Origin of the sequence: Rhodopila sp. (genome assembly GCF_035548235.1) — a bacterium.
Classification (GTDB): domain Bacteria; phylum Pseudomonadota; class Alphaproteobacteria; order Acetobacterales; family Acetobacteraceae; genus Rhodopila.
The window spans coordinates 1-52,608 of sequence record NZ_DASZTJ010000199.1 but is presented as its reverse complement, the minus strand read 5'-3'; the positions used below and the strand labels follow the sequence as shown (position 1 = coordinate 52,608).

Below are 52,608 nucleotides of genomic sequence, written 5' to 3'. Positions count from 1 at the left end.
CGTCATCGTGGCCGCGGCCGGTGGGGCGGTCACGATGGCGCTGGTCGCCTGGCTGTTCGTGCGTCCGACCTATGCGCCGGCCCTGGCGCCGGTGAACAGCCAGATCGGCGCCAAGGCATCGGACCTCGCGGTGGTGGACGGCGAGACGCTGCTGCTGGGCCGGCAGGTGGTGCGGCTGGGCGGCATCGTGGCGCCCGCTCGCGGCACCGAATGCGGCTCGACCGACTGCGGCGTCGCGGCGGCCAACGCGCTGGCGGGACTGGTCCACGGACAGGACGTGAATTGCCAGATCGAGGGTCATGACGACCAGGGCCGGCCGCTAGGCGCCTGCCGGACCAAGGACGTGGCGCTGAACGAGGCGCTGGTCCGGGAGGGCTGGGCGCGCGCGGTCGATGCCAAGCTGCGCCAGAGCGAGGACGACGCCCGGAAGGGCGGCCGGGGGATCTGGGGCGGCGGCAGCTGATCCGCCGCGCCATCGGTTGAAACGAAAACGGGGAAGCGCATGAACCTCTTTCGCCTGTTGCAGGCGCGTGCCGCCGCCGGCCGTCCGGTCCGTGTCGGCCTGGTCGGGGCCGGGAAGTTCGGCTCGATGTTCCTCTCGCAAGTGCCGACCACGCCGGGCCTGGCAGTGGCAGCCATCGCCGACCTTTCCCCCGATCGGGCCCGCCAGGCGTGCCGCGGCGTCGGTTGGACCGAGGAGCGGATCGCCGCGACGCGCTTCACCGATGACGCCGCCGCCATGATCGCCGCCCCGGACGTGGAGGTCGTGGTCGAGGCGACCGGCCACGCGCCGGCCGGCATCCGCCATGCCCGCGCGGCGATCCGGGAAGGCAAGCACATCGTCATGGTCAACGTGGAGGCGGACGTCCTCGCCGGCCCGCTGCTGGCGCGGGATGCCGAGGCGGCGGGCATCGTCTACAGCCTGGCCTATGGCGACCAGCCGGCCCTGATCTGTGAGATGGTGGACTGGGCGCGTGCCTGCGGCTTTCCGGTGATCGCCGCCGGGAAGGGCACGAAGTACCGGCCGGAGTATCACGCTTCCACGCCCGAGACCGTCTGGGGCCATTACGGCCTGACGCCGGAGGAGGCGCGGGTCGGCGGGATGAACCCGCAGATGTTCAACTCCTTCCTCGACGGCACGAAGTCGGGGATCGAGATGGCGGCGGTGGCCAACGCGTCCGGCCTGACGCCCGCGCCGGACGGATTGGTGTTCCCGCCGGTCGGCACGCATGAGCTGGCGGACGCGCTGCGGCCCGGCAATGCCGGGACGCTGCACCACGCGGGGCAGGTGGAAGTCGTTTCCTCGGTGCATCGCGACGGCAGTCCGGTGGCGAACGACCTGCGCTGGGGCGTGTTCGTGGTGTTCGAGGCGCCGAACGACTACGCCGCCCGCTGCTTCCGCGAGTATGGCGTGGCGACCGACCAGACCGGCCGCGTATCGGCCCTGTACCGGCCGTTCCACCTGATCGGGCTGGAACTGAACGTCTCGATCCTGTCGGCGGCGTTGCGGGGGGAGGCGACGGGCGCACCGACCGGCTTCCGCGGCGACGTCGTTTCGACGGCGAAGCGCGACCTGCGCGCGGGGGAGGTGCTGGACGGGGAAGGGGGCGCCTGCGTGTGGGGCAAGCTGATGACGGCGACCGACAGCCTGCGGGTCGGCGGCCTGCCGATCGGGTTGGCGAACCGGGTGCCCCTGATGCGCGACGTGAAAGCGGGCCAGCCCGTCACCTGGGCGGACGTCCGGGTCGATCAGGCGGACGAGGCATATCGTTACCGCCGCGCGATGGAGGCCGCATTCCCGGCCTGATCCGTCGCATCAACGGCACCGGATGGGTTGTTGCCAATGAAATGATGGCGTAGGGTCCGAACATGCCGAAGGGACGCCGCCGCGCCATTGTCATTCTGGGGATGCATCGCAGCGGGACCTCCGCCGTCGCCGGCACCACCGTCTGCCTCGGCGCCGCCGCCCCGCGCACCCCGCTCGATGTCTCGGACGACAATCCCGCCGGGTATTATGAAAGCGATCCCATCGTCCATCATAACCATACCATGATGAAGGCCGCCGGGGCGGCGTGGAACCTGTGCCTGCATCTCGACGCATACGCGATCAGTGAAAACGCACCGGCGTTCCAGGCGGCGTCCGCCCGCCTGCTGGCGGAGGAGTTCGGCGACGCGCCGCTGTTCGTGCTGAAGGACCCGCGCCTGTGCATGACCTTTCCCGCCTGGCTTCCGGTCATTCGCGGCGCCGGCATCGATATCTCGGTGCTGCTCGTTGTCCGCCATCCGGTCGAGGTCGTGCGCTCGCTCTCCGTTCGGAACAATCTCCCGGAGACCGAGAGCATGGCGCAATGGCTGCACCACGTGCTGGAAGCCGAACGCGTGAGCCGGGGTCTCCCGAGAGCGGTGGTGTTCTATCACGATGTCCTGGCGAATTGGCGCCTGGCGATGCAGTGGGCGGGCCAGTTGAGCGGCATCACCTGGCCCAGGACCGTGCAGGAGGCAGGGGCCGCGGTCGACAGGTTTCTCGCGGGGGAGCTTCGGCACCACCGGACCAGGCAAGGGGACACGGCGACCATGCCGACCGCCATCGTGCCCTGGGCGCAGACCACCTGGAACATGATGAGCGCGATGCGCGACGACGCCGACGACCCGGCCTGCCTGCGCGCGCTGGATTCCGTGCACGCGGCATTCGCCGATTGGCGGCGGGAGGTGTATCCGCCCGACTTGAAGCTCGAAATCGTATGACGAACGTCGACTGAAGACGCCGAACACTATGCGACGCGGCTTCTGCGACCGGCGAAGGCGAAGCTGAACAACCGCTCCTTGCCCAGCAGGAACACCCGCCCGCCGCGCGGATACAACCGAGCGATCGCCGGATCGGTGATGTCGAGGCCGCCGGTATAGGCGCCGAATGCCGGCATCATCAGGCGGCGTCCGTCGAATACGAAACAAGGGCGACTGACGGCGCCGCTGCGCGCCTGGACGACGGCCTTCGGGTGGTGGTGCCCCACGATCTCCCCCGTTGCCGGTTCCGCACCGGCCTGGTGGCGGAACACCATCGGGCCGAGTTGGAATTCGGCGAGCCACTCGCCGTCGAGGCCGCAAGGCGGCCGCGGGTCGTGGTTGCCCTGGATCCAGATGAAGCGGTGCGCGGCCGCCATCGTCGCCAGGCGCGCCACCTCGCTGCGGGGCAGGCGTTCGGAGCCCTCGGCGTCGTGGAAGGAATCCCCCAGTGCCACGACCACCGCCGGCTGCCAGCGGCGCAGCAGCGCGGCCAGGCGTTCCAGCGTCGCATGCGTGTCCCAGGGCGGCAGCAGCATGCCCTTGCGCGCGAAGGAGGAGCCCTTCTCCAGATGCAGGTCGGAGACCGCAAGCAGCCGCTGCGCCGGCCAGAACAGCGCGCCCATCGGGTCGAGCATCAGCCGCTCGCCGGCCATGTGGATCGGGGCGGCGGTCATGAGAACAGGTCAGGCTGGCGGCGGGTGATCAAGGCACCCGAACGCTGCCGGGTGGCGGAACGGCGCTGCTGGTTCGCGCGATGGACGGGCGGTGGGCCGTGCGGACGCAGCGGCGGCGGTTCGGCCTGGCCGGTGGCCTCGGCGATGATGGCTTCGGCCTCGGCCAGCAACGCATCCTCATTGGCATCCGAACGCACGCTCTCCCGCCCGATCTCCAACAGCACCGGCACCGCGAGCGGGGAGACCCGCGACAGCACCATATGCACGATCCGCCCATGCACCCGTTCCAGCATCCCCGCGATGCGGCCGACATCGGTCAGTCCGGTGGCGGCATCGGCCCGCGTGGCGCGCAGCAGGATATGGTCGGGCTGGTGGCGGCGCAGCACGTCATAGATCAGGTCGCTGTTCACCGTCACCTGCTTGCGCGTCTTCTCGGCGCCGGGATGGTTGCGCTGGATCAGCCCGGCGATCACCGCGACGGTGCGGAAGGTGCGCTTCAGCATGGAGCTTTCGGCCAGCCAGGATTCCAGGTCGTCGCCCAGCATGTCCCGGTCGAACAGGCGGGCGACGTTCAGCGGCTGGTTGGCGGACCAGATGCCCAGCACATAATCGGTGGCGACGAAGCCCAGGGGCACGAAGCCTGCCCGTTCCATGCGGCGGGTGACCAGCATGCCCAGCGTCTGGTGGGCGTTCCGGCCCTCGAAGCAATAGGCGACCAGGTACCAGCGATCGCCGCGCGGGAAGGTCTCCACCAGCAGGTCGCCCTGGCCGGGCAGGCGCGAGACGCCGCGCTGCAGCCGCAGCCACTCCTGCACCTGTTCGGGGAACAGGTCCCATTTGTCCGGGCTTTGCAGCAAGGCGCGCACCCGGTCGGCGAGGTTGGTGGTCAGCGGCAGGCGGCCGCCTTCATATGCCGGGACCATGGGCTCGCCGTCGCCGCCTTCCATGCACTCGACCGCGGTTTCGTGGATGCGGATGAAGCGCAGCAGGCGGCCGGCGAACATGAAGGTGTCGCCGGGGCGCAGCATGTTGACGAAGTATTCCTCGATCTCCCCCAGATACGGGCCGAGACCGCGCTTGCCGGCGAGGCGGACCTTCATCACCGGCGCTTCGACGATGGTGCCGATGTTCATGCGGTGCATCGCGGCGACGCGGGCGCCGCGGACATGCATGCGGCCTTCGCTGTCGCGGAACAGCTTCTTCCATTGGTCATAGGCGCGCAGCGCGTAGCCGCCATGCTCGACGAAGTCCAGCACGTCGTCGAAATCCTTGCGGGACAGATGTCTGTACGGTTCGGACGACGTGACTTCCGTATAGACGTCGTCGGGCAGGAACGGCGCGCTGCACGCCAGGCCGAGCAGATGCTGCGCCAGCACGTCATAGCCGCCGGGTCGGGGCGGGTCGCCGTCCAGCTCGCGCGCCGCGACGCCGAGGATGCCCGCCTCGCATTCCAGCACCTCGAACCGGTTGGCGGGGACCAGGATCGCTCGGGACGGTTCGTCCATCCGATGGTTGGCGCGTCCGACCCGCTGCAGCAGGCGGGAGACGCCTTTCGGCGCGCCGACCTGGATCACCTGGTCGACGCCGCCCCAGTCGATGCCGAGATCGAGCGATGAGGTCGCCACCACGGCTTTCAGCGTCCCGGCGGCCATTGCGGCTTCGACCTTGCGGCGCTGCTCGACTTCCAGGCTGCCGTGATGCAGGGCGATGGGCAGGGTCGCGTCGTTCAGCTTCCACAGCGCCTGGAACATCAACTCCGCCTGGGCGCGCGTGTTGACGAAGACGATGGTCATGCCGGCCTGCTTGATCAGCGCCATGACCTGCGGTGCGGCTTCCAGGCCCATATGTCCGGCCCATGACAGCTTCCCGGCGGGCAGGGTCATGCTCAGTTCGGGCGGGGCGCCGTCCGCGACCTCGATCCGGCGCGCGGCACCGGCATAGGCCTGGATCGCGTCGGGATGGGCGACGGTGGCGGACAGCCCGACGCGGCGGAGGGCCGGGGCGATGCGGGAAAGGCGGGCGGCGCACAACGCCAACTGGTCGCCGCGCTTGGTGCCGGCCAGCGCGTGGACCTCATCCATCACCAGGCAGCGCAGGCCGCCGAAAAAGTCGAAGGCGTCGGGCAGGGAGACCAGGACGGCGAGGCTTTCCGGCGTCGTCAGCAGGATGTTGGGCGGCGTCGCTTTCTGCCGTGCTCGGCGGTTGGCCGGGGTGTCGCCGGTGCGGGATTCGATGGTGATCGGCAGCCCCATGTCCTGCACCGGGCGCGTCAGGTTGCGGGCGATATCGGTGGCGAGCGCCTTCAGCGGGCTGACATAGAGCGTGTGCAGGCCAGGACGGGGACTGGCCGCAAGGTCGATCAAGGAGGGCAGGAAGCCGGCCAGCGTCTTGCCGCCGCCGGTGGGGGCGATCAGCAGCACGCTGTCACCCACGTCGGCGGCGTCGATCATCGCGAGCTGGTGGGGGCGGGGCGACCAGCCTTGCGCGGCGAACCAGGCGGCGAACGGTTCCGGTAATGTTCCGGGCATGCCCGGAGATAAGCACGGCGCCGGACGCCAGGGAATAGGGTTTTCGGGAATAGGGTTTGAGAGGATGCCTCAGACGGTCCGGTAGACTGCGGTTTCGAAGTCCTGGAACGCCTGGACCGCCTTCTGGTCGAAGAACGGCAGGATCTGCGTCGCATAGACGCCGGCCACCTGGCGGGCCGGGTCGATCCAGAAATACGAATTGGCCAGTCCCGCCCAGGCGAGGCTGCCGGCGGAGCGGCCGGTCGGCATGGCGTCCGGGTTGATCAGGAAGCTAAGGCCCCATTTCATGCCGGCAACGAAATCGACGTCATTGCTGGCGCCCGGCGCGGCCGTCTTCATCGGTTCGCAGACCAGCTCACCCATGGCGTTGCGCGCCATCACCGCGACCGTCTCGGGCTTCAGGACGCGGACGCCGTCCAGCGCGCCGCCCTGCATGACCATGCGGGCGAATTTCAGGTAGTCGCCGACGGTCGAATAGAGGCCGCCCCCTCCCATGTGGAATTCCGGTTCCTGCGGGACTTCCATATCGGTTGATACGAAACCTTGCGGCGCGTGCGCATGGATTTTCGCCAGGCGTTGGCGTTGGTCGGGACCGATGCGGAACCCCGTGTCCGACATACCGAGCGGGGCGAGGATATGGTCACGCATGTAACGATCAAGGGTGAGGCCGGAGGCGGCCTCGACGGCCTTGCCGACCCAGTCGATCGAGATGCCGTATGTCCATTTCGTGCCGGGATCGAATACCAGCGGCACGGAAAGCGCGGCGTTCCGGCAGGAGGAGATACCGGGGATGCCGGTTTCCCGCTGATACCGGACGATATCGGCGTTCCAGATTTCGTAGGCATAGCCGGCGGTGTGGGTGAGCAACTGGCGCAAGGTGATCGCGCCCCTGGCGGGACGCAGGCGCGGCTTGCCGGACGGGTCGAAGCCTTCCAGCACCTGGACGTGGCCGAGTTCGGGCAGGACGTCGGCGATGTCGCCGTCAAGGGACAGCTTGCCCTGTTCGACAAGCTGCATGGCGCAGGCGCCGGTGACGGCCTTGGTCATGGAGGCGATCCAGACGACGGTGTCGGCGGCCATCGGCGCGCCGGTGGCCGTATCGCGAGTACCGAACCCGTCCTGGAAGATGACGCCGTCGCGGTTCGCGGCGGCGGCGGCGACGCCGGGAACGTCGCCTCGATCGACCGCCTGGCGCAGGACCGAGGCGATCTGTTCGGTGTCGGCCATGGTGTTCTCCTGTTCGATGTCCGGCGATGCGAGGGCGGCTCGGCCCATCCTGCCTCAGCCGAAAGACGCGCGATAGTCAAACCCGGCAGATAGTCAAACCAAGTACAGGGCCGTCGCCTTCGGCATCAGCCGGTGCGCGAGACCTCCAGCACATGCTCCGCGATCGCCATCGAGGCGGTCAGGCCGGGGCTTTCGATCCCGAACAGGTTGATCAGGCCCGCCACGCCGTGGGTCTGCGGTCCCTGCACCACGAAATCCTGGCCGGGCGCGCCTTTCGGCACGATCTTCGGCCGGATGCCGGCATAGCCCGGCTGCAGCGCGCCGTCCTTCAGCTCCGGCCAATATTTCCTGACCGCCGCATAGAAACTGTCGGACCGCCGGGGATCGACCGTGTATTCGATCGCCTCGATCCATTCCACGTCGGGACCGAACCGCGCCTGTCCGCCCAGGTCGATCGTCAGGTGCACGCCCAGGCCGCCAGGGACCGGCACGGGATAGATCAGCCGCGAGAACGGGGACCGCTGCCCCGACAGGGTGAAGTAGTTTCCTTTGGCATAATATGCCGTCGGGATGCGGTCCTTCGGCATCCCCGTGATCTTCTGCGCCAGGCCCGGCGCGTGCAGCCCGGCCGCGTTCACCATCAACCGGCAGCGCAGCGTCATCGGGTCCTCGCCGCCGACATCGATCTCCATGCCGCGGCCGGCCCCACGGTTGGAAACGCGCGCGGCCAGCACGGGGCTGAAAAACACAGGCACCGCCCCGGCATTCTCCGCGTCACCCTGCAGCGCCACCATGAAGGAATGGCTGTCGACGATCCCCGTCGAGCCGGACAACAGCGCGCTGGTGCAGCGCAGATGGGGCTCCATCGCCATCGCCTCGGCGGCGGTCAGGACGCGCATGCCCTCGACGCCGTTGATCTCGGCGCGCTGCTTGATGCCGGCCAGCATCGCGTCCTCGCGTTCGTCGGTCGCGACGATCAGCTTGCCGCAGTTGCGGTGCGGGACGCCTTTCTCGGCGCAGAGCTGGTACAGCATCCGCCGCCCGGCGACGCAGAACTTCGCCATCAGGCTGCCGGCGGGGTAGTAGATGCCGGCGTGGATCACCTCGCTGTTGCGCGAGGAGGTTTCGGTGCCGATCCCCTCCGCCGCTTCCAGGATGATCACCTCGCGTCCGGCCATCGCCAATGCCCGAGCGACCGCGAGGCCGACGACTCCGGCCCCGACAACGACGCAATCGACTTCCTCCACGCCTTACTCCCTCTCGCGGCGCCGTGTCTTGGCGGGCGTGGACGGATCGCCCGCGACCGCTAAGTTATGGCAAGGGCCCGTTCGATCCCGGTTGGGCGATCCGCTCCGCCGGCCGAGGAGACGCGGGCCAAGGAGATGCGGGCCAAGGGGACATGGGCCAAGGGGACATGGGTTAGTCGCGGGGCGAGCGGGAGTCCAGACGGAGAGACGGATGCTGACGCTGAACCAGGGGATGTCGTCGATGGTGGTGGCGCCCGAATACGGGGGCGGCGTGCTGGGATGGCTGCGGGGGGAGGTGGCGATCTTCCGCCGCGCGCTGCCCCAGGCGGTGATGAGGGACCGGCACGCGTTGGCCTGTTTTCCGCTGGTGCCTTACGCCAACCGGATCGCCAACGGCCGCTTCACCTGGAACGGGCAGGCCTACACGCTGGCGCGCAACGCCGGCGACAGCCCGCACACCATCCACGGCATCGGCCGCCAGAGTTCGTGGGACGTCGTCGACGCCCGGCCCAACGCCGTCACCCTGGGCCTGCGCCACGCGGGCGACGCCGCCTGGCCGTTCGGGTTCGAGGCGTCGGTGTCCTATGCCCTGACCGAAACCGGACTGAGCGTCGCGCTGTCGATGACCAATCGCCACGATGCGCCGGCCCCGGCCGGGCTGGGATTGCATCCGTATTTCCTCAAGCAGGACGACCCGGCGCTGCGCTTCCATGCCGAGGGGGTGTGGCGGACCGGTCCCGACTCGTTGCCGACCGAACAGGGGTCGGTCCCGGCGGAATGGTCCTGTGAACGGATGAAGCCGGTGGCCGACCTGCCCCTGGACAATTGCTTCACCGGCTGGGACCGGGTGGTGGAGACCAAGGCCGGCGCCGCCAGCCTGCGCCTGGAGGCGTCGGAGGCGTTCGGCAACCTGCAGGTCTTCACGCCATCCTGGACGGATTTCTTCTGCGCCGAACCGGTCACGCACACGCCGGATGCGATCAACCGGCCCGATCTGCCGCCGGAACAGCGCATGACGGCGCTGGCACCCGGCGCCACGCTGGCGGGGACGATCGCGCTGACGCTCCTGCGTCCATAGATAGGCCGGTCGCCGTCCGCTATCGCGCCGCCGCCGAGACGGGACTGGACGCCCGCGTCCGCGCGACCCAGTGCCAGCCGATGACCGCGAAGGCGATCAGCACCGGCGGGACCACGGTCAGGTTCAGCGCGTCCCACCCGAACGTCGCCTCCACCGCGCCCGAGGTCACGGCCGTGGCGGCCACGCTGCCGAAGACGATGAAATCATGCGTCGCCTGGACGCGGACCCGTTCCTCGGCGCTGTGCGCCCCGGTCAGCAGCGTGGTGCCGCCGACGAACATGAAGTTCCAGCCGACCCCCAGCAGCGCCAGCGCCAGCGTGAACGTGCCGATCAATGGCGGTGCGTAGAGGTTGACGAACACGCAGCCCAGCGTCAGCGCACCGCCCACCAGGATGATCCGATGGACGCCGAATTTCTGGATCAGCCGTCCGGTCACGAACCCCGGCGAATACATCGCCACCGAATGCGCCCGGATCACGTCCGCGCTCGCCGCCACGCCGAAGCCGCACAACAGCATCTGCAGCGGCGTCGAGGCCATCACCAGGTTCATCGTCCCATAGCCCACCAGGGAGCTGACCACCGCGGCGACGAAGGTCGGCCGGACGATGATCGACCGGAAGGGGATCGGCACCACGACCTTCCGCGGCGCCTGCGGCACCTGGACGAAGCACAGCAGCACGCCGGTGACGATCGGCAGCAGCGGCAGGTAGAGATAGGTGGCGAGGAACGGATACGCCGCGATCAGGCCATAGGACCGTTTGACCGTCTCCGGCCCGACGATCGCGGCCAGCACCCCGCCCGCCAGCACCAGGGAGATCGCCCGCGCCCTGGCCGCCGGTTCGGCTACCTCGGCGGCGGCGAAGCGCAGGTGCTGGGAGATGCCGAAGCCGATCCCCGCCGGCACCGCGCCCAGGCAGTAAAGCGGGAAGTTGCGCAGATAGACGCCCGCCGCGAAGGTCAGGCTGCCCGTCATCATGATCGCGCAGCCCAGCCAGAACCCGCCACGCCGCCCCAGCCGGGGAAACGCATAGCCGGCGACGACCGAGGCGCTCATGACCGCGACCATCTGGATCGCCATCGGCAACGTGTTCAACGCGCTGCCCGACAGCCTGTAGCCGATCAGCGACGCCATGATCGTCTGACCGGACATGACGGCATTGGTCAGCGCCTGGCAGATGAACAGCAACCAGACATTCTTGTTCATGCTCTCGGACGTCCGCTTCCCGCTAAAAGTGGCTCCAGCCTCCCTTGTCCAGAGCAAGGGATTCTCCGCTGGTCCGGCGCACCATGACCTCCGCGGGACCGGAGGTGAAGTGTCCCACACGCGTAACGGGTATGTCCGCCGCCTCGGCGGCCGATCGCAGGGCGGGTTCGCGGTCCGGCGGGACGGCCATCAGCACCTCGTAGTCGTCGCCGCCGGTCAGGCAGGTGATGAACCAGTCCGGTCCGGCGGCGCGGGCCGGTTCCGACAGCGGGACGCTGTCGGCCAGCAGCACGGCGCCGACGTCGCTGGCGCGGCAGATATGGCCCAGGTCCTGGACCAGCCCGTCCGAGACGTCCATCGACGCCGAAGCGATCCCGGCGATCGGCAGGCCGATCCGCGGCCGCGGCAGGCGGTAGCGCCCCAGAAGATGGCCGGTCGGGTCGGCCACGCGGCCCCGTGCGGCCTGCAAGCCCAGTGCTCCGTCGCCGATCGTTCCCGTGACCCAGATCGAATTGCCCGGCTGGGCGCCCGTCCGGTGCACCGCGGTTCCCGGCGCGACATGGCCGATGATGGTCAGCGAGAGCGACAGCGGACCGGGGGTCGACGTAGTGTCGCCCCCCAGCAGCGACACGCCGAACGTCGCCTGGTCCTGCGCGAGGCCGGCTGCGAAGCCGGCGAACCAGGCGTCCGGCGTGCCACGGGGCGCCGACACGGTCATCAGATAGGCGAGGGGCGCCGCGCCTTTCGCCGCGAGGTCGGACAGGTTGACCCGCAGCAGCTTGCGCCCGACCAGGTCCGGCGGGTCATCCGGCAGGAAATGCACCCCCGCCACCATCGCGTCCACGGTCAGCACCAGCTCCCGCCCCGGCGGCGGCATCAGCAGCGCCGCGTCGTCGCGCAGCCCGAGCGCGCCGGGTCCGGCCAACGGGCGGAAATGCCGGGCGATGAGGTCGAATTCCGCCGGAAGCGGAGACGGGGATGTCACGTCATTCCCTCGGGTTCGTGCGGGTTGGCGATCCTCGGACGGCGTGGACGTCGATACAAGGTTTTAACTGGAAGTTCGTCCTGGACCTGTCACAATTGGGGCTGACCCGGCGAAGACAGGATGGCCACAGCGCTCTATCGAAGGCGACGCAGCGGCAACGTCTGGATCGTGGCGATATGCCTGGTCCTGGTGGCGCCGCTGTTCGTGTGCGCTCTGCCGCCCCTGGCGGACTATCCCAACCACCTCGCGCGGGCCTTCGTGCTGTCGGCGCTGCCCGGCGATCCGGTGCTCAACCGCATGTACGCCGCCGACTGGTCGGTGATCCCCAATCTGGGCCTCGACCTGGTGATGCCGCCGCTGATGCATTGGCTTCCGGCCCTGACGGTCGGCCGCCTGGTGGTCGGGGCGGCGGTGCTGCTCCCGGTCCTGGGCGTCGTCGCCTATCATCGGGCGCTCCGTGCGGGTGAGGCGTGGTGGTCCCTCGGCGGTTGCCTCACCGCCTATGCCGGCTGCCTGCTCTACGGCTTCCTCAATTTCGTCCTTTCGCTGGGCCTGGCGCTGCTGCTGGCGGCGGCGTGGCTGTCCTGGCGGGAGACGCGGCCGAAAGCGACCGTCCTGCTGGCGGCGGTCGGCGCCGTGGCGCTGTTCACCTGCCACCTGATGGGCCTGGTGTTCTTTGGCGTGCTGATTGGCGCGGCGGAACTGTCCCGCCTCTGGCCCTTCCGCCTGACCGAGGCGCTGAAGCGCGGCGGCGTCCTTCTGCTCGTGTTCATCGTTCCGGCGGTCCTGTATCGGGTCTCGGCCCTGGCGGAGCTGGGCGGGGACGCGCAGTGGCTGCCTTGGGGGCGGAAGCTGCTCCAGCTCGAAACCGGTTTCATCGCATATGATCCGTGGCTGGACGGCCTGTCCGTCCTGATCGCCTTCGGCGTCCCGCTGGCCGCGCTGGCGTGCCGCCGGGGTCGCGTTCCGCCCGCCTCCGCCTGGGCGATCGCGTTGCTGGCCGCCGCCTATCTGGTCACGCCCTACGCCTGGAAGGGCACGTTTCAGATCGACACGCGCCTGGCGGTCATGCTGGCGATGATGATGTTCGCCGGTTTCGCCCCGGTGGACTGGCCGCGCTGGGCGCGCCGAGCGGGGCAGGTGGCGATTGCCGGCGTGTTCCTGGGCCGCATGGCGCTGGTGTTGCTGGGCTGGTGGGACCAGCGCGCGGTCCTGGCGTCGCTGCGCGCGGCGATGGCGCCGCTGCGGCCAGGCCAGACGGTGATGGTCGCCGACGCCAGCCCGGCCGAGGCGCCCGCCTACTGGGCGAAGGACCCGTACCGCCTGCGCCTCGCCAACGGTGTGACGCTCAGCGCGCATTTTGGCGCATTGACGCTGATCGAGCGCCGGGCCTGGTGGCCGTTCGAGTTCGACAACCCCTCCCAGCAGCCGATGCGGACGCGGGAACCCTATCGGGCGCTCGCCCTGCGTGCTGCGGAGCTGCCTGACCGGACCCGGCTGCTGACCATGGACCTGAGCGGTTTCGACGACGTGCTGCTGACCAACGCCGAGGCAGTGCCGCCGCTGCCCGCGGACCGGTTCACGCGCCTTGCCGGATCGGGCTTCGCGGTGCTGTACGCCATCCGCGACCGGCGGCCGGACTGACAACGTCCGGATGACACGGCCCGAATGATCGCTTGCGGGATGCCGGACGCTCGGTCAGATTGTGCATTGTCCAGGACCCGAATGGGTCGGACCGGTGGTTTCTTTCGGGCAAGAGTCGCGTCTCCGACGGGCTGGCCCCAGTTGCGGAGCGTGTGCGCGTGATCCTGTTGCAGGTGGTGGTCAGCGGCCTGCTGATGGGGGCGGTCTATGCGCTGTTTTCATCAGGCCTGACCTTGATCTGGGGCATGATGAATGTGGTGAACTTCGCGCATGGCGACTTCGTCATGCTGGCGATGTACGCCGCGTTCTTCGCCTATACATTGTTCAAACTCGGGCCTGTGTTCTTTGTCCCCGGCGCGGCGGCCTTGCTGTTCGTGCTGGGGGTGGTCGTCTATCTCGGCCTGGTGCGCCACATCGCCAAGGGACCGATGCTGGCGCAGATCCTGGGCACGTTCGGGCTGGCGCTGGTGCTGCGCTATGCCGCGTTCTGGGCCTTCACGGCGAATTTCGTGTCGCTGCCGGATACGCTGGTCGGCGGAACGTTCGACATTGGCGGGTTGCGAATCGAGGCATCGCGACTACTCGGCGGAGTATTGGCGCTTATCATTACAATCGGCATGCACCTGATCCTGACACGCACCGCCCTGGGATCGCGCCTGCTGGCGGTGGCCGAGGACCGCAGCGCCGCCATGCTGATGGGCATACGGCCGGACCGGATGCAGGCGATCGCCTGGGGCGTCGGCGCGGCTTCCACCGGCGTCGCCGGGGCGCTGATCGCGATGTTCTTCTACATCTCGCCCACCGTCGGCGAGTCGCTGGCGCTGATCGCCTTCGTGGTCGTCTGCCTGGGCGGCTTCGGCAGCGTGCCGGGCGCGCTGATCGCCGGCTTGGGCATCGGCGTCGTGGAGGCGCTGTCGGCCTACCTGATCGGTGCCGTCTACCAGGACGTGGTCGTCTACGCCTTGTTCCTGGCGGTGCTATGGGTGCGGCCGCAGGGCCTGCTGGGGACGAACTGACCATGCGTACCTGGCCTCCTATCGGGATCGCCGCCTTCCTGATCGGCTTCGTCGTGATCGCCGCCTGGCCGCTGGTGGTGCAGGACGTCTTCTACCAGCGCATCGGCGCGCTGGTGCTGCTGGCGGCGATCTCCGCCTCGGCCTGGAACCTGCTGGGCGGGTACGCCGGCCAGGTGTCGGTGGGGCATGCGGTGTATTTCGGGGCAGGGGCCTATGCCTCGCTGGTCATGTTCACGCAGTTCGGCTGGCCGCCGATCGCCGGGGCGCCGATCGGCGTCCTGGTCTCCTTCGCGATCGCCCTGGTCGTGGGCACGCCGACGTTCCGGCTGCGCGGCCATTACTTCTCCATGGCCACGATCGCGGCGGCGGAGCTGATCCGCATCCTCGCCTCCAACTGGCCCCTGGTGGGCGCCGCCGTGGGCCTGATGGGACCGCCCGTCCCGCGCTCGATCTGGGACCTGTCGTTCATCAGCCCGGTGCCATACCACTACCTGTTTCTCGCCGTGCTGATCGTGCTGCTGGCGCTGACCTGGCACCTGCAGCGCAGCCGCATGGGCTACTACCTGGCGGCGATCCGGGGCGGCGACCGGGCCGCGCGGTCCCTCGGCGTGCCGGTGCTGCGCTACAAGGTATATGCCCTGCTGCTCTCGGCCGGATTCACCTCGCTGGCCGGCTCGCTTTACGCCATCATGGTGGGCTTCGCCGACCCGGACAGCACGCTGGGCATCCTGGTCTCGGTGAAGATGCTGATCGTCGCCGCGCTGGGCGGGGCCGGCAGCCTGTTCGGCCCGCTGGTCGGCGCCGTCATCCTGATCCCGCTGGAGGAGACGACGAACGCCATGTTCGGCGGCAGCGGCACCGGCATCACCTTCATCGTCTACGGCGCCATCATCCTGCTGATCGCCCGCTTCCAGCCCGGCGGCGTCGCCGCGCTGTGGAACAGCATCCTGCACAGGAGGCAGGCGCGTGTTTCTTGAAGCCAAGGACATCGTCAAGGCCTTCGGCGCCTTCCGTGCCGTCGACGGTGCCGACATCTCGGTCGCGGAGAACGAGATCGTCGGCCTGATCGGCCCCAACGGCGCGGGCAAGAGCACCTTCTTCAACTGCCTCGCCGGCGACGCGGAGCCGACATCGGGCACGATCCGCTTCCTCGACCAGGACCTCACCCGCGCCACGCCCGAGGCGCATGCCCGGCTGGGCATGGCCCGCACCTTCCAGGTGCCGGTGACGTTCGAGGACATGACGGTGCTGCAGAACGTCATGGTCGGCGCCTTCCTGCGCCACCCGCACCGCACCGACGCCCAGGACAAGTCGCGCCAGGTGCTGGAGTTCACCGGCCTCGCCCACCTGGCCGGTTCGCCGGCCCGCTCGCTTGGCACCCCCGGCCGCAAGCGGCTGGAGATCGCCCGAGCGCTGGCGACCGAACCGAGGCTGCTGCTGCTGGACGAGGCGCTGGCCGGCCTGACCCCGGCCGAGGTGCGGCTGGCGATCGACCTCGTGCGCAAGATCCAGCAGCAGGGCATCACCATCATCATCGTCGAGCACATCATGGAGGTGATCCTCTCGCTCGCCGAACGGGCGGTGGTGTTCCACCAGGGCAAGGTGATCGCCAAGGGCGCGCCGCGGGCGGTGGTCGACGATCCGGCGGTCGTCTCTGCCTATCTGGGGCATCACATGAAGCGGGTGCGGATGTGAGCGGACCGATCCTGACCGTCGCCAACCTGATGGTTCGCTACGGCGACCTGGTCGGCGTGGCGGACGTCTCCCTGACCGTGCCGTCCGGTTCGATCGTCGCGCTGCTCGGCTCCAACGGCGCCGGCAAGACGACGACGCTGAACGCGATCGCGGGGCTGGTGCCGCCGGCGGGCGGGACCGTCACCTGGCAGGGCACCGACATCACCGGCAGGCCGGCGCACGCGATCGTCGCCGGCGGCCTGGCGCTGGCGCCCGAGGGCTGGCGGCTGTTCGTGCAGCAGACGGTCGAGCAGAACCTGCGCCTCGGCGCCACCGTCATCGCCGACAAGTCCCGCGTGCCGGCGCTGCTGGACCGGGTGTTCAGCCTGTTCCCCCGGCTGGCCGAACGCCGCAAGCAGCGTTCCGGCACCCTGTCGGGCGGGGAGCGGCAGATGCTGGCCACCGGCCGCGCGCTCATGAGCGATCCCAAGCTGTTGATGCTGGACGAACCCAGCCTGGGCCTGGCCCCTGCGGTGGTGGAGTCGATGTATGAGACGCTGGCGAAGCTGAAGCGCGAGGGCCTGACCATGCTGCTGGCGGAGCAGGCGGTCGAGCTGGCGCTGGAGGTCGCGGACTACGCCTATGTCCTGCAGACCGGCAAGACGGTGCTGGAAGGGCCGGCCGCGCAGCTTGCCGACGATCGTGACGTGCAGCGGATCTACCTGGGGCTGGAAACCGAGGGATCGTGATCTTTTCGCCGTAGTCCTTCCGTTGGGCCGTCCGTGCCCGGGGCCGTTGGGCCGTCCGTGCCCGGGGAAGGCGATCCTGCGGCGCTGCCCGGCAGCGTCACGACCTTCGACCTGGACGGCCCGCTTCCGACCCGATGGCGCCCGCGAGGGGCCGTCGAGACGGTTGCGCGGGGCGACCGGCATCCATCGCAGCCAATTGCCTGGCAGGATGAATGGGGACAACCTATTTATCGAAAACGGCGATGAAGATGGACGCGACCCCTCCCGGCGCGGCTTCGGCCGACGCGATAGACAGGACCCTGACCTCCAGCGGCGCCGCGGCCGCCGGCACCTTCGATCAGCAAACCCTTGTGCCGGCCATCCCGCCGAACACCCCGATCCGGGTCGTGGGCGACGTGCATGGCGACATCAACGGGTTTTCCTACGCCACGGCGACCGACCGGTTCATCGTGCAGCTTGGCGACCTGATGGACCACGGGCGCGACAGTGCCGCGACGATGCGGATGATGTTCGACCTCGTGGAGGCTGGGCGCGGGCTGTTCGTGCTGGGCAATCACGAGCTGAAGCTCGCGCGGGTGCTGCGCGGGCAGCATGTGCGGTCGGATGCGGCCGTGCAGGCGACGATCGGCCAGATGGACGACGCGTTGAAGGCCCGAGCGCTGCGGCTGATCGCGCGGGCACCGGCCTGGGTGCGGCACGGCAATGCGCTGTTCGTGCATGGCGGCTTCCACACGGCGATGCTGGAGCAACCCCCGTCGCCGGTCGTCGGCCGGCCTCAGGGACCCATGGCTCGGGCCTTATACGGGGAGCCGACAGGGCGGATACAGACGGATGGCTATCCCGAACGGAGCCTGCGCTGGGTGGACCGGATCCCGGCGGGGCTGACGGTGTATTGCGGCCATGACTGCCGCAGCCAGGACGGCCGGCCGTACCTGCGGCACGGGGCGCTGGGCGGGCTGGCGGTGTTCCTGGACACGGGGGCCGGGAAGGGCGGGCACCTGTCGTGGATCGACCTGGACTGAGCGGATACGTCCCCGTCGCGCTCGGGCACGGCCGGTGGCATGATAGAGGCAGCCAGGGCGAGCGTTTCGGCGCATCGCCGATCTCTCTGCTCTCAGGACAGGTCCATGCCCCGATACCGATACGCCCTGGTTGCTTGCGCGCGGTGGGAGGAGATGGCCATCCAGGAATGGGCCGCCTACCACTATGCGATCGGTTTCGAGCACATCTACCTCTATTCCAACGACGACGACCCCGAGGCGCTGCTTCGGGCGGTGATGCCGTGGGTCATCGGGCCAAATCCCCTCATGACGTTCCGCCATTGGCCGGCCGTCGGTCAGCAGATGCAGATCTACCTGCATTTCCTGGAGAACTTCAAATCCGAAACCGAATGGTTTTCCTTCCTGGACATCGACGAGTTCCTGGTCCTGAAAGGCGTCAACAACATCGACGCTTTCATGCGTGACTACACGCAAAGCGTCGACAGCTTGTATTTTCATTGGCTGCCATACGGCAATTGCGGACGCCGGGAACGTGCGACGGGGTCGACCCTGATCTCTTATCCCCGGCGGGCGGAACGCTTGGACCCCCATACCAAGCATATCTGCCGATCGGCGGTGCTGGATCATCATGCCATCCGTCGGGGGTATGAGGCCGGGCAAGGGTCCTTCCATCATTTCCTGGACAACTACCATCTCCCCGACGTGCGCTGCGCCGACGTGCTGCTGACGCCCATGGACGGTTATGCCAAGAATTTTCCCGAAATGGCCGCGCCGTTCGTCAAGCGCCCGGGCTTCAGCGAGGCAGCCATCGCACGAGCGTATGTCGCGCATTTTCAATTCCGCTCGGAAACCGATTTCTTGCGGCGATGGCAACGCGGAGGATTTCCGAATGGGGATACGATGCGGGACCTGTACGACAGCGGCGGCTACAGGACGATCCTGAAAGCGAACAATGCCGTCTATGACACCTATCTGGCGGAGTTCTGGTGGCGTTGCACGGCCGCCGTCAACCGGCCCAGCCTGCAGCCGGCGTCGGGTGCCCCGCCGCTCGACAACGTCGCCGTCCGCAAACCGACCTTTCAAAGCTCGGTCTACGATCCGCAAGGCCATCCCGAACCGGCGAAAAGCCGGACCATGGACGGGGCCAATAGCGGCTTCCGTACCGGCACATACGGGTTTCACACCGCGTTGGAACCGCAACCGTGGTGGTGCGTGGACCTGCTGTGGCTCCATCGGATTCGGGAAATCCATATCTACAACCGGATGGACGATCCGGCGGTCCTGCACCGGGCAGCCCACCTTCAGGTCTGGGCCGGGGCCGGAACCGATACGTCCTTTTGGACCTTGTTGCTGGACCGGTCCAGCGATGAGCCGTTCGGCGCCGATCGCCTGCCACTGGTGGTCAAGGTCGAGCAGGACCGCCCCTTTCGTTTCATTCGCATTGGCTTGGCCGACACCAACTATCTTCATCTCGATGAAGTGGAGGTCTACGGGAAACAGGCATGATCGGCGCGCAGTCGGGCCCGGTGGAAAGACAGTCCACCCGGCCGTTGCGCCCATGGTGAGCCGTGTCGGCCTTGACCCCCGTCAAGGCTGGCCATGGCGAGACGGGCGACGGTCAACGCCGCCCGGCGTCATCCCGCCAGGCGCGCGCCCGCGGACAGATGCGCGATCCGCCCGCCCGCCACCGTTGCGGCGATGCGGCGCGTGCCGGGGTCGATCAGCACCAGGTCGGCCCGCTTCCCCACCGCGATCGTCCCGCGATCCGTCAGCCCGGCGGCCCGCGCAGGGTTCTCCGAGATCAGGGTCCAGGCCCGCGCAAGGTCGAACACCCCCCGTTCGGCCAGGATGAACGCTGCCTGCGCCATCGCGGGATAGTAGTAATCCGAGGTCAGCACGGTGCAGACCCCCGCCTCGGCCATCACGGCCGCCGAGGCCCAACCCAGGTGCGAGCCGCCCCGCACCACGTTGGGGCTGCCCATGATGACGTTGTCGCCCTGCCGCACCGCCTCGCGGCCCACCGTCTCGGCCATCGGGAACTCGCAGATCCGAGCGCCGAGGGAGCGGAAATGGGTGCGTGCCTCGATCGTGTCGTCGTCGTGGCTGGCCATCGGCATGCCCGCGGCGCGGGCCGCGGCGGCGATTCGCTGCTGCGCCGCAGGGACTTCGCCGGCGCGCGCGGCGATCCGGTCGGCCAGCGCCTGGAACGCCGGCATCTTCATCCCGGCACGGCCGGCGTATTTCGCGCCTTCGATCGGGTCGTCCAGCTTCCGCAGGATCGACGGCGTGTGGTCGTTGAACGCCAGCAGGTGCACCCGCCCGGCCTCCATGTCGCCCAGCGCCATGTCCAGCGCATCGAGGTTGTAGGCTTCCCAGCGCAGGTGGACGCGCATGTCGCAGGTCCAGCGCCCCGCATCCAGCGCGTCCAGCAGCGCTCGCCAGGCCGTGGCGCTGCGCAGGCCGGGTTCCCAGGACAGGGTGACGCCGTGATAGGCCGTGGTGATACCGTTGGCGAGCAGTTGCGCCTCGGTGTCCGCCAGCGCCAGGGGGACCGGGAAGTTGACGCCCGGCCGAGGCTGCATCTGACGCTCGAACGCATCGCCGTGCAGGTCGACGATGCCCGGCAGCACCAGAAGTCCCGCGGCATCCAGGGTCAGGCCCGAACCGCCGCCGTCCAGCGCGTCGATCATGCCCTCGCGGATCGTGATGTCCGTCGCCACCAAGCCATCGGCGCCAAGCAGCACGGTCCCGCCGGCGATACGCATGTCCGTCATCAATCAGTGTCCCTATGGTTCGAAGACGATCTGCACGCGGGGCGTCGGATAGCAGCCGCTGGCGAATTCGACGATGGCGCCGCTGCGGTCGACGTTGATGTTCTCGCACACCAGCACGGGGCGGGAGCGGGCGGTGCGCAGCAAGTCCGCCTCGGTCGGGGTGGGCAGGCGGGCGGTGACGCGGGTCTGCTGGCGCAGATAGTCGTCGATGCCGACTTTCTTCAGGGCCTCGGTGATGCCGGCGCTGGACTGCAGCGCCTCCAGGATCCCCTTCAGGCGCGCGGCGGCGAAATAATGCTGCGTCAGGCTGACGGGCTTGTCGTCGGCGAAGCCCAGGCGTTCCATCATCACCACGCGGCTGCCGGTGCGGATGCCCAGGCGGTTGGCGACATGGTGATCGGCGGCCAGGGCGCGAAGCTGGCGGATCCGGCCGGAAGGTTCCTTGTTGTGGCGGCGGATCCATTCCGAGAACCGGGTGCGCGCCTCGACCGTGTAGTCCAGCACGTCCTCGGCGACGAAGCTGCCGCGGCCCTGCTCGACCCGGACCAGGCCGTCGCGGTTCAGTTCCTCCAGCGCGCGGCGGACGGTGTGGCGGTTGACCCCGAAACGGGCCGACAGCAGCGCCTCGGTCGGGAGCTGGCTGCCGGGGGGGCGGGCGCCGGTGGCGATCTCCTCCTTCAGCCGGCCGGCGATCTGGCGCCACAGGGCTATACCGGACTCCCGGTAGACCGGATCATTGGGTGGCATATCCATATCGTGCGGCGCGTTCATCGATCTTTCATCCACCAGCGGCCTCGTTCCGCCACATCATGGTTGACGCATAGCCCGAGCTGAGTCTAGTCGTCTAGACAATTAGATCAGCCAAGGCAAAGAAACCGGTGTCCATGGGCCCGAACCAAGCGTCCCCCGACAGCCATCCCGATCCCGCGCGCCGCCGCTGGATGGCCGTGCTGGCCAGGGCGACCGCCGCGGAACTGGGGGCGCTCGTTCGCGCTGCCGGCCCGCCCGCCTATACCGTGCTGCGCGGCCCCGAAGGCGGGCTGGTGATGGTCCGCGGCCGCGCCGGCGGCGGGGGCGCTCCGTTCAACCTGGGTGAGATGACCGTTACCCGCTGCACGGTGCGCACCGATGCCGGGCAGGTCGGCCACGCCTATGTCGCCGGCCGCGACGGAACGGTGGCGGAACTGGCCGCGCTGGTCGACGCGATGATGCAGGACGCCGACCGGTCCCCGGCGCTGGATGCCCAGATCATCGCGCCCCTGGAAGCCCGGCAGAAGGCCCGCCAAGCGGAGCGGGCCGGGAAGGCGGAGGCGACGTCGGTGCAGTTCTTCGCCATGCAGACGATGCGGACCTGAGCGCATGATGGACTCTTCAACCCTGTCTCCCGGTTTCGCCGCGCCGGTCATCGACGCGCAGGTGACGTTCCGTGCGCTGTTGGACGCGATGGCGCATCCCGGCGCGGCGCATGCGGTCGCGCCGCTGTCGCCGCCCGCGCCGCTGAACCAGGCCGCCGCCGCCGCGCTGCTGACGCTGGTGGACCACGAAACGCGGGTGTGGATCGACCCGTCCGCCGCGGCCGCCGCACCCTGGATCGCCTTCCACACCGGCGCGCCGCGTGTGGCAGAGATGGCGCAGTGCGCGTTCGCCCTGGCGCTGACACTGCCGGACCTGGCCGCGCTGCCCGGCGGGTCGGACGAGGCGCCTGAGGCGTCGGCCACGGTGATCCTGCAAGTCGCCAGCCTGGACGGCGGGCGGCGCTACCGCCTGGCGGGTCCGGGCCTTCGCGTGCCGGAAACCATCGCCGTCGATGGGCTGCCGGCGGATTTCGCCGCGCTCTGGCGGGACAACCACCGCCTGTTCCCGCGCGGCGTCGACCTGGTCCTGTGCAGCGGCGACCGCCTGGCGGCCCTGCCGCGCAGCGTCAGCATCGAGGAGGTCTGAGCCATGGCTTATGTCGCCGTCAAAGGCGGGGAGCGCGCGATCGACAACGCGCATGCCTGGCTGCACGAGGAACGCCGCGGCGACGCCGCCACGCAAGCGGTCTCCGTCCGCCAGATCGAGACCCAGCTTGGCCGTGCGGTGGACCGCGCGATGGCGGAGGGATCGCTCTATGACCGGGAACTGGGAGCGCTGGCCGTCAAGCAGGCGCAAGGCGACCTGATCGAGGCCGCCTTCCTGCTGCGCGCCTATCGCACCACCTTGCCGCGCTTCGCCTACGCGCGGCCGGTCGAGACCGCGGCGATGCGGGTCGAGCGGCGGGTTTCGGCGATCTTCAAGGACCTGCCGGGCGGGCAGGTGCTGGGGCCGACCTACGATTACACGCATCGGCTGCTGGATTTCTCGCTGCTGGACGACGCTCCGCCGCCGCCCCGCGCTGTGCCGCCGGCCGAACACCGGCCGATGGCGCGGGTGCCGGACATCCTGGGGCAGGAGGGGCTGCTGGAAGGCGATGGGGCGGCCGACGGGGCGGTCGATGGGGACGAGCCGGTCGACCTGACGCGTGAGCCGCTGCGTTTCCCCGCCGGCCGCGATGCTCGGCTGCAAGCCCTGGCGCGGGGGGATGAAGGGTTCCTGCTGGGCCTCGGCTATTCCACCCAGCGCGGTTATGGCGGGTCGCATCCGTTCGCCGGCGAGATCCGCATGGGAGAGGTTTCGGTTGAAATCGAACCGGCGGAGCTTGGTTTCGCCATCGATATCGGCGACCTGGTGGTGACCGAGTGCCAGATGGTCAACCAGTTCAAAGGCTCGAAGACCGTCCCGCCGCAGTTCACGCGGGGCTATGGCCTGGTGTTCGGCTTCGGCGAGCGCAAGGCGATGTCGATGGCCTTGGTCGACCGCGCGATGCGGGCGCAGGAATTGGGCGAGGACGTCACCGCGCCGGCGCAGAACGTCGAGTTCGTGCTGTACCACTCGGACAACATCGAGGCGACCGGCTTCGTCGAGCATCTGAAGCTGCCGCATTACGTCGACTTCCAGAGCGAGTTGCAGAACGTCCGGCGCATGCGGTCCGCGAAGGCCGCGGAATCGGACCTGGCGGAGGCCGCCGAATGAAAGGTTACAATTTCGCCTATCTGGACGAGCAGACGAAGCGGATGATCCGCCGCGGCCTGCTGAAGGCGGTGGCGATCCCCGGCCACCAGGTGCCGTTCGGCTCCCGCGAGATGCCGCTGCCCTATGGCTGGGGCACCGGCGGCATCCAGGTGACGGCGTCCATCCTGGGACCGAACGACGTGCTGAAGGTGATCGACCAGGGGGCCGACGACACGACCAACGCCGTGTCGATCCGCCGCTTCTTCGCCAAGACGGCCGGGGTGAAGACGACGACCGAGACCGGGGAGGCGACGGTCATCCAGACCCGCCACCGTATCCCCGAGAAGGCCCTTCGTGCCGATCAGATCATCGTCTACCAGGTGCCGCAGCCGGAACCTTTGTTCCGTCTGGAACCAAGCCGTGTGGAGACGCGGCGCATGCACGGCCTGGCGGATTACGGATTGATGCATGTGAAACTGTATGAGGACATCGCCCGCTATGGGCAGATCTCCATCAGCTACGACTATCCGGTGATGGTGAACGAGCGTTACCTGATGTCGCCCAGCCCGATCCCGGCCTTCGACAATCCGAAGATGGACATGATGCCGGCGCTGCAGTTGTTCGGCGCGGGACGGGAGAAGCGCATCTATGCCATCCCGCCCTGGACGCGGGTGAAGTCGCTGGACTTCGAGGACCACCCGTTCCGCGCCATCAACGCGCCGCATGCCTGCGGCCTGTGCGGGGCGACGGACTCGTACCTGGATGAGGTCGTCACCGACGATCGCGGCGGGCGGCTGTTCGTCTGCTCCGACACCGATCACTGCGCCAGCCGCCGTGCCGAGGGCCATGTCGGCGCGGATGGGCTGCGGGAGGCAGCGGAATGAGCGACGAACCGACCCTGATCTCGGCCCGTGGCCTGAACCTGACCTTCGGCGCGATCGCCGCGCTGGCGGATGTGCAGATGGATTTGTGGCCGGGCGAGATGCTCGCGATCGTGGGCGAATCCGGATCGGGCAAGACCACGCTGCTGAACGTGCTGTCCGGACGGCTGGCGCCGGATGCGGGGACGGTCTGGTACCGCGATCCGGCGGGGCACCTGCACGACGTGCATGCCATGCCGGCGCCGGCCCTGCGCACGCTGCACCGCTCCGACTGGGGGTTCGTGCACCAGGACCCCAGGCAGAACCTGCGCATGACCGTCTCCGCCGGCGGCAATGTCGGTGAGCGCCTGATGGCTCAGGGCGCCAGGCACTACGGCGACATCCGCGCCGCGGCGCTGGACTGGCTGGCGCAGGTGGAGATCGACGCGAACCGGATCGACGACCTGCCCCGGACCTTTTCGGGCGGCATGCAACAGCGCTTGCAGATCGCGCGGACGCTGGTGACGCATCCGCGCCTGGTGTTCATGGACGAACCGACGGGCGGGCTGGATGTGTCCGTGCAGGCGCGGCTGCTGGACCTGATCCGCTCGCTGGTCGCGCGGCTGCGGATCGCGGTGGTGCTGGTGACGCACGACATCGCGGTGGCGCGGCTGCTGGCCCACCGGATCGCGGTGATGCAGCGCGGACGGATCGTGGAAACGGGGCTGACCGACCAGGTGCTGGACGATCCGCAGCATCCGTATACGCAACTGCTGGTCAGTTCGGTGTTGAATGCGTAGGCGAACAGGCCGCCAGGTGCGCCGACACGACGGGAGAGGAAGCATGAGCACGCCGCACGCAACCGACGCCGGAAGGCTGCCGCTGTGACCGCCATGCTGCAAACCATCGGTCTCGCCAAGACCTTCACCCTGCATCTGCGGGGCGGCCTGACCATGCCCGTACTCTCCGACATCGACCTTACCGTCAACGCCGGGGAATGCGTCGTGCTCTCCGGCCCCTCCGGCGCGGGGAAGTCGACGCTGCTGCGCAGCCTCTACGGCAACTACCGCGCCGCCGCCGGCCAGATCCTGGTCCGCCATCGCGGCCGGATGGTCGACATCGCCAGCGCCGATCCGCGCGCCATCCTGGACGTCCGGCATGAGACGCTGGGCTATGTCAGCCAGTTCCTGCGCGTCGTCCCCCGCGTCTCGGCCCTGGACGTGGCCGCCGAACCGCTGGTGATCCGTGGCGTCGGCCAGGACGAAGCCCGGGACCGCGCGCGGGCGCTGCTGCTGCAGCTCAACATCCCCGCCCGGCTGCACGGCATCCCGCCGGCGACGTTCTCGGGCGGCGAGCAGCAGCGCGTGAACCTCGCGCGCGGCTTCATCGCCGGTCATCCCATTCTTTTGCTCGACGAACCCACCGCTTCTTTGGATGCGGACAACCGAGCGGTCGTGATAGGCATGGTGCGGGATGCGAAAGCGCGCGGGACGGCGATCGTGGCGATCTGCCACGACGCCGATGTCCGCGACGCGATCGCCGACCGCCTGTTCACCATGACGCCGTATCAGGACGCGGTCGCCTCCGCCGCCTGACACCGCGCCGCCAGGGACGTTTCCAGGGGCATTTGATGACCCAGACGACGATTTTGACGAACGCGGTGCTGGTCCTGCCCGCGGAGACTCTGCTCGGCACCATCGTCCTGTGCGACGGCGCCATCGCCGAGGTCCAGCCAGGCCGGTCCCGGGCGGCCGGCGCGGTCGACCTGGACGGCGACACGCTGATGCCCGGCGTGGTCGACGTGCACACCGACAACCTGGAGCGACAGGTCCAGCCGCGCAGCATGGCGCGCTGGCCCTCGCGCTCGGCCATGGTCGCGCACGACGCGCAATGCGCCGCCGCCGGCGTCACCACCGTGCTGGACGCGCTCTGCCTGGGCGATCTGGGCTTCGACAAGGACCGGATCCAGACCTTCCGCGACGGCGTGACCGACCTCGACGCGCTGAACGGCACGGGGCTGCTGAAGGCCGATCATTTCCTGCACCTGCGGTGCGAGGTGCCGGCGGTCGACGTGCTGACGCTGCTGGAGCCGGTGGCCGACCACAAGCTGGTCCGCATGATCAGCCTGATGGACCACAGTCCCGGCGTCGGGCAGTACGCCGACCTGGACCACTATCGGAAGCTGCGCCGCAAGGACGGCCACGACGACGCCGCGATCGACCGGCGCATCCGGGAAATGCAGGCGCATCGGGAGAAATGGCGCACCCCCAACCGCACCGCGCTGCTGGACCGCGTCCGCGGCCTGCCGATCGTGCTCGCCAGCCATGACGACCGGACCGCGGAGGAGATCGCCGAGAACCTGGCCGACGGCATCCGCATCAGCGAATTCCCGGTGACGATGGAAGCGGCGCAGGCCGCGAAGCAGGCCGGCATGCGGGTGATCGCCGGCGCGCCGAACATCGTCCGCGGCGGCTCGCATTCCGGCAACGTCGCCGCGCGCGACCTGCTGGCAGCCGGCGCGGTGGATGCCTTCGCGTCCGACTACGTGCCGACCAGCTTGGTGGAGGCGGCGTTCCGCTGCGCCGACGACATCCCGCTGCCGGCGGCGGTGGCGATGGTATCGGACCATCCGGCACAGATGGCGGGCCTGCCGGACCGGGGCCGCCTGCAGGCCGGCATGCGCGCCGACCTGGCGCGCATCCGGGTCCACGAGGGCCTGCCCGTCGTCCGCCAGGTCTGGCGTGCGGGGGAGCGGGTGATCTGATGGCCCGCGTCGCGATCTACTACGCGCCGGCGGCCGACGACGCCCTGGCGAGGCTCAGCAGCGCCTGGCTGGGCCGAGACCCGGTCACCAACGCGCCGGTCCGCCAGCCCGATATCGACGGCATCGCCGAAGTCACCGCCGAACCGCGCCTTTACGGCTTCCACGCCACGCTGAAGCCGCCGATGCGCCTGGTCGAAGGCACCGACTGGCGCGACCTGATGGCCGCCGTCCGAGCGATGGCGGCGCGGATCGCACCGTTCGACCTGCCGCCGCTGGCGGTGCGGGACCTGCATGGCTTCCTCGCGCTGCGGGAAACGGAGGCTTCGGCGCCGCTGCAGGCGCTGGCGGATGCCTGCGTCGCCGAATTGGACGCTTTCCGCGCCCCGCCACCCGCCGAGGAACTGGCGCGCCGCCGCAAGGCCAGCCTGTCGGCGGAGCAGGACGCGATGCTGCTGCGCTGGGGCTATCCGTACGTGTTCGGGACGTGGTTCTTCCACATGACCCTGACCCGTCGCCTGTCGGCCGAGGAAAAGGCGCGGCTGGCGCCGGCGGCCGAAGCGTGGTTCGCGCCGGCCCTGGCGCAGCCGCGGCGGGTGCGGGACATCTGCGTGTTCACCCAGGCGGAGACGGGCGCCGCCTTCACCCTGGCCGAACGGGTCCGGCTGCGCGGCGGCGAGGCCTGATGTCCGCGCGGCGTCAGCCTGGCGTGATCCATTTGCGGCGGATCAACGCGGCACAAGGGCGTTGCGCTACACGCTGATGTCCGGCGCGTCGCCGGCAGGCGGAGAATGCGAATGTCCCAGACCGCGCGAACACAGCCCGGCGCCACGCCAGGCGAAACGACACCGCTGTCCGGACTGACCCAGGCGGAGGCCGCGGAACGGCTTAGGCGAGACGGACCCAACGCGTTGCCGCACGCGGGCACGCGGCGGCTCCCGGCCATCGTGCGGGACGTGCTGGCCGAACCGATGTTCGCCCTGCTGCTTGGGGCCGGCGTGATCTATTTCATGCTGGGAGATCGGCTGGAAGCGCTGTTGCTTCTGGCGTTCGCGTCTTTGTCCGTGGCGATCACCGTCATCCAGGAAGCGCGCAGCGAGCGGATCCTGGAAGCGCTGCGGGACCTGACGAGCCCGCGCGCCATGGTCGTTCGCGACGGCAAACGGGTGCGGATCGCCGGTCGGGACGTCGTATGCGGCGACATCGTCCATCTGGCGGAAGGCGATCGCGTTCCGGCGGATGCGGTGCTGCTCGAGACCTCCGAACTGCAAACCGATGAATCGCTGCTGACCGGCGAGTCGGTCCCGGTGCGCAAATGCCCCCTGGACTCCGGTTCCACGGCCGACACGAAACCTGGCGGCGACGATTCCCCCTATGTCTGGTCGGGCACGCTGGTGGTGCGCGGCCAAGGCACCGCCGAAGTCCGCGCCACCGGGTCTCGCAGCGAGATCGGGCGCATCGGCGAGGCGCTCCAGGCCATCGAACCCGCTCCGGCCAACCTGACCCGCCAGACCGCGCGCATCGTGCGCATCGCGGCGGTCGGCGGGTTGGCCTGCTGTCTCGCGGTGGTCATTTTGTTCGGATTGTTCCGCGGCTCATGGCTCAACGCCCTGTTGGCCGGGATCGCCCTGGGCATGTCGATGCTGCCCGAGGAATTCCCCCTCGTGCTGACGGTGTTCATGGTCATGGGCGCCTGGCGCATGTCGCAGGCCCGCGTGCTGACCCGCCGCGCCTCTGCGATCGAGGCCCTCGGCGAAGCGACGGCGCTGTGCACCGACAAGACCGGGACGCTCACCGAGAACCGCATGAGGGTCTCGGCCCTCCAGGCGGGGGACGAGACGCTGGCCGTCGGCGAGGGGACGGCGATCCCGCCGCCGTTCCGGCCGCTGGTGGCGACCGCGGCCCTGGCCAGCGCGCCGATCGCTTACGATCCGATGGACCAGGCCATGCACACGCTGGCCCATTCGTTGAACGAGGCCGCGCCGGACCTTGCCCTGGAACGCGTCTACGGACTGCGGCCCGACCTGTTCGCCGTGACCCAAGCCTGGCTCCGGCCGGGCACGAATGACGCCCGGATCGCCGCCAAGGGGGCGCCCGAGGCCATTGCCCGCTTGTGCCGCCTGGATCCGCCGGATCGCGACCGCATGATGCGCGCGGCCGACCGGTTCGGCGAGGACGGCATGCGCGTGCTTGGCGTCGCGGAAGCGGATTGGAGCGGGACGTTGCCCGATGACCCGTCGGCGTTTCCCTTTCGGCTGCTTGGTCTCGTGGGCCTCGCTGACCCCTTGCGCGGGACGGTGCCCGCGGCCATCGCCGATTGTCGCACCGCCGGTATCCGCGTGGCGATGATCACCGGCGACTATCCGGTCACGGCCCGTGCCATCGCCCGCCAGGCCGGGCTCGATGCCGGCTCGATCCTGGATGGCGCGACGATCGCGCAGATGGACGACGCCCGGTTGACCGAGGCCGTTCGGACGGTCGGCGTGTTCGCGCGGATCGCACCCGCGCAGAAGCTGCGCATCGTCCGGGCGTTGCAGGCGACGGGGCACCTGGTCGCCATGACGGGGGACGGCGTGAACGACGCGCCGTCGCTGAAAGCGGCGGATATCGGCATCGCGATGGGCGGGCGAGGAACCGATGTTGCGCGCGAGGCGGCTTCGCTGGTCCTGCTCGACGACGATTTCGGATCGATCGTCCGCACGATCCGGTTGGGCCGGCGCATCTACGACAATCTGCGCAAGGCAATGGCCTATATCGTCGCGATCCACGTCCCGGTCGCGGGTCTCGCGCTGCTTCCGCTCGTGACGGGCATGCCGCTGATTTTGGGTCCGATCCATATCGCGTTCCTGGAAATGGTGATCGACCCGGTCTGCTCCCTGGTCTTCGAGGCCGAAACCGAGGAGTCCGACATCATGCGGCGGCCTCCGCGTGCCGCCAACAGCCCGTTGTTCTCGCGCGCGCTCCTGGTATGGAGCCTGGTGCAAGGCACGATCGCCTTCGCCGCGCTCGCCGCGCTGTATACGATCGCCTTGCGCGACGGGTTGCCGGAGGACGATGCCAGGGCGCTCACGTTCGTTTCGTTGGTATTGGTCAATCTCGGCCTCGTCCTGGTCAACCGCAACTTCGGCACCTCGGCGCGCGACCTGCTCGGACGCCGCAACGTCGCCCTCGCATGGATCGTATCGGTCACGGTTTCGATCCTGGCGGCGGTCCTCGCCATCCCGTTGGCGCGGGACCTGTTCCGGTTCGGCATTCTCCACACGGACGACTTGACCCTGGTCGCCGCGGTGGTCCTCGGCGTCGTGGTCGTGCTGGAGCTGCTCAAGCGCCTTTGGCGTGCGCGGCTGATTGCCTGACGCCAATCTCGTTGCGATAGCAACCGGTGACCGCGGCCGATCACGCGGTCGAGACCAGGTTAGTTTCGTTTGCCAAAATACAAAGCGGGATCGGATGCCCGTACCCGAGCTTCGGGAAGTCCTAGTTCCCGCCTGACGATATTGGTGCCTTCGACCAGCGAGACGCACTTATAGTATGCGATCCGCCGGCTCAGCCCCTCGCGCCCGAACCCGCAATCCGTCGTGATCACCAGCCGCTCGGGCGGGATGAACTCCAGCGCGCGGCGGATCAGGTTGGCGACGTATTCGGGCGGCTCGACCACCGTGTTGCAGTGGTTGACGACGCCGATGCCGATCTTCTTGTCGGTCTTGTATTTCCCGAACAGCGCAAGGTCGCGGCCATCGCTGCTGGCGCATTCGAACGTGATGACATCGGCGTTCAGTTGCAAAAGATGCGGCATCGCCCGTTCGTAGCTCGGCACCTCCCAGTACACGCGCTGCTGGTTCGGGTTGCCCCAGCAGGTATGGACCCAAATCTCGGCATCCACGCCGACGAGTTGGCGGTTGAATGCCTCGGTCAGGAACTCCAGGTCGGCGTCGGTGGTGGCCGGTTGCAGGGACCGGCCGTGATGCGGCGGTTCCTCGACCTGGATCAGCGGGCATCCGGCGGCGGCAAGCTCGCGCAGCTCTGCATTCATGATGTCGCAGAGGTCGAGGATCATCGCCTTGTCGTCGGGATAGAACTCGTTCCAAAGCATGCTGGCCAGGGCAGGGGCGCAGATGGCGCCGAACTTCACGGGCCGGTCGGTCAGGCGCTGGGCGACCTGCCACAGCGCGGTGTATTCCCACGGGCCGCGCGTCAGCTTGTCGGCGACGATGCTGGGCTGGTAGGCCTCCTGCACCTCCCACAGGATCTTGCCGGGGCGCAAATCGTGCCGGCCCATCCAGCCGCGGGAGGTGTCGCGATGGCCGCTGATGCCGCCCAGCCGCTCGATCGGATAGAAGAACCAGGACTTGCCGCCGACCGCGAGGTCGAACCGGGTGTCGCCATCGGTCACGATGTCCAGGCCGGCGGATTCCTGGGCGTTGATGATGGCGGCAACGGCATCGAGGTATTGCTCGCGGAACAGGGATTCCCCCAGCGCGGCTTTGAACGACCGGCCGGACAGGCTCATGTCGAACCAAAGCGGCCGTGGGTAGGAGCCGGTGATGGCGGTCGGCAGGACCAGGTTGCCGGTGGTCTTCAGCATGGCGCTTTCTCCCTTTCCGCGTTGTGCCTTTCAGGAGGCCTTGTTGCCACCGATGCTTTCTACCACCTGGACCGGTTGTCAAATCAGGACGGGCGCACGGACAATGCGGGAGCAGCCGAAGACAGCCGGATGTCGTTTCAAGGAAGACCGATGCCCTTGCAGCCTGACCCGCGGCGACCGCGTGCTCGACCTCGGCTATGGATAGGCTTGGCGGTCGGCGGCGATGGACTTCTCCAGCACCGCCTTCTCCCATAGACTCAGTTCACGGGTTAAGGTTACGATCGAAACCACCGGAGATCGGTCCGGCCTGGTGCGCACGGACAAAGGTCCTGATCGGTGGCTCCCGGTGCAAGTCGAACAGGCGAAACCGGCGTGCATCAGCGTATCGCTTCGCTGTCGCCCAGCAGGCAGGGAAGCGTCATGACGATGATGTAAAGATCGAACCACACCGACTGGCGCTCGATATATTCGACGTCGAGCTCCACGCGGCGGCGCACGTCCTCCGCGGTGTGGATGGGGCCGCGCGAGCCGCAGACGGCGGCCCAGCCGGTCATGCCCGGTTTCATGCGGTGCCGCCAGGCGTATTCCGCCACCAGCTTTTCGGATTCGACGTCGCCCGTCCGCATCCCGATGGCGTGGGGGCGCGGGCCGACGATCGACATCTCTCCCTTCAGGACGTTGAAGATTTGCGGCAGCTCGTCGAGGCTCGATTTGCGGAGTATGCGTCCAACCCGGGTCACCCGCTTGTCGTCGCGCGCGACCTGCCGGGCAGCGGTGGGATCGGCGGCTTCATGGCGCATGGAGCGGAACTTCCACACCACGATCGCCTCGTTGTTCAAGCCGTGGCGGCGCTGGCGGAAGAAGACCGGTCCGCGGCTGTCCAGCTTCACGGCCACGGCGATGAGGGCCATGACGGGAAGCAGCGGGATCAGGGCCAGGGACGCAACGACCAGATCCTGCATGCGCTTGGCGAACAAGCGCGACTCGTCCTGGCCCGCGCCGGACAGTCGCGCCATCGGGGTCTCGGCCAGGCGCGACAGGGCGGCGGACTGTGCGGCCTCGCCCTCGAAGTCCAGGAACAAATAGATTTCGTTGGGAAGCACACGCAGCCGCTCGATCAGTTGGCGCACGCGACCTTGGGCGTGGGGCGGTACGGCGATCACCACCCGATCGACATAGGGCATGATCCGGTGGGTCAGCAGCGCCTCGGTGTCGCCCAGCACCGGCACCCCGGCGATGTCGGGGGGAGCCCGGTCCAGCCGATCGTCGAATATCCCCAGCACGGCCACCTGGCCGCTGACCTTGGCGCGCTCGACCAGCGTGCGGGCGTTCTGGGTCGCGCCGACGACCACGACGTTGGGGGTCAGCCGGCCGGCGGCGTGCCACGCTTTGACCCGCCGCCACCACAGGACTTGTGCCGTGATCACCGTCGCCGCGCTGATCGCGAACCAGATGCACGTGAACAGTACCACATCCGGGGATGGCTCCAGCACGGCCAGCAGGATGCCGGCGGCCAGGCCGCTGGCGACCAGGGCGGAGGCGACCCGTCCCAAAGCGCTCGACAGGTGCTCTACCCGGCCGATGCTGGCCGCCCGCGCCACGCGCAAGCCCCAGATCAGGCAGAGCACGCCGACCACCAGGGGCAGAACGGCGCCTACGGGCGCGCTCAGCAGGCCCGCGGGGTGGAAGGCCTTGGAGGCGCCTAGCGCCGCGGCCACGATGATGCCGATCTCGACGGCGCGCAGCATGCGCTGCAGGGACGCGGCTTCCTGGCGCGTCCGGGTGGATACCAGTTCCGCCGGGCGCATCGGGCCGCGGCGATCGCTTCTCGCGCCGGCTTGGTCGCCGGCGGCCGCCTCGGTGCCGGCGACAGGGGCGGCGGGCGGCGAAGCCATGTCGGCGCGCGCCGGCGCGGCGGTGCCTTCCACATCGGCGGAACGGGGCAAGCGTGTGGTCATGGCCGTCCTATAAGCCACACCTGATAGTAGTGGGCTGCACCGGCGTTCTACAACTTGCTCATGCTCCCAGCATCGGATTCCCGCGCGGGATCTCGAGATCGAACGGAAGCCCGCGTCGCGGGCGCCAGGCGCGCCGGGAACCTTGACGACTACCCAAGCCGTCCCCTCCAGCTCGGAATGCCGGCGAGAAAAGCGCCAGACCGCCCGTTAAGCGGCCAGCTTATCCGCCCGAATATCCTTGATGTCCCGGAACGTGATCCCCGGCGACATCTCCTCGGTCCGGCGCATCATGAAGGCCGAGGTCGCCAGGAACACCGGGTCGCCGTCCACGTCGTCCGCCATCGCGCTGCGATTGGCGGCGATGAACTTTTCCAGCACCGCTTTCTCGCCATAGATCCAGCGCGCCAGCGAGAACTGCGAGGTCTCGAACCCGATCGCCACGCCATACTCGGCACCGAGCCGCGCCTGCAGCACGTCGAGCTGCAGCGTGCCGACGACGCCCACCAGCGGCGCGGCGCCGTCCTGCGGGCGGAACAACTGCACCACGCCTTCCTCGGCCAGCTCCACCAGCGCCTGGCGCAGCTTCTTCGCTTTCATCGCGTCGTCCAGCCGCACGCGACGCAGGATTTCGGGGGCGAAATAGGGGACGCCGGTGAACTGGATGTCCTCGCCCTCGGTCAGCGTGTCGCCGATGCGCAGCGTGCCGTGGTTGGGGATGCCCACCACGTCGCCGGCAAAGGCCTCATCGGCAATCTCCCGTTCGCGGGCGAAGAAGAACTGCGGCGCGTGCAGCGGGATCAGCTTGCCGGTACGGACCTGCTTCAGCCGCATGCCGCGCACCAGCTTGCCGGAGCAGACGCGGGCGAAGGCGATGCGGTCGCGATGGTTCGGGTCCATGTTCGCCTGGATCTTGAACACCAGCGCGGTCAGCCCCGGCTCCGTCGCCTCGATCACCCGCTTGTCGGCAGGTTGCGCGCGCGGCCGGGGTCCGTACTCGACCAGCCCGTCGAGCAGGTCGTTGACGCCGATGTCCTTGATGGCGCTGCCGAAATAAACCGGCGTCAGGTGCCCGGCGTTGAAGCTGTCCAGGTCGAACTCGGGCAGCGCCGCGCGCGCCAGGTCGATCTCCTCGGCCATGGTCTGCATGCGCGGATCGGACTGCGGCAGGTCCTTGATCATATGCATGTCGCGCTTGCGCAGGTCGTACGTCCCAGCGAAATCCGCGGCGCGGCCGATCGGCCAGGTCGCGGGGGTGGTGTCCAGCGCCAGGGTGGAGGCGATCTCATCCAGCAATTCGAACGGGTCGCGGGCCTCGCGGTCCATCTTGTTGATGAAGGTGACGATCGGGATGTCGCGCAGGCGGCAGATCTCGAACAGCTTGCGGGTCCGGGCCTCGATGCCCTTGGCGGCGTCGATGACCATGACGGCGGAGTCGACGGCCGTCAGGGTGCGGTAGGTGTCCTCCGAGAAGTCCTCGTGGCCCGGCGTGTCCAGCAGGTTGAACACGCAGTCGCGGTATTCGAAGGTCATGACCGATGTGACGACGGAGATGCCGCGGTCGCGCTCGATCCCCATCCAGTCGGACCGGGTGCGGCGGCGTTCGCCCTTGGCGCGGACGTTGCCGGCAAGCTGGATGGCCCCACCGGCACGCAGCAGGTGTTCGGTCAGCGTGGTCTTGCCGGCGTCGGGGTGGGAAATGATGGCGAAGGTGCGCCGGCGGGCGATTTCGGAAGCGGGATCGGAGGGCATGGCGGGCTTATATAGGAACGATGCTGGGGATAAACCCGGATTTCCGTCAGTCCCCGGGGGGCCGAAAGCGAGCGGGGGCAAGGGCCGGCCCTTGCGCCCTCGTCACGACCGGCCTTGTGCCGGTCATCCACGGGTTTAACCCATTGATATCGCTGAAGCCATGAATGGCCGGGACAAGCCCGGCCATGGCGGGGATCACCCGGGCGGCGACGGCGCGCCCCGTCAATCCCGGGTCAACTCCAGGTACCCAAGCCCGTTCACCACCGCCGACCAGCCCGGTCCGATCAGGGTCGACGTCTCGTCCTCCGCCACGATCGCCGGGCCGCGGACCGTGATCCACGGCTCCAGCGCCGAACGGTCGTGGATGCCCCATTCCGCGACCTCGCCGGTCGTGGTGTCGCGCACCAGTTGGGTGCGGGCCGGCACCGCCTCGCGCTCGAACAGGCTTTCGTCGCGCGTCGCCGGGCGGATGTCCTCGGCTACCGTGGTGACGACGACCGCGTAGCTCATGATCTCGATGTCCGATCCCGGCACCGGGCGGTCGAACAGCCGCGTGTATTCCGCGTCGTAGCGCTCCCGGATCACCGCCACGTCGTCGGCGCCCAGCACCGAGGCGGGCAGGGGGACGGCGATCTCGTGGCCCTGGCCGACATAGCGCATATAGGCGGTGCGGGTTTCGACCGTCGGGGCGCCGAAGCTGCCCAGGCGGACGGCTTCCTCGGCCTCCCGCCGCATGTCGTCCAGCAGGCCGTTCACGGCGGCAACGTCGAAGGTCGACAGGCGCTGGTACAGGCTGCGCACGACCTCATAGCCCACGGGTGCGCGCAGGAAGCCGATGGCGCTGCCCACGCCGGCGCCGGAGGGCACCAGCACGCGGGAGATGCCGACCTTCTCCGCCACCCGGCAGGCATGCACGGGACCGCCGCCGCCGAAGGCGATCAGGGTGCGGCCGTCATAGGTCTTGCCGGATTCGATCGCATGCACGCGGGCGGCGTTGGCCATGTTCTCGTCGACCATCTCGACCACGCCCAGCGCCGCCATCTCGGCGGTCAGGCCCAGTTTTGCCCCGACATCGGCCATCAGCGCGTCATGCGCGGCGCCGACATCCAGCTTGATCGATCCGCCGGCGAAGCGCGTCGGATCGTAGCGGCCCAGCGAGAGGTTCGCGTCGGTGACGGCCGGGTGCCGGCCGCCATGGGCATAACAGGCCGGCCCGGGATCGGCGCCCGCGCTCTCCGGCCCGACGCCGATGCGGCCCATGCTGTCGACATGCGCCAGCGATCCGCCGCCGGCGCCGATCTCCACCATCTCGATGACCGGGATGCGCAGCGGCAGGCCGGACCCCTTCCGGAAGCGGCCGACGCGCGCGACCTCGAACGTGCGGGCGGTCTGCGGCTTGTAGCCGTCGATCAGGCAGATCTTCGCCGTGGTGCCGCCCATGTCGAAGGACAGCACGTTCTCCAGCCCGCATTCGCGCGCGATATGGGCCGAGAAGATCGCGCCGCCGGCCGGCCCGCTCTCGACCAGGCGGATGGGGAAGCGGCAGGCCGTCTCGATCGTCGTCAGCCCGCCGCCGGACATCATCAGGAACAGCGGGCAGGTGGCACCCGCCTTGCGCAGGTCGGCTTCCAGCAGCCGGAGGTAGCGCGCCATCATCGGCTGCACATAGGCGTTGGCGACGGTGGTGGAGAACCGCTCCCACTCCCGCATCTCGGGCGAGACGTCCGAGGACAGCGAGATCGGGACGTTCGGCAGCGCCTCCCGCAGCAAAGCCTGGACACGGCGTTCATGCGCGGGATTGACGAAGGCATGCAGCAGGCCGATCGCGATGCTCTCCACCTTCTCCCGCTGCAGCACGGGCACCAGCGCTCGGACCGCCGCCTCGTCCAGCGGGCGCAGGACCTTGCCGGTGTTGTCCAGCCGTTCCGGCACCGTCAGGCGCAGATGGCGCGGCACCAGCGGTTCGGGCAGCACGATGTTCAGGTCGTACTGGTCGTAACGACTTTCGTTGCCCATCGCGATCACGTCGCGGAAGCCCTCGGTGGTGATCAGCGCGGTGCGGGCGCCCTTGCGCTCGATCACCGCGTTGGTCGCCAGCGTGGTGCCGTGGATGATCAGCGCGATGTCGCCGGGCGCGACGCCGGACGCCTGGGTGATCGCCTTGACGCCTGTCATGACACCCTGTTCCGGCGCCGAGGGAGTCGTCAGGACCTTCGTCGTGGTGCGCCTGCCGTCATGCTCCAGCGCCAGGTCGGTGAACGTGCCGCCGATATCGACAGCCAGACGGGCAGACTTCATCCAGGGAACCTCACACGGCGCAATAACCGCGCAGTCATCCCATGGCCGGCGGGTGATGGCAACCGTGTTGGCGCGGGGCTGCCCTACCGGTACAGCGGCTCGTTCTGCAGGCTGGCGTAGAGCGGGCTGACCTGTTCGGCATAGCCGTTGAACAGCAGGGTCGGCACCCGCTCATCCGAACCCAGCAGGCGTTCCGTCGCCTGGCTCCAGCGCGGGTGGGGAACCGCGGGGTTCACGTTGGCCCAGAACCCGTATTCCGAGGATTGGAGCTGCTGCCAGAACGTCGCCGGCTGCTTGTCGGTCAGGGTGATCTTGACGATCGCCTTGGCCGACTTGAAGCCGTATTTCCACGGCAGCGCGACGCGCAGCGGTCCGCCGTTCTGCGGCGGCACGGGCTTGCCGTACATCCCGGTGACCATGAAGGTCAGGTCGTGCCCGGCCTCGGCGATCGTCAGGCCTTCGGTATACGGCCAGGGGTAGAACGGCGCGCCCAGGCCGTCCATCACCTTGTCGTCCTCGACGGTCTGGAACCCGACATATTTGGCGCTGCCCAGCGGTTCGGCCAGCGCCAGCAGGGCGGAGAGCTGGAAGCCCGTCCAGGGGACGGTCATCGCCCAGGCCTCCACACAGCGATGGCGGTAGATCCGTTCCTCCTGCGGGATGGTCTTCAGGATCGTATCGATATCGATCGTCTGCGGCTTCTGCACCATGCCTTCGATGCGCACCGTCCAGGGACGTTGCGGCAGCTTCTGCGCCTCGCGCCAGACCGACTTGCTGTCGTTGAATTCGTAATAATTGTTGTAGGTCGTCGCCCATTTCTCGTCGGTCAGCGGTCGTCCCGGCGGCGGCACCTTGACGACGTCCGCCCGCGCCCGCCGGGGGACGGCCAGCCCGGGCGCCAGGACCGCCGCCGCGGACCCGGCCAGCACCGCGCGGCGTCCGGTCACGGTATCGCCGCCGGCGCGGCGACCCATCGCGACGTGTTCGGGCGTCACCCGGCTCTCGGGGATTTCCCAGCCACGCCGGCGGACGATGTGCATCTGTCTCTCCCATTCGTTCCCGATCGTCCCCGGATGGAGAACGACCCGTGTGCCCTGATATGAACCCGGGCGGCGAAATGCCAGGTTACATTTTGCCAATCCCATCCGTTTATTCGCCGGTTCCGCGGCGGGGTTACACTGGTTACGCGCCGGGAAAGAACACGCTCGACGGCTCGTCGCGGAAGGCCCAGTCGCGGTGCAGGTGCGCGACCATGGCCTCGACATGCGGCGCGGAGGCGCAGAGCTGCTCGAAATGACCCTCGGCCAGCGTCAGGCCGGCGCGCTTGCAGATCGCGGCGATCTCATCGCGGCGGGCTTGCGGGATGTCGGCCTTGGCGGGGGCCGGGACGGGCGGCTGCGCCAAGGGGGCCGCGCCGGGCTGGATCACGGGACGGCGGGTCTTCCAGTTCGTCGCCGCTTCATAGGCCTGGGCGACGCGCAGCACGACCGGGTCGGCGAACGGGCGGCCGACGATCTGCATCGACAGCGGCAGCCCGTCGTCGGTGAAGCCGATGCACTGCACCAGCGCCGGACCGCCGGTGCAGTTGAACGGGGCAGTGATGTTGGTCCCGGTCCAGAAGTTCAGCGTCCGCCAGGCGTCCAGCCGTCCCGCCGGACCGGGGCCGGCGGTGACCAGCACGTCGTACGTCTCGTAGAGCGGTGCCATCTCGGCGATCATCCGCCGCCGCTGGCGCGACGCCTGCATGTAATCCGCCCCGCCGATCAGCAGCGCGCCCAGCGCGCGGCCCAGGAAGTCCGCGCCGAAATCGTTCGCCCGCTGCCGCAGCACCGGTTCGTGCACGCTGAACAGCTCCGATTCCGCCTGGGTGATCTTCACCGCATGATAATCGTGCGCCGAACGGATCCGAGCGTCCTCCAGTTCGGCGCCGAGGCCGCGAAGGACGCCGTATGCGGCTTCCAGCGCGGTTTTCAGGGAATCGGCGACCTTGATGTCTTCCTCGTACAAATGGCGCAGGACGCCGATACGCATGCCCTTGATGCCGGCGAACAGCTCCGCGCCGAAATCCTCGACCGGATAGGGGGCGCTGGCCGGGTCCTTGGGGTCGTGGCCGGCGATGGCCTGCAGCATCATCGCGCAGTCCTCCACCGTCCAGGTGATCGGGCCGGCGTGGTCGTAGCTGAAGCTGTTGGTATAGACGCCCGACCGGCTGACCAGGCCATAGGTCGGCTTCAGCCCCACCAGCCCGCACAGCGCCGCCGGATTGCGGATCGACCCGCCGGTGTCCGATCCCAGCGATCCGGCCGCCAGCCCTGCGGCGATCGCCGCACCCGACCCGCTGGAGGACCCGCCGGTCACGTGCTCCAGCTTCCAGGGGTTGCGCGCCGCCGGCCAGGGCAGGTCGAAGGACGGGCCGCCATGGGCGAACTCATGCGTCGCGAGCTTCCCCAGCAGTACCGCCCCGTGCTCGTAAAGCTTTGATACCGTCGTCGCATCGAAATCGGGCACGTAATCGGCACGCGTCTTCGAATGGCAGGTCGTGCGGATGCCGGCGGTGCAATAGATGTCCTTCAGCGCCACCGGAATGCCGTGCAGCGGCCCGCGCCAGTTGCCGGTGGCGATCTCCGCCTCCGCGGCCCGCGCCTGCTGGAGCGCGTGGTCGGCGGTGACGGTGATATAGGCATGGAGCTGGGCGTCCACCGCCTCGATGCGGCTGAGATAGGCCTTGGTCAGCTCGACGGGGGAGAGCTTGCGCTCCTGGATCAGCCGGGAGGCCTCGGTGATGGTGATGAAATGGAGGTCGCTGCTGCTGGGGATGGACGAATCGCTCATGGCATGGCCTTTCCTGGCTAGTCGGACCGCGCAGACGTCTCCTGTCATGCCGCAAAAGGGGCTTTATGGGCGGCCGCCGGGGTGGGCATCCGCGGACGTGGAGTTTCGCCATTCCCGCCGGTGGCGCAAGGTCACAATCCGCCGTTCGCGATGGGAACCGGACCGCTCGGCGCATAAATAGGGATGGACGACCATCATCAGGGAAGGGGCTTCGGTGCGGCGAGAGACTATCACGATGATCTGGGTGGGCGGGGCCGTGCTGGCGGTCCTGCTCTACGTGATCGGCCCGGACCAGTTCCTGAACGCCTGCGCGCGCTTCTTCGATGCGCTCGACGCGGCGTTCCGCCATCTCGCGTTCATCCTGGGTGCGCAGGCCTATAACGTGGCCAGGGCGCTGGCGATCGCCTTCTACGTGGTCTTCGGGATCCTGGCGTTCCTTTCGGCGCAGCGGGGGCGGGGCGGGATCGGCGGATTGATCGTGATGACGATCGTCCTGCTGCTGCTGGTCTGGCGGCCTTATTCCGATCCCGCGCCGATCAGCCACTGGATCGTTGCGCTCGCGCTGGTGCTGGTGGGGGCGGCGACGATGACACAGCGGCTGACGGCGGTGCCGCGCCGGCCGCCGCCGTTTCCGCCCAACGGGACGTCAGGCGGGGCGCCCAACGGGACGTCAGGCGGGGCGCCTTGACCCAGGAGCCCGCCAGCCGCGCGCAGTGGGTCGCGCGCATCGCCCTGGGGCTGCTTCTGCTGGCGGCGGGTTTCTGGACGCTGCACCGCTATATCCCGGCGCTGCTCTGGGCTGCGATCCTTGGGATCGCCGTCTGGCCGCTGTACCAGCGGGCCGTCCGCCGCTGGCCGCCGGGGCAGCACAACATCGTGCTGCCGGGCGTCTTCACCCTGATCATCGGCCTGATCTTCGCGGTGCCCCTGATCGCCGTCGCCTGGGAAGTCATCCGCGAAATCCACAGCATCTACGCCGCCATCGACCAGGCGCGGACCCAAGGCATCCCGGCGCCGGAGTTCCTGTCCCGCCTGCCGGCCGGTTCACGCGTCGTGACGACGTGGTGGAACGACAACCTGGGCAGTCCCGAAGCTGCTTCCGCCCTGCTGCGCCGCGCCCGGACATCCGATCTGGTGGCCAACGGGCGTGAACTCGGCGCCGACGTTGCCCATCGCGTCGTGCTGTTCGGCTTCATGCTGCTGACCCTGTTCTTCCTGCTGCGCGACGGGGAGCGGCTGGTGGCGCAGTTGCGGCGTGCGAGCGTGCGGGCGTTCGGCCCGACGGGGGAACGGGTGGGGCGGCAGATCATCGCCTCGGTCCACGGCACCGTCGACGGGCTGGTTCTGGTGGGCCTGGGCGAGGGCCTGATCCTGGGCGCGGCGTATGTGCTCGCAGACGTGCCGCATCCGGCGCTGTTCGGGCTGTTGACGGCGGTGGCGGCGATGGTGCCGTTCGGCGTCGCGGTCGCGTTCGGCCTCGCCGCCGTGCTGCTGGCCGTCAAGGGCAGCGTGGTGTCCGCCGGCGTGATCGTCGCGCTGGGCGCGGTCGTGTCGTTCGTCGCCGACCATTTCATCCGCCCCGTCCTGATCGGCGGCACCACGCGCCTGCCGTTCCTGTGGGTGCTGCTGGGCATCCTGGGCGGCGTCGAGACCTGGGGGCTGATGGGCCTGTTCCTGGGCCCGGCGATCATGGCGGCGCTGATCCTGCTCTGGCGCGAATGGTGCGCGCCGCCCGACGTATCCACGCCCGACGTGTCCACGCCCGACGTATCCACGCCCGACCTGTCGACCCCCGACGTGTCCATGCCCGGGGCGTCCGCGCCGAAAGGGCCTTGAACCCCGTTCGTCACGGTTTACCATCCGTGACAAGCAGGGGGAGAAACAATCGTGCAGCATCTGTATCGACGCAGCGTCCTGGCGGGATCGCTGGCGTTCGTGGCGGCAGCCCGCCAGGCGGGTGCCGAGGCGCCGGTCAAGGTCGGCGTGCTGACGGACATGACAGGCGTCTATTCGGACAGCATCGGTCCCGGATCGGTCGTCGCCGCCCAGCTCGCCGCCGAGGACGTGGGCGGGAAAGTGCTGGGCCGGCCGATCGAGATCCTGTCCGCCGACAACCAGAACAAGGCGGATATCGGGTCGGCGATCGCGCGCCAGTGGTACGACCGGGACGGGGTGGGGCTGATCGTCGGCCTGGACAACTCGGCCGTCGCCCTGGCGGTGGAGCGGGACGCGCGGGACCGCAACGGCGTCGTCATCGCGATCGCGGTCAGCACGAATGATTTCACCGGAAAGAACTGCGCGCCGACGGCGATGTCGTGGAACTACGACAGCTACGCCCTGACCCACGGCGTCGCGCGCACCCTGGTCGCTCGGGGCTTGGACACCTGGTTCTTCATCAGCGTCGATTTCGCGTTCGGCGTGGCACTTGAAACGAGTGCGTCCCAGGCGGTGCGTCAGGCGGGCGGCAAGGTGCTGGGTTCGGTCAAGCACCCGATCGATGCCGGCGATTTCAGCTCGTTCCTGATCGCGGCGAAAGCGTCGGGGGCCAAGGTCATCGCGCTGGCGAACGGCGGCGGCGACATGACGAACGCGGTGAAGCAGGCGAACGAGTTCGGCATCGTGCAGGGTGGCCAGACCATGGTGCCGCTGCTGTGCAACATCGCCGACGTGCACAGCCTGGGGCTTCAGGTCGCGCAGGGCATTACCCTGATGACGGCGTTCAGTTGGAACCGGACCGAAGAATCGCGGGCCTGGTCGAAACGGTTCTTCGCGCGGCGGCAAAGGATGCCGACGATGTCGCAGGCCGCGACCTACTCCGCCACGCTGCACTATCTGCGCGCCGTCGCCGCGGCCGGGACGACGGATAGCCTGGCGGTGGTGGCGAAGATGAAGGCGATGCCGATACACGACATGTTCGCCGCGCACGGAACGATCCGCGCGGACGGGCGGATGCTGCACGACATGTACCTGGTGCGGATCAAGACGCCGGCGGAGTCGAAAGGGCCGTGGGACTACGAGCAGGTGCTGCAGACCGTTCCGGGGGACGTGGCGTTCCAGCCGGTGAACGAGGTCGGGTGCCCGCTGGTGGGGAAGACGTGAGGGCTGACAGGGCAGGCGGGGTCAAGCGATCGATCCTGATCCCCCACCGCGCCCCGTCGATCACGACGCCGCCAGGTTCTCCCGCAGCGTCCGTCCCTCGTACGCCGTCCGCATCCGTCCCCGCCGTTGCAGCGCCGGCACCAGCATCGTGGTGATGTTCTGCAGCACGGCCCGGTGTCCGGCCTGGGAGTGTCCCAGCATGAACCCGCCGCGGGAGCCGGTGGCTTCGAACATCTCCTCCAGGTAGTCGGCGATCTGCACCGGCGTGCCGGCCTTGGTGGACGCGTAACCGGTCGCTGCGTGCAGTCCGTGGCGGAAGAACTCGTCGCGGGAGATTTCCATGTCCTCGCCGTATTGTTCCGCCAGCAGTCCGACGAAGCCGACCGGCGACGCGTTCGCCGCCACGATCCTTTGGTTCAACGCCCGCAACGAAAAACGGGGCGGCAGCGTCGACATGTCGAAGCCGGTGTTGTGCGACAGCCAGGCGCCGACCGCCTCCATCGGCACGTCCGCGATCAGCCGTTCCTTCAGGCGCAGCGCCTCGGCCTCGGTTTCCGCCACGATCACCTTGGTGGCCCAAAGAATGCCGACCTGTTGCGGGTCGCGCCCTTCCGCCCGCAGCGCCTCATCCAGCTTGACCCGCTGTTCGGCCATCAGCGCCAGCCCTTTGCCGGCGCCGAACACATGGTCCACGAACCTGGCCGAGGCGCGGACGCCGCGCGGCGAGCCGCCCGCCTGGACCAGCACCGGGCGGCCTTGCGGGGAAGGCGGGACGCTCAGCGGTCCTTTCACCTTGAAGAACCGGCCGACATGGTTGATCGGCCGCACCTTCGCCGGATCGGCGACGATCCCGCTCACCGGGTCCCAGACGAAGGCGTCCGGATCGACGCTGGCCCACAGCTTCTTGCAGACGTCGACGAACTCCTCCATCCGATCGTAGCGTTCGCCATGCTCGACCAGCTCGTCGTATCCGTAATTCTGGAAATCGGCCTTGCGCTGGGAGGTGATGACGTTGAACGCGATGCGTCCGTTGGTGACGTGATCGAGCGCGTTCAAAAGCCGAGCGGTGTAGTAGGGATGCATGAAGGTGGAGGCGTAGGTGAGGCCGAAGCCGACATGGCTCGTCACCCGCGACATCGCGGTGATCCAGGGGCTCATGTCCATGCGCGGCCAGGCGACGCCGCGGCGCACGGCGGCGTCGATCCGGCCCTCCCACGTGTTGGGGATGCCGGTGCTGTCGCCGAAGAAGATCAGGTCGAACAGGCCACGCTCGCAGATGCGGGCGACGTCCTCGAACAAACCGATATCGGGATAGAAACGATTGACCCAGGAGGTCGGCTGGCGCCAGTCGGTTTCCACTTGCGTCCAGGAAAAGTCGAGCGCCAGATGCATGCGCGGTTTCGTGGCCATGGTCCGCTTCCCTCGCTTTGCTCGTCTGCCGGCAAAGCAAGCCGCGTGCCGGCGGCCATGACAAGAGCGGAGGCATGCCAGGATGACGCCGACACCCTTCACCCTGTCCGTTCCGGACGACGCGATCGCCGATCTGCGGGCGCGCCTGGGACGCACACGGTTCCCCGACCAGGCCCCGGACGCGCCTTGGACCTATGGCGCCGACCTTGGATACATGAAGGCCCTGGTGGACGACTGGCGCGACCGCTTCGACTGGCGCGCGCAGGAGGCGGCGTTGAACGCCTGGCCGCAGTTCAAGGTGCGGATGCCGGATGTCGACCTGCATTACATCAGGGCCGAAGGCAAAGGCCCGTCACCGATGCCGCTGCTGCTGATGCATGGCTGGCCCGGATCGATCTTCGAGTTCATCGACATCCTTCCCCGCCTGACCGACCCCGCTCGGTTTGGCGGCGACCCGTCCGATGCCTTCACCGTCATCGCGCCGTCGCTGCCCGGTTATGGGCTGTCCTTCACGCCCGGACAGAAACGTTTCAGCATCGAGGACATCGCCGCCTGCTTCGCATCGCTGATGGTCGATGTCCTGGGCTATGAGCGCTACGGCGCGCAGGGCGGGGACTATGGCGCCTTCACCGCCTCGCGCCTGGGCTACGCGCATCCGCGGAACCTGATCGGCATCCATATCAACATGATCACGATCCGGCGCGACCTGCCGCCGCCGCCCAACCCGACCGAGGAGGAGGCCCGCTATTTCGAGGAACTCGCGGCGTGGACGCGGGAAGAGACGGCGTATCAGGCGATCCAGGGCACCAAGCCGCAGACCCTGGCCTACGGCCTGACGGATTCCCCCGCCGGCCTGGCCGCGTGGATCGCCGAGAAGTTCCGCACCTGGACCGACAATGACGGCACGATCGAGTCCGCGGTCAGCCGGGACCATATGCTGGCCGACATCTCGCTTTATTGGTTCACCGGCGCGATCGGTTCGTCGTTCTGGCCCTATTACGCGCGGCTGCACGCGGGCTGGCCGATCCCCACCGAGGGGCAGATCCACGTGCCCACCGGCTACTGCGCCTTTCCCAAGGAGATCATCCGCCCGCCGCGTTCGCTGGCGGAAGCAACGTACAAGAACATCCGGCGCTGGACGCCCATGCCGAAAGGCGGGCACTTCGCCGCGATGGAACAGCCCGAGGCGCTGGCACGCGAAATCCAAGCGTTTTTTAGACCGTTACGCAACGGTTAGGCCGATCCGGGACCAGAATGATATTGACGTACGGCAATTCGGATCGGATACAGAACCGATCCGGACCAGGGGAAACGTCATGAAGTTTACATTCCGGCTTCCGATCGGCTTCGTTGCGGGCTTGTTGCTTGGATCAACGGGCGCCATGGCCCAGACCGCGGCGTTCAGTTGCCCGAAGCCGGGGACGGTAGAGCAGCGAGGCAGCTACACGTCAAAGTATACCGGCACGTCGCCAGGCGATCCCTTTGTCTGCGTCGGCACCAATTCGTTCGATAAGCCATTCGGCCGATTGTTCAATTGGTATGGACCGATCTACTCAAAAACGCCCAATCTGCGACAGGGCATGCTCGACCTCATCTCCGGCAGGCAGACGCATGTCAGTTTCACGTTCGAGGAAGGGTCAACCGAGAACTGGACGTTCCTGCGCCGGGAGGATGTGACGATCGCGGGCAGGGCCGTCCACGCGATGGTCTTTGATCACGAGCGGCAGCGTTTCCCAAGCTCACGCCATCCGTTCCATGGCCGTTACACGCAATGGTTGGATCCGGTGAACGGGCTTTGGGTGAAATCGGTCCTGACCGCCTCGGATGGCGAAATCGCCATGGAGGCAAAGCCCTATCAGGATACGTTGATTACGATTCCATGAAGGGCGGCCGATCGGACAGTCCCGGCTGGCGTCAGGTTCGACCCCTCGCCGGCGTCATCGCGCTTGTGCCACGCGACATCCGGTGAAGGGGCCAAAGTCGTATCATGACCGGCGCAAGGCCGGCCATGACACGAATCCTCTCGGTCAGAACTTCGAGACCCGCGTCTCCTTCGCGGTGATGAACTCCAGCAGCGCCGGCTTGCCCTGCTTCGTCTGCTCGATCCCCCGCTGGATCGCGGCCTTGATGTCCCCGGGCTGCGTCACCCGTTCGCCATACCCGCCGAACGCCTTCGCCATGTCGGCGTAGTTGCCGGAGATGTCGGTCGACCGGTATTTCTCCGTCGAGATCGGCATGACCTTCAACTCGATCGCCATGGAGAAATTGTTCAGCAGGATCGACAGGATGGGGATGCGCTCGCGCACCGCCGTCTCGAAGTCCATGCCGGTGAAGCCGATCGCCGCGTCGCCCCACAGGTTGATGCACAGCTTGTCCGGCTTCGCCAGCTTCGCCCCCATCGCCAGCCCCAGCCCCATGCCAAGCTGGGTCGTCTTGCCCCAGCCGATATAGGACAGCGGTTCGGTCGACACCCAGAACGGCGAGATCTGGTCGCGCGGGCTGCCCGCGTCATGGGTGATGATCGTGTTCTTGATGTCCACCGTGTGCATCAGTTCATAGATGACGCGATACGGTGACAGCGGCGCGTCGTTGGAGTTCAGCAGCGGCCGCCACTGCTCCATCCACTCCTCGCGGACCTTGGTGATCTCCGCCACCACGGAAGACGCGTCGCGGTTCGACTTGATCGTCTGCTTCAGCGCGCCGATCAGCGCCTGCAGCGTCAGCTTGGCATCGCCCACCAGCCCGACGGTGCTGACCACGTCCTTGTTCAGGTGATCGGGGTCCAGCGTCGCATGGACGAACTTCTTCTTCGGGAACTTGATGCCGAAATTGGTCTCGGTGAAGGAGCAGCCGATGCCGATGATCAGGTCGGCGTTCTGCACGAAATGGTGGACGGGCTTCGGCACCGCGTTGCCGCCCGATCCCAGCGACAGCGGATGGTTCTCGGGGAAGGAGGACTTGCCGCCCAGGCTGGTCGTCACCGGCGCGCCCAGCAGTTCGGCGAACTGCTTCAGTTCCGCCCAGGCTTCCGACCAGTGGACCCCGGTGCCGGCGTAGATCACCGGGCGCTTCGCCGCCAGGATCGCCTCGGCCGCCTTGCTGACGTCGGCGGGGTCGGGCGCGGTCTTGTGGACGCCGACCGGGGTGTAGTCCAGGTCGCCGATCTCCTCGTTCCAGATATCGGTCGGGATCTCCACGATCGCCGGGCCGCTGCGCCCGTTGCGGATCGCGCTGATCGCGCGACGCATGATGTTGCTGATCTCGTTCGGCAGCATCACGTATTCGGCGCGCTTGGCGATGCTGCGCATCTCCCGCACCGCGCTGTAGTTGGGATCGATGCCGGCCAGCCGGCGCGGATAGCCCTGCGGGATGACCAGCAGCGGCACGGACTCGGCATAGGCCTGCGCGACGCCGCCATAGGCGTTCTCGGTCCCCGGCCCGTGCTGCATGCAGAACGCGCCCACCTTGCGGCCGGAGGTGACGCGGCTGATCGCGTCCGCCATGTGCAGGCCGATGCGTTCCTGGCGCACGATGATCGGACGGATGTCCGCCGCCGCGGCGAATTCCAGCAGGTGGTTGACCGGGTAGCCGCAGAGGATCTCGATCCCCTCGCGCTTCATGATCTCGGCGACGGCTTGTCCGACTTTCATATGTTCCCTCCTGTGTCGCGTTCCGCCGGAAACGCTAGGGCAGGGCAGGCGGGATGGCAAATGCACCTGCCGCCGCCGGCCTTGTCAACGACCTCGCCGACCGCCGCCTCTCATCCGGCGAACTGCTCGGCGCCGCCATTGTTCGGATCGAGGCCCTGGACCCGCGCAACAAACCCGTTGTCGCGGCAACGCCTTCTGGCGCGGACGGCCGCGGATGCCCTGGCGACCGAGGATCGCAGCCTGCCCGCCGCCCGTCTGCGCGGCCTGGTCATGAGCCACCCCGCCTGGATCGAAACCAGCCGGTTGCGGGGCCGGTTGCGGGTGCGCTGGCAGGCGCTGTTCCGGGACATCGATCTCCTGCTCTGCCCGCCGATGCCGACCGTTGCGTTTCCCCACGACCATTCGCCCTGGACCTCCCGCACGCTCGCCATAGACGGCAAGACGGTTCCGTATGAGAACCAGATCGCCTGGTCCGCGCCGGCCACGCTGTGCGGCCTGCCGGCAACCGTTGCGCCGATCGCGCGTTCGGGGGATGGACTGCCGATCGGCGTGCAGATCGTCGGCGGCTATCTGCAGGACCTGACGACGATCGCGTTCGCTGGCCTGCTGGAGCAGGCGTTCGGCGGGCTCGGTGCGCCGCCGAACCTTGGATGATCGCCGTCGGCTGGGTTGGAGGAAGCTAGTTCTTGCGTGTCATCGGTCATCAACCCACAATCAGTAGACTGGCGGCGATTCGCCGTCTCGGACTGGACTGACAGGGAACACCGCGCATGGATGGGATGGACCACACCCAAGACGAGCATCCGATCCGTTTCGACCTACTGACCGAAAACCCGGTCTATAAACCGTTCCGCTATCCTTGGGCGTACGAGGCCTGGCTGACCCAGCAGCGCGTCCACTGGCTGCCCGAGGAAGTGCCGTTGGCCGACGACGTCAAGGACTGGCACCGCAACCTGTCGGACGGCGAACGCAACCTGCTGACGCAGATCTTCCGCTTCTTCACCCAGGCCGATGTCGAGGTGAACAACTGCTACATGAAGCACTACGCGCAGGTGTTCAAACCGACCGAGGTGCTGATGATGCTGTCGGCGTTCTCGAACATCGAGACGGTGCACATCGCCGCGTACAGCCACCTGCTCGACACGATCGGCATGCCGGAGATCGAGTACCAGGCCTTCCTCAAATATAAGGAGATGAAGGACAAGTACGACTACATGCACGGCTTCAGCGTGGCGTCGCGCTTCGAGATCGCCAAGACGCTGGCCGCCTTCGGCGCCTTCACCGAGGGGCTGCAGCTCTTCGCCTCCTTCGCGATCCTGCTGAACTTCCCCCGTTTCGGGAAGATGAAGGGCATGGGCCAGATCGTCACCTGGTCGGTGCGCGACGAGAGCCTGCATTGCGCCTCGATCATCCGCCTGTTCCGCACGTTCATCCAGGAGAACCCGTCCCTGTGGACGGAGGAGCTGCGGCGGGAAATCTACCTCACCTGCGCGACCATCGTCTCACATGAAGATGCGTTCATCGATCTCGCGTTCGAGCAGGGGCCGGTTGAGGGCCTCACGCCGGTCCAGGTGAAGGAATACATACGCTTCATCGCCGATCGCCGGCTGGCTGAGCTGGGGCTCAATGGATTGTTTCATGTGCCCCGAAACCCGCTGCCGTGGCTCGACGAGATGCTGAACGCCGTCGAGCATGCCAATTTTTTCGAAAACCGGGCGACGGAATACAGCAAGGCATCGACGTCCGGTTCCTGGGAAGACGCGTTTGGCGACCCGGTGTCGGCCGATGCGCTGGCTTCCCCGCCGATGCAGCCGGCGCTGCCGTCCGGCTCCCCATGATAAACCCACCTGCGATGCGCAGTGCAGACCTTCTTGCAACGCGGGGTCTCAAATTGCGGTCGGCGGACAACCCAACGTCCATAGAAGGGAGCAGTTAATATCTTTATGATATTTCGCCGAATGAACGGCGAGGCCATAACGTTACCGGCGTTGCGATCATGGGATCGATTCACGTTATTTTCGCTAGGTCGGCTTTTTTTGTGATTCATACGACAGAATTGACGCTTTTTTCACGGAGGCCTCGTCTCAATGTGCAAAATCAGCATTACACACTGGACAGGTTGGTTCAGTGAGGGGTCGAGAATTAACGGTCCTGGAAGGATGCCCTCGGGCATCAGGAGACGGCATAGGTGGGTGGCAGATGATAGGGGCGGCCGTGAGCCAAACTGAGGAAGACACTGGGCGGGACATCGGAACAGGTACCGCACCTCGCTATAGCCGAAGGTTGTCGGACAAAATCCTGATCGCCTTTCACCATGCATGCGATCAGGCGGATTTCGAAGTCGCGGAACAGCTTCTCCATATCCTGGAGATGATGCTGACCCGACGCCCGTTGACACCGGACGGAACCCGGCGGCGCAACATGGAAAGCCTTGTCGCGGCCCATGAACGGCTGTGGCACCTGCGGCATCCGAACGCCGACGATTTCTGATCCTATCGCGCCCTCGGCGCCGCGGCCCCTGGCTTCCCGCAAGTCAGAGGGCCGTCAGAGCGCGAGCGCCTCGCCGCCGCGCAGAATGGCCGCGGCCTCCTCCGTGTAGCGCCCGTCCGGCTGGTGCAGCACCAGACCCGCATGCACCGCGAAGGCCGAACGCCCGTCCTTGACCCCGTGCAGGATCACCAGCTTGGCCCGCGCCCCGGCCTTGGGCCATAGCGGGAACAGCACCGAACAACGGCAGCGTGCCGCCGCCATCGCCGCGATGCAGGCCGGCGCCATGCCGGCGCCGACGATCAGCGTCAGCGTACCCCGCCGGCGCAGCGCCCCCGCCATGCGCCCGATCCAGCCCGTGACCAGCATCTCCGACCCGTGCTTGGCGAGCGACCGTGCGGGGTCGGAGGAAGCAGGCGTGTCCGCGGGGTGATAGGGCGGATTCGCCATGGCGTGATCGAACGGCCCCGAAAACGTTGCATTCACGATATCGCTACGAATCACCCGCGCATTGAAGAACCGGTTTCCCGCTGTGTTCTCGGCGGCGAGGGCCGCCAGGTCCGGATCGATTTCCACGCCTGTCACGCTGCAATTCGGAATCCGGGCGGACAGGCACAGCATCGCCCCGCCGGCGCCGGTGCCCACCTCCAGCACGGTGTCGCCGGACCGGGCCGGGACGCTGGCCGCGAGCAGCACTGGCTCGACCCCGCTGCGGAAGCCGCTGGCCGGCTGGCGATAGCGCACCCGCCCACCCAGCAACGTCCCCTCGGTCGTCAGCACTCGCCGCAGTCGCGCAGCAGGCGGGTCGCGCGGCCGAAATCGTCCTCGGCCACCATCAGCCGCTGCTGGATCGCACCGATGCTGCCCTCGATCGCACTGGCATGGGCATCCAGCACGATCGGCATGATGCCGGCATCCGCCAACAGGGCCTTCAGAAACGACAGCCGCACCGGATCGTTCGACGTTGCCACCACCCGCATCCCGGTATCCTGGACCGACCGAAACGGCCGCGCAACCGCCTGTGCCCGTGCCAAGGCCTTGCAACCACGTCCGGTGCTGGCTTGACCCCCTGTTCTGCCCACCGATATGAAGGCCGTCAGGTAGTGTTGCGGGAGAGGCATTTGGCCGCGGTCGCCAGTCTTCTTGATCACGGCGATGCGCCCGGGCACGGCTCGGCGGCGCAGGAGGTCGAGGATGCGCTGACCGCGCTGGTCGATCTGGTGCGGGGCGACCTCGAAGCGTGCAACAGAGTCATCGTCGCACGCATGGACAGCCCGGTGGCGCTGATCCCGCAACTGGCGGCG

At 68.2% G+C, this 52,608-nt stretch carries 46 protein-coding genes and 1 pseudogene; 29 read left to right on the top strand and 18 right to left on the bottom strand.

The features are described 5' to 3' along the window. From VHB27_RS16695 to VHB27_RS16685, 3 genes are all read left to right on the top strand, one after another. Positions 1-463, top strand: a 463-nt coding sequence (locus tag VHB27_RS16695; protein ID WP_325602503.1) for a thermonuclease family protein, incomplete at its 5' end; no start/stop codon positions are given. Between the two features lie 39 nt (positions 464-502). Next, on the top strand, positions 503-1,807 hold the full coding sequence (locus VHB27_RS16690) for an NAD(P)H-dependent oxidoreductase (RefSeq protein ID WP_325602501.1): 1,305 nt from the start codon (positions 503-505) through the stop codon (positions 1,805-1,807). 62 nt (positions 1,808-1,869) lie between these two features. Then, a complete protein-coding gene (locus VHB27_RS16685) occupies positions 1,870-2,745 on the top strand; it encodes a sulfotransferase family protein (protein ID WP_325602499.1) in 876 nt (291 codons plus the stop codon). A gap of 26 nt (positions 2,746-2,771) precedes the next feature. On the opposite strand, the gene pdeM is transcribed toward VHB27_RS16685, so the two are convergent. The 4 genes from pdeM to VHB27_RS16665 form a co-directional block, all read right to left on the bottom strand. After that, the gene (gene pdeM / locus VHB27_RS16680) at positions 2,772-3,458 is read right to left on the bottom strand and encodes a ligase-associated DNA damage response endonuclease PdeM (RefSeq protein WP_325602496.1); all 687 of its coding nucleotides are present in this window, start codon (positions 3,456-3,458) and stop codon (positions 2,772-2,774) included. Beyond that, complete coding sequence (locus tag VHB27_RS16675; protein ID WP_325602494.1) at positions 3,455-5,986, bottom strand: ligase-associated DNA damage response DEXH box helicase; 2,532 nt, start codon at positions 5,984-5,986, stop codon at positions 3,455-3,457. The genes pdeM and VHB27_RS16675 overlap by 4 nt, the downstream gene beginning before the upstream one ends. A 69-nt stretch (positions 5,987-6,055) precedes the next feature. Beyond that, a complete protein-coding gene (locus VHB27_RS16670) occupies positions 6,056-7,213 on the bottom strand; it encodes a serine hydrolase domain-containing protein (RefSeq protein WP_325602492.1) in 1,158 nt (385 codons plus the stop codon). 125 nt (positions 7,214-7,338) lie between these two features. After that, complete coding sequence (locus VHB27_RS16665) at positions 7,339-8,460, bottom strand: NAD(P)/FAD-dependent oxidoreductase (RefSeq protein WP_325602490.1); 1,122 nt, start codon at positions 8,458-8,460, stop codon at positions 7,339-7,341. Between the two features lie 211 nt (positions 8,461-8,671). Between VHB27_RS16665 and VHB27_RS16660 the strand changes: the two genes are divergently transcribed. Continuing rightward, positions 8,672-9,538 (top strand): aldose 1-epimerase, encoded by an 867-nt coding sequence (locus VHB27_RS16660; RefSeq protein WP_325602488.1) that lies wholly within the window; start codon positions 8,672-8,674, stop codon positions 9,536-9,538. Between the two features lie 19 nt (positions 9,539-9,557). On the opposite strand, the gene VHB27_RS16655 is transcribed toward VHB27_RS16660, so the two are convergent. Both VHB27_RS16655 and thiL read right to left on the bottom strand, forming a co-directional pair. Beyond that, positions 9,558-10,742: an MFS transporter gene (locus VHB27_RS16655; protein ID WP_325602486.1), complete on the bottom strand. Its 1,185-nt coding sequence runs from the start codon at positions 10,740-10,742 to the stop codon at positions 9,558-9,560. Between the two features lie 22 nt (positions 10,743-10,764). Beyond that, complete coding sequence (gene thiL / locus VHB27_RS16650; RefSeq protein ID WP_325602484.1) at positions 10,765-11,727, bottom strand: thiamine-phosphate kinase; 963 nt, start codon at positions 11,725-11,727, stop codon at positions 10,765-10,767. A gap of 120 nt (positions 11,728-11,847) precedes the next feature. On the opposite strand from thiL, the gene VHB27_RS16645 reads away from it, so the two are divergent. The 7 genes from VHB27_RS16645 (at position 11,848) to VHB27_RS16615 (ending at position 19,317) form a co-directional block, all read left to right on the top strand. After that, the gene (locus VHB27_RS16645; RefSeq protein ID WP_325602482.1) at positions 11,848-13,371 is read left to right on the top strand and encodes a hypothetical protein; all 1,524 of its coding nucleotides are present in this window, start codon (positions 11,848-11,850) and stop codon (positions 13,369-13,371) included. 158 nt (positions 13,372-13,529) lie between these two features. Next, a complete protein-coding gene (locus tag VHB27_RS16640) occupies positions 13,530-14,387 on the top strand; it encodes a branched-chain amino acid ABC transporter permease (RefSeq protein WP_325602480.1) in 858 nt (285 codons plus the stop codon). A gap of 2 nt (positions 14,388-14,389) precedes the next feature. Continuing rightward, positions 14,390-15,364, top strand: coding sequence for a branched-chain amino acid ABC transporter permease (locus VHB27_RS16635; protein ID WP_325602478.1), 975 nt, complete (start codon positions 14,390-14,392; stop codon positions 15,362-15,364). Further along, positions 15,354-16,082 carry an ABC transporter ATP-binding protein gene (locus tag VHB27_RS16630; protein ID WP_325602476.1) on the top strand — a complete coding sequence of 243 codons (729 nt, stop codon included), beginning with the start codon at positions 15,354-15,356 and terminating at the stop codon, positions 16,080-16,082. Before VHB27_RS16635 ends, VHB27_RS16630 begins: the two co-directional genes overlap by 11 nt. Continuing rightward, positions 16,079-16,810, top strand: a complete 732-nt coding sequence (locus VHB27_RS16625) for an ABC transporter ATP-binding protein (RefSeq protein ID WP_325602474.1) — start codon at positions 16,079-16,081, stop codon at positions 16,808-16,810. Before VHB27_RS16630 ends, VHB27_RS16625 begins: the two co-directional genes overlap by 4 nt. Positions 16,811-17,058: 248 nt before the next feature. After that, positions 17,059-17,832, top strand: coding sequence for a metallophosphoesterase (locus VHB27_RS16620; RefSeq protein WP_325602472.1), 774 nt, complete (start codon positions 17,059-17,061; stop codon positions 17,830-17,832). 105 nt (positions 17,833-17,937) lie between these two features. Beyond that, positions 17,938-19,317: a glycosyltransferase family 2 protein gene (locus VHB27_RS16615; protein WP_325602470.1), complete on the top strand. Its 1,380-nt coding sequence runs from the start codon at positions 17,938-17,940 to the stop codon at positions 19,315-19,317. A gap of 128 nt (positions 19,318-19,445) precedes the next feature. Here VHB27_RS16615 and VHB27_RS16610 read toward each other — a convergent pair whose 3' ends face one another. Continuing rightward, positions 19,446-20,585, bottom strand: coding sequence for an alpha-D-ribose 1-methylphosphonate 5-triphosphate diphosphatase (locus tag VHB27_RS16610; protein WP_325602468.1), 1,140 nt, complete (start codon positions 20,583-20,585; stop codon positions 19,446-19,448). A gap of 12 nt (positions 20,586-20,597) precedes the next feature. Next, positions 20,598-21,332 (bottom strand): phosphonate metabolism transcriptional regulator PhnF, encoded by a 735-nt coding sequence (gene phnF, locus VHB27_RS16605; protein ID WP_325602466.1) that lies wholly within the window; start codon positions 21,330-21,332, stop codon positions 20,598-20,600. 137 nt (positions 21,333-21,469) lie between these two features. Between phnF and phnG the strand changes: the two genes are divergently transcribed. The 9 genes from phnG to VHB27_RS16560 all read left to right on the top strand — a co-directional run bounded on the left by phnG (position 21,470) and on the right by VHB27_RS16560 (position 30,592). Beyond that, positions 21,470-21,940: a phosphonate C-P lyase system protein PhnG gene (gene phnG / locus VHB27_RS16600; RefSeq protein WP_325602464.1), complete on the top strand. Its 471-nt coding sequence runs from the start codon at positions 21,470-21,472 to the stop codon at positions 21,938-21,940. A 4-nt stretch (positions 21,941-21,944) separates the two neighbouring features. After that, the gene (gene phnH / locus VHB27_RS16595; protein WP_325602461.1) at positions 21,945-22,526 is read left to right on the top strand and encodes a phosphonate C-P lyase system protein PhnH; all 582 of its coding nucleotides are present in this window, start codon (positions 21,945-21,947) and stop codon (positions 22,524-22,526) included. A 3-nt stretch (positions 22,527-22,529) separates the two neighbouring features. Then, the gene (locus VHB27_RS16590; RefSeq protein ID WP_325602459.1) at positions 22,530-23,636 is read left to right on the top strand and encodes a carbon-phosphorus lyase complex subunit PhnI; all 1,107 of its coding nucleotides are present in this window, start codon (positions 22,530-22,532) and stop codon (positions 23,634-23,636) included. Next, positions 23,633-24,499, top strand: coding sequence for an alpha-D-ribose 1-methylphosphonate 5-phosphate C-P-lyase PhnJ (locus tag VHB27_RS16585; RefSeq protein WP_325602457.1), 867 nt, complete (start codon positions 23,633-23,635; stop codon positions 24,497-24,499). The genes VHB27_RS16590 and VHB27_RS16585 overlap by 4 nt, the downstream gene beginning before the upstream one ends. After that, entirely contained in the window at positions 24,496-25,275 is a 780-nt protein-coding gene (gene phnK, locus VHB27_RS16580; RefSeq protein ID WP_325602455.1) for a phosphonate C-P lyase system protein PhnK, read from the top strand. The genes VHB27_RS16585 and phnK overlap by 4 nt, the downstream gene beginning before the upstream one ends. A gap of 93 nt (positions 25,276-25,368) precedes the next feature. Beyond that, positions 25,369-26,070, top strand: coding sequence for a phosphonate C-P lyase system protein PhnL (gene phnL / locus VHB27_RS16575; protein WP_325602453.1), 702 nt, complete (start codon positions 25,369-25,371; stop codon positions 26,068-26,070). Positions 26,071-26,105: 35 nt separating this feature from the next. Then, positions 26,106-27,239 carry an alpha-D-ribose 1-methylphosphonate 5-triphosphate diphosphatase gene (locus VHB27_RS16570; protein ID WP_325602450.1) on the top strand — a complete coding sequence of 378 codons (1,134 nt, stop codon included), beginning with the start codon at positions 26,106-26,108 and terminating at the stop codon, positions 27,237-27,239. Beyond that, complete coding sequence (locus tag VHB27_RS16565) at positions 27,239-27,922, top strand: DUF1045 domain-containing protein (RefSeq protein ID WP_325602449.1); 684 nt, start codon at positions 27,239-27,241, stop codon at positions 27,920-27,922. The genes VHB27_RS16570 and VHB27_RS16565 overlap by 1 nt, the downstream gene beginning before the upstream one ends. Positions 27,923-28,033: 111 nt before the next feature. Then, positions 28,034-30,592, top strand: a complete 2,559-nt coding sequence (locus VHB27_RS16560; RefSeq protein WP_325602447.1) for a cation-translocating P-type ATPase — start codon at positions 28,034-28,036, stop codon at positions 30,590-30,592. A 59-nt stretch (positions 30,593-30,651) separates the two neighbouring features. Here the strand turns inward: VHB27_RS16560 and VHB27_RS16555 are convergent, their stop codons facing one another. The 6 genes from VHB27_RS16555 to VHB27_RS16530 form a co-directional block, all read right to left on the bottom strand. Next, the gene (locus VHB27_RS16555) at positions 30,652-31,821 is read right to left on the bottom strand and encodes a cobalamin-independent methionine synthase II family protein (protein ID WP_325602445.1); all 1,170 of its coding nucleotides are present in this window, start codon (positions 31,819-31,821) and stop codon (positions 30,652-30,654) included. A 377-nt stretch (positions 31,822-32,198) separates the two neighbouring features. Continuing rightward, the gene (locus VHB27_RS16550; protein WP_325602443.1) at positions 32,199-33,779 is read right to left on the bottom strand and encodes an exopolysaccharide biosynthesis polyprenyl glycosylphosphotransferase; all 1,581 of its coding nucleotides are present in this window, start codon (positions 33,777-33,779) and stop codon (positions 32,199-32,201) included. Positions 33,780-33,986: 207 nt separating this feature from the next. Continuing rightward, positions 33,987-35,528 (bottom strand): peptide chain release factor 3, encoded by a 1,542-nt coding sequence (locus tag VHB27_RS16545; RefSeq protein ID WP_325602441.1) that lies wholly within the window; start codon positions 35,526-35,528, stop codon positions 33,987-33,989. Between the two features lie 222 nt (positions 35,529-35,750). Then, positions 35,751-37,826, bottom strand: a complete 2,076-nt coding sequence (locus VHB27_RS16540; protein WP_325602439.1) for a hydantoinase/oxoprolinase family protein — start codon at positions 37,824-37,826, stop codon at positions 35,751-35,753. A gap of 83 nt (positions 37,827-37,909) precedes the next feature. After that, positions 37,910-38,866: a protein-methionine-sulfoxide reductase catalytic subunit MsrP gene (msrP, locus tag VHB27_RS16535; protein ID WP_325602436.1), complete on the bottom strand. Its 957-nt coding sequence runs from the start codon at positions 38,864-38,866 to the stop codon at positions 37,910-37,912. A 142-nt stretch (positions 38,867-39,008) separates the two neighbouring features. Further along, a complete protein-coding gene (locus VHB27_RS16530) occupies positions 39,009-40,658 on the bottom strand; it encodes an amidase (RefSeq protein ID WP_325602434.1) in 1,650 nt (549 codons plus the stop codon). A 214-nt stretch (positions 40,659-40,872) separates the two neighbouring features. On the opposite strand from VHB27_RS16530, the gene VHB27_RS16525 reads away from it, so the two are divergent. Genes VHB27_RS16525 through VHB27_RS16515 form a run of 3 tightly spaced genes read left to right on the top strand, consistent with a single transcriptional unit; the run spans position 40,873 to position 43,757 of the window. Then, positions 40,873-41,346, top strand: coding sequence for a hypothetical protein (locus tag VHB27_RS16525; RefSeq protein ID WP_325602432.1), 474 nt, complete (start codon positions 40,873-40,875; stop codon positions 41,344-41,346). Continuing rightward, the gene (locus VHB27_RS16520; RefSeq protein ID WP_325602429.1) at positions 41,343-42,494 is read left to right on the top strand and encodes an AI-2E family transporter; all 1,152 of its coding nucleotides are present in this window, start codon (positions 41,343-41,345) and stop codon (positions 42,492-42,494) included. Before VHB27_RS16525 ends, VHB27_RS16520 begins: the two co-directional genes overlap by 4 nt. A 51-nt stretch (positions 42,495-42,545) precedes the next feature. Next, positions 42,546-43,757, top strand: coding sequence for an ABC transporter substrate-binding protein (locus VHB27_RS16515; protein ID WP_325602427.1), 1,212 nt, complete (start codon positions 42,546-42,548; stop codon positions 43,755-43,757). A 60-nt stretch (positions 43,758-43,817) separates the two neighbouring features. Here VHB27_RS16515 and VHB27_RS16510 read toward each other — a convergent pair whose 3' ends face one another. After that, positions 43,818-45,167: an NtaA/DmoA family FMN-dependent monooxygenase gene (locus VHB27_RS16510; protein ID WP_325602425.1), complete on the bottom strand. Its 1,350-nt coding sequence runs from the start codon at positions 45,165-45,167 to the stop codon at positions 43,818-43,820. 82 nt (positions 45,168-45,249) lie between these two features. On the opposite strand from VHB27_RS16510, the gene VHB27_RS16505 reads away from it, so the two are divergent. Both VHB27_RS16505 and VHB27_RS16500 read left to right on the top strand, forming a co-directional pair. Continuing rightward, positions 45,250-46,404, top strand: coding sequence for an epoxide hydrolase family protein (locus VHB27_RS16505; RefSeq protein WP_325602423.1), 1,155 nt, complete (start codon positions 45,250-45,252; stop codon positions 46,402-46,404). 79 nt (positions 46,405-46,483) lie between these two features. Then, positions 46,484-47,050, top strand: coding sequence for a hypothetical protein (locus VHB27_RS16500; protein ID WP_325602421.1), 567 nt, complete (start codon positions 46,484-46,486; stop codon positions 47,048-47,050). Between the two features lie 144 nt (positions 47,051-47,194). Here VHB27_RS16500 and VHB27_RS16495 read toward each other — a convergent pair whose 3' ends face one another. Then, entirely contained in the window at positions 47,195-48,817 is a 1,623-nt protein-coding gene (locus VHB27_RS16495) for a thiamine pyrophosphate-requiring protein (RefSeq protein WP_325602419.1), read from the bottom strand. Between the two features lie 177 nt (positions 48,818-48,994). Here VHB27_RS16495 and VHB27_RS16490 point away from each other — a divergent pair, with 177 nt between their 5' ends. The 3 genes from VHB27_RS16490 (at position 48,995) to VHB27_RS16480 (ending at position 51,307) form a co-directional block, all read left to right on the top strand. Beyond that, on the top strand, positions 48,995-49,471 hold the full coding sequence (locus VHB27_RS16490; protein ID WP_325602417.1) for an amidase family protein: 477 nt from the start codon (positions 48,995-48,997) through the stop codon (positions 49,469-49,471). 125 nt (positions 49,472-49,596) lie between these two features. Next, positions 49,597-50,655 carry a ribonucleotide-diphosphate reductase subunit beta gene (locus VHB27_RS16485; RefSeq protein WP_325602415.1) on the top strand — a complete coding sequence of 353 codons (1,059 nt, stop codon included), beginning with the start codon at positions 49,597-49,599 and terminating at the stop codon, positions 50,653-50,655. Between the two features lie 361 nt (positions 50,656-51,016). Continuing rightward, positions 51,017-51,307, top strand: coding sequence for a hypothetical protein (locus VHB27_RS16480; RefSeq protein WP_325602413.1), 291 nt, complete (start codon positions 51,017-51,019; stop codon positions 51,305-51,307). A 54-nt stretch (positions 51,308-51,361) separates the two neighbouring features. Here the strand turns inward: VHB27_RS16480 and VHB27_RS16475 are convergent, their stop codons facing one another. Together VHB27_RS16475 and VHB27_RS16470 are read right to left on the bottom strand one after the other, a co-directional pair. Beyond that, on the bottom strand, positions 51,362-52,084 hold the full coding sequence (locus VHB27_RS16475) for a tRNA1(Val) (adenine(37)-N6)-methyltransferase (protein WP_325602410.1): 723 nt from the start codon (positions 52,082-52,084) through the stop codon (positions 51,362-51,364). Further along, positions 52,078-52,284 (bottom strand): DUF2007 domain-containing protein, encoded by a 207-nt coding sequence (locus tag VHB27_RS16470; RefSeq protein WP_325602408.1) that lies wholly within the window; start codon positions 52,282-52,284, stop codon positions 52,078-52,080. The genes VHB27_RS16475 and VHB27_RS16470 overlap by 7 nt, the downstream gene beginning before the upstream one ends. Positions 52,285-52,425: 141 nt before the next feature. Here VHB27_RS16470 and VHB27_RS16465 point away from each other — a divergent pair. Next, positions 52,426-52,608 (top strand): annotated as a pseudogene (locus VHB27_RS16465) (hypothetical protein); the annotation flags it as partial.

Coding starts and splice junctions, on each gene's coding strand:
- VHB27_RS16690 (WP_325602501.1), top strand. CDS start 503: ATGAACCTCTTTCGCCTGTTGCAGGCGCGTGCCGCCGCCGGCCGTCCG.
- VHB27_RS16685 (WP_325602499.1), top strand. CDS start 1,870: ATGCCGAAGGGACGCCGCCGCGCCATTGTCATTCTGGGGATGCATCGC.
- pdeM (WP_325602496.1), bottom strand. CDS start 3,458: ATGACCGCCGCCCCGATCCACATGGCCGGCGAGCGGCTGATGCTCGAC.
- VHB27_RS16675 (WP_325602494.1), bottom strand. CDS start 5,986: ATGCCCGGAACATTACCGGAACCGTTCGCCGCCTGGTTCGCCGCGCAA.
- VHB27_RS16670 (WP_325602492.1), bottom strand. CDS start 7,213: ATGGCCGACACCGAACAGATCGCCTCGGTCCTGCGCCAGGCGGTCGAT.
- VHB27_RS16660 (WP_325602488.1), top strand. CDS start 8,672: ATGCTGACGCTGAACCAGGGGATGTCGTCGATGGTGGTGGCGCCCGAA.
- VHB27_RS16655 (WP_325602486.1), bottom strand. CDS start 10,742: ATGAACAAGAATGTCTGGTTGCTGTTCATCTGCCAGGCGCTGACCAAT.
- VHB27_RS16645 (WP_325602482.1), top strand. CDS start 11,848: ATGGCCACAGCGCTCTATCGAAGGCGACGCAGCGGCAACGTCTGGATC.
- VHB27_RS16635 (WP_325602478.1), top strand. CDS start 14,390: ATGCGTACCTGGCCTCCTATCGGGATCGCCGCCTTCCTGATCGGCTTC.
- VHB27_RS16620 (WP_325602472.1), top strand. CDS start 17,059: ATGGACGCGACCCCTCCCGGCGCGGCTTCGGCCGACGCGATAGACAGG.
- VHB27_RS16615 (WP_325602470.1), top strand. CDS start 17,938: ATGCCCCGATACCGATACGCCCTGGTTGCTTGCGCGCGGTGGGAGGAG.
- VHB27_RS16610 (WP_325602468.1), bottom strand. CDS start 20,585: ATGACGGACATGCGTATCGCCGGCGGGACCGTGCTGCTTGGCGCCGAT.
- phnF (WP_325602466.1), bottom strand. CDS start 21,332: ATGCCACCCAATGATCCGGTCTACCGGGAGTCCGGTATAGCCCTGTGG.
- phnG (WP_325602464.1), top strand. CDS start 21,470: ATGGGCCCGAACCAAGCGTCCCCCGACAGCCATCCCGATCCCGCGCGC.
- phnH (WP_325602461.1), top strand. CDS start 21,945: ATGATGGACTCTTCAACCCTGTCTCCCGGTTTCGCCGCGCCGGTCATC.
- VHB27_RS16590 (WP_325602459.1), top strand. CDS start 22,530: ATGGCTTATGTCGCCGTCAAAGGCGGGGAGCGCGCGATCGACAACGCG.
- VHB27_RS16585 (WP_325602457.1), top strand. CDS start 23,633: ATGAAAGGTTACAATTTCGCCTATCTGGACGAGCAGACGAAGCGGATG.
- phnK (WP_325602455.1), top strand. CDS start 24,496: ATGAGCGACGAACCGACCCTGATCTCGGCCCGTGGCCTGAACCTGACC.
- phnL (WP_325602453.1), top strand. CDS start 25,369: ATGCTGCAAACCATCGGTCTCGCCAAGACCTTCACCCTGCATCTGCGG.
- VHB27_RS16570 (WP_325602450.1), top strand. CDS start 26,106: ATGACCCAGACGACGATTTTGACGAACGCGGTGCTGGTCCTGCCCGCG.
- VHB27_RS16565 (WP_325602449.1), top strand. CDS start 27,239: ATGGCCCGCGTCGCGATCTACTACGCGCCGGCGGCCGACGACGCCCTG.
- VHB27_RS16560 (WP_325602447.1), top strand. CDS start 28,034: ATGTCCCAGACCGCGCGAACACAGCCCGGCGCCACGCCAGGCGAAACG.
- VHB27_RS16555 (WP_325602445.1), bottom strand. CDS start 31,821: ATGCTGAAGACCACCGGCAACCTGGTCCTGCCGACCGCCATCACCGGC.
- VHB27_RS16550 (WP_325602443.1), bottom strand. CDS start 33,779: ATGACCACACGCTTGCCCCGTTCCGCCGATGTGGAAGGCACCGCCGCG.
- VHB27_RS16545 (WP_325602441.1), bottom strand. CDS start 35,528: ATGCCCTCCGATCCCGCTTCCGAAATCGCCCGCCGGCGCACCTTCGCC.
- VHB27_RS16540 (WP_325602439.1), bottom strand. CDS start 37,826: ATGAAGTCTGCCCGTCTGGCTGTCGATATCGGCGGCACGTTCACCGAC.
- msrP (WP_325602436.1), bottom strand. CDS start 38,866: ATGCACATCGTCCGCCGGCGTGGCTGGGAAATCCCCGAGAGCCGGGTG.
- VHB27_RS16530 (WP_325602434.1), bottom strand. CDS start 40,658: ATGAGCGATTCGTCCATCCCCAGCAGCAGCGACCTCCATTTCATCACC.
- VHB27_RS16510 (WP_325602425.1), bottom strand. CDS start 45,167: ATGGCCACGAAACCGCGCATGCATCTGGCGCTCGACTTTTCCTGGACG.
- VHB27_RS16505 (WP_325602423.1), top strand. CDS start 45,250: ATGACGCCGACACCCTTCACCCTGTCCGTTCCGGACGACGCGATCGCC.
- VHB27_RS16500 (WP_325602421.1), top strand. CDS start 46,484: ATGAAGTTTACATTCCGGCTTCCGATCGGCTTCGTTGCGGGCTTGTTG.
- VHB27_RS16495 (WP_325602419.1), bottom strand. CDS start 48,817: ATGAAAGTCGGACAAGCCGTCGCCGAGATCATGAAGCGCGAGGGGATC.
- VHB27_RS16485 (WP_325602415.1), top strand. CDS start 49,597: ATGGACCACACCCAAGACGAGCATCCGATCCGTTTCGACCTACTGACC.
- VHB27_RS16480 (WP_325602413.1), top strand. CDS start 51,017: ATGATAGGGGCGGCCGTGAGCCAAACTGAGGAAGACACTGGGCGGGAC.
- VHB27_RS16470 (WP_325602408.1), bottom strand. CDS start 52,284: ATGCGGGTGGTGGCAACGTCGAACGATCCGGTGCGGCTGTCGTTTCTG.